Consider the following 56,186-nt stretch of genomic DNA (forward strand, 5'->3'; position numbering starts at 1 on the left):
AACATCGCCCAGCCGCCCCCCGATGCGGGCATCGACCCGATGCGAATCACCATGACGGCTCCGGCCACCACCGGTCCGCAAATGCCCGACCAGCAGGGACCGGTGCGCGCGCCGTCGATCGATGTGTTCGGCGGTTGGAGGATCACCGGCCATCAGGGTGGTTACTTCGCCGAATACGGGCTCGCATCCGAATGGCCCGATGTTGCTCGCGACACCGATGCCTGCCGTTCCAAAGCGCCCCCACGCCCCGAACTGATCCGCGGCGGTGAATATCCCCGCTCCGACTTTCCCACCCTGCCGCCATCTCCCGGCTGGCCGGCTCCCAGCCCCAAGTCGTGAGGAGGGCAGTCAATCCTGCGCGGCCGCAACGAATTTCGATGTGACGCTGGTGCCACATCGGTGGGCGCATCCGGCCCACGGTGCGGGATGGTCGGCGGTCAGCGGCTGCGTTGATTGCGGCCGGAACCACCGGGCGTTCCCCGGCGTCGGATTAGGCATGAGATTCGACAGGGGAGTACGACCGGCCACCGTGGCCCGTACCGAGATCGACGTCCCGGCGACGCACCGCATCGCCGACCAATTCAGCGCCGCCGCCGACATCATCGACCGCGCCCTCAGCGATCAGCTGGGCCGATTGACTTTTGGTGGGCCCAGCGCGGGGCGGGCGCACACCGCGCGCGGTGAGGTGCTGCGGGTCGAGCTGGAGCGCCTGGCCACCGAAGTAGCGCAGTGGTCACGCGCGTCGGTCGAGATCGCCACGGTCCTGCGGGCCAGCGCCGACCGCTACGCCGACGCCGAACGGTATGCCGCGGCACGGATCGCCTGATCATGGCCGACCGGTTGGACGTTGCAGAGCGCCTCGCCGAGGGCCTGCCCGCCGTCGAGCACACCCAGAGTTATGTGCAGGCCTGCCATGTCGTGGGCTACCACCATCCCGACCTGACGGCGCACCTCGCCCAGGTCCGCGACTGGTATGACACCGAAGACGGCCTGGACCTGCGCGCCCTCGACCGCGACTGCGTTGAACTGCGGGCGGCGGGCGAGGCGGTCATGGAAGCGCTGCGGATACAGCGCGCCCAGGCGGCCGAGCTGGCCGCGGCGTGGACCGGGCCGGGCGGGGACGCCGCGGCGCGGTTCCTGGAGCGCCACTGCGACACCGCCAGCGCCCTGGCCACGGAACTGCGTGCGGCGGCCCAACGGTGCGAATCCCTGCGCGACAACCTGTGGTACCTGGTCGATACGAAGGTTGCGATCACCATCGCCGTCGACGACCGCACGCAGGCACAGCGGCCGGCGTGGCTGGCGGCCTCCGCCGCGGTCACGGCCGAGGTGGGCGATCGGCAAGCTGCCGAAGAGGTTGTGCGTGAGCAGGTAATGCCGTACGTGGACAATGAGATTCGCGACGACTGGCTGAGCACGATGCGCTCGACGCGCGACGGTGTGGCGACCTCCTACGACATGGTCACCGACAGAATGGCCGCCGCGCCGTCGGCGCGCTTCGAAGCCCCCGGTGATCTCGGGCCCGGCTACCAACCGTTGCGGCCGTCCGAGTCCAGCGCACCGCCTGTTGCGGTCACGCCCGCGGCCGCGGCGGTCCCGAGCCCGTCGGTGGATCCGGCTCCGAGCCCGTCGGTCGATCCGGCACCGACAGCGGCGACGCTCGCGCCGGCTCCGCTCCAGGCCGCGCCGCAGCCGGACTGGGGAACCGCGCTCGGGGGCGGCGGCGGCATGCCGGCGGGCGATCTGGGCGGTGGGCTCGGCGGCGGTGGTGCCGGTCTCCTCGGGTTGGCCGGCAGGATCGTCGACGCGGTCGGCGGTCTGCTCGGCTCGGCCGGCGACGAGGCGGGCGCCGCCGATCCCTTCGGCGACAGAAACACGTTCGACGAGGACCCCTTTGAGGCCGACGACACGGACGACGCCGACGACGAGGACGACGAGCCCGCGAAAACGGAAGATATCGAGGACACCGAGGAAGCCAAGCCCGACGCGGCGGTTCAACCGGTCGGCGCGCCGGTGCCCGTCGATGCGCCGGCACCTGCGGATCCGCCGCCACCACCGGCTGCCGCGCCGGTCGACGCACCCACACCGGTGGCCGCTCCAGCGGCGGGCGAGCCGGCGCCCCCGGCCACCGACGGGAAGACGCCCTGCGAGATCGCGGTGGACCAGTTGCCGCAGGCGGGGCAGTGACGGCTCAGGCCGGGCGCAGCCGCAGCACCTCCTCGACGAAGCGCACGGATTCGGCGCGGTCGGTGGCCAGCGGGCTGAGCAACAGCGTCGTCACCCCGGCCTCGGCGAAGGCGGCCAAGCGTTCGGCGACGTACCCGCGCGGGCCGACCAGCGACATGCCGCGCACCAATTCGTCGGGCACCGCCTCAATGGCCTCCCGCTTACGGCCGGACAGGTACAGCTCCTGGATGCGGTCGGCGACCTCGCCGAACCCGTAACGCGTCGCCAGGGCGTGATAGAAATTGCGGCCTTTGGCGCCCATACCGCCGAGGTACAGGCCGAGCTGCGGCTTGACCCATGCCAGCCGCTCGTCGACGTCGTCGCCGATGGCCACCGACGCGTGCACCATGACGTCCAGCGGCCCCAGCGCCGGATCCCGCTTGGCCGCACCGGCCGCCAGCGCGTCACCCCACACCGAGGCGGCCTTATCCGGAAGATAGAAGACGGGCTGCCAGCCTTCGGCGATCTCGGCGGTGAGCTCGACGTTCTTCGGGCCCAGCGCAGCGATCGTGATCGGGATGCGTTCGCGCACAGGATGATTGATGAGCTGCAGGGCCTTGCCCAGACCCGTTCCGCGGTCGGGCGGCAACGGGATCTGGTAGTGCTTGCCGTTGTGCTGCAGCCGTTCCCGGCGCCACACCTTCCGGCAGATCTCCACGATCTCTCGGGTGCGGCCCAGCGGCGCGTCGAACTCGACGCCGTGAAAGCCCTCGATCACCTGCGGTCCGGAGGTGCCGATCCCCAGCCGGAACCGCCCGTCGGACACGAAGTCCAGCCCCGCGGCCGTCATCGCCAGCAGCGAGGGCGTGCGGATGTAGATGGGAAACACCCCCGAGGCCAACTCGACGGTGTTCGTCTTGGCGGCCAAATACCCGAGCTGGCTCACCGCGTCGAAGGCATACGCCTCGGCCACCACGGCGATGTCGATGCCGGCCTTCTCGAGTTCGACGACGCGGTCCACGGCCTGGTGAAAGCCGCCCGAATAATCCAGAGCGATCCCGATGCGCATCCACGACAGATACCACGGCGGCACCCGCGCGCCGCGCGGGCTCGGGAACTTCAGCCCGCCGAGGTGCCCGTCCAGTACTCCGCGAACCGTCGACCATCGCCGGCGAGGTGCAGGATGTGGTTGCCGACACAGTGGGCAATTACCCGGTTACCGCATCACTTCAACAGCGCGACGATCTTCTCTTCCAGGGCGACCGGCGGCGCCTCGGGATCCAGCGGATCCGTCTTGGGCAAGTGGGCGTCGGGATCGGCGAAGTCGCGGTAGGTCTTGTCGCCGCCCAGCGTGTACAGCAGGTAGCCGGTGAGCAGTGCGCGGACCGTGCGCTGCGTGCGCCGGTGCGGGCTGGCCAGGCCGAACACCTTGGTCAACCGCCGGCCCTCCGCGAGTCCGCCGGGCTGGGCCTTGCTGACGATGCGCAGCGTGGCGGCGTCCCACGCGCGCGACAGCGACAAGGCGTTGGACGTCAGCGACTGCGGATCCCCCGGCGCGGTCAAGATCAACCCGGGGAGCTTCAGCGTCGTCGCCGGGGCCTCGGCCGGGGGGCTGGTGACGGCGGGAAACAGCGCTGCCGCCGCGGCCAGCTTGTTCGGCATGCCGGCGGCGGCGAACACCGCGGCCGAGCCGCCGAAACCGTGCCCGGCCACGCCGAGCTTGGCGGGATGCACGCTGATCTTGCCCGGCCCGAGCCGCACACCGGACACGATGTCGAGCGCGGTGCCGAGGTCGAAGGCGAAGTTCAGGACGGACGGGGCCAGCCCGCGCTCGGTGTCCGGAGCGCCGGCCACGATGCCCCACGACGCGAGGTGCTCGAGCAGACCCGAATAGTTGGCGGACTTGGTGAGCCAGTCGTGACCGAACGCGATCCCGGGCAGATTCAGCCCTTCCTCCGGGGTGTACACCACCCCGGGCAAACCGGCAAACGCCAGGTCACCACGCAAAACGCGGTGCGGGCCACGGCGGCTGAGGGCTGCGACGAGCTTGCGGGTGCGGGCCACGCGTCGACGTTAGCGCATCGCGCTCAGGCCCTGACCTCGATCACGCCCACCCGCCAGAGCGCCGCATACATGTGGCGCAGCGGGATGCTCAGCAACCGGGCGGCCGTGTCCACCATCGGGTCGCCACTGGCGATCGGCGCGCGGTGGCGCCTGGCGGCCGGTCTCGGTGCCGGCGCCAGCGTCAGGCTGGGTCCGGGCGAAGCAGTCATCACATCGTCGAACAGAACCGCAGTCATGATTCTCCCCTTGAAGAAGGCTACAAAAATTTCGGATTAACACTTATGAACGTTTATCTATCCGGCGGTTTACTTGTCTGTGTCCAACCGAATTAATGGCAGGGTTTCAAACTCGGTTACCGGGTAGCTGGACTATCGGCTTTGATGTCAGTCATAAACGGTTATTGTTGAAAAGATTTGGTCGCGCTGCGCGCATGAGCACCGGAGAATCCAGTGATTCACCAGGTGGTAGGGATCAAGCGGGCGTCAACAAGCTGTCCTTTCTGCTGGCTTCGGCGGTTGCCAGTCATGGCCGATATGCAGAATTCTAGGTAGCTGGATTGCTAGATCGATGGCTCACACGAAAACGTCACAAATACATCAGGTGAAAAACGTTTCTACCGTTTATGAAGACGGCATGAAGTGGACCGTCAGCGTCCTTGCGGTGGAAATCCGGGCGGATTGATCCAACGACGTCCACCTAACCCCGTCCCAGTAGCGGTGTCCGGGTCCCGAGGGGTCGCCGTACCACCCCGGCGGCGGACCGGCGGCTGCGGGCGGGGCGGCGGCGCCGGGCTGTTCGGCGAACCTGCGCACCATCCGGATGGCGCTCCAATTGGAGATCAGCGGCCGTGCTGCCGGACGAAGACCGCGCCCGTGTGCTCGCACAGTGGGAGATGAAAGCGGCGATAAGGGCCGGTCAACGTGGGCCTTTCGCGCAGGTGGGCGGCCTAATGTTAGCGTCGGCATGCCGTGGCGGGCCGACGGCTGCACTACCCTGGTGTGAATGTGCGGAATCGTCGGCTACGTCGGGCAGCAGCCTGCCTGCCAGGTCGTCATGGATGCGCTGCGCCGGATGGAGTACCGGGGCTACGACTCGTCGGGGATCGCACTGGTCAACGACGCCGGGACGCTCACCGTGTGCCGCCGCGCCGGGCGGCTGGCCAACCTGGAGGAAGCGGTAGCCCAGATGCCGCCGGAGTCGCTGGGCGGCACGACCGGCCTCGGCCACACCCGCTGGGCCACCCATGGGCGCCCCACCGACCGCAACGCGCACCCGCACCGCGACGCCGCCGGCAAGATCGCCGTCGTCCACAACGGCATCATCGAGAACTACCCGAGCCTGCGCCACGAGCTGGAGGCCCTGGGCGTGGAATTCACCAGCGACACCGACACCGAGGTGGCGGTGCACCTGGTGGCGCAGGCCTACCGGCACGGCGAGACCGCGGGTGACTTCGCCGCTTCGGTGCTGGCGGTGCTGCGGCGGCTGGAGGGCCACTTCACGCTGGTGTTCACCAACGCCGACGAGCCCGGCACCATCGTTGCCGCCCGCCGCTCCACACCGCTGGTGATCGGGATCGGCGACGGCGAGATGTTCGTCGGCTCCGACGTGGCCGCGTTCATCCCGCACACCCGCAACGCCATCGAACTCGGCCAGGACCAGGCCGTGGTGATCACCGCCGACGGCTACCGGATCACCGACTTCCACGGCAACGACGACGTCGAGTACCGCGAGTTCCACATCGACTGGGACCTGGCCGCCGCGGAAAAGGGCGGCTACGAGTACTTCATGCTCAAGGAGATCGCCGAGCAGCCCGCCGCCGTGGCCGACACCTTGCTCGGGCATTTCGTCGACGGCCGGATCGTGCTCGACGAGCAGCGGCTCTCCGACCAGGAGCTCCGCGAGATCGACAAGGTGTTCGTGGTGGCCTGCGGCACCGCGTATCACTCCGGGCTGCTCGCGAAATACGCGATCGAGCACTGGACCCGGCTGCCGGTCGAGGTGGAGCTGGCGAGCGAATTCCGCTACCGGGACCCGGTGCTGGACCGCAGCACGCTGGTGGTCGCCATCTCGCAATCCGGCGAAACCGCCGACACCCTCGAAGCCGTGCGGCACGCCAAGGAGCAGAAGGCCAAGGTGCTGGCCATCTGCAACACCAACGGCTCGCAGATCCCGCGCGAATGCGACGCCGTGCTCTACACCCGCGCCGGTCCCGAGATCGGCGTCGCCTCGACGAAGACGTTCCTGGCGCAGATCGCGGCCAACTACCTGGTGGGGCTGGCGCTGGCGCAGGCCCGCGGCACCAAGTACCCCGACGAGGTCGAGCGGGAGTATCAGGAGCTGGAAGCCATGCCGGACCTGGTCGCGCGGGTGCTCGCGATGATCGAGCCGGTGGCCGCCCTGGCGAATCGGTTCGCGCAGTCCTCGACCGTGCTGTTCCTGGGGCGCCACGTCGGCTACCCGGTGGCGCTGGAAGGCGCGCTGAAACTCAAGGAACTGGCCTACATGCACGCCGAGGGATTCGCCGCCGGCGAACTCAAGCACGGGCCCATCGCGCTGATCGAGGACGACCTGCCCGTCATCGTCGTCATGCCCTCGCCCAAGGGGCAAGCCACGCTGCACTCCAAGCTGCTGTCCAACATCCGCGAGATCCAGGCCCGCGGCGCGGTCACCATCGTGATCGCCGAAGAAGGCGACGACACCGTGCGGCCCTACGCGGACCACCTGATCGAAATCCCCTCGGTATCAACCCTTTTGCAGCCGCTGTTGTCGACCATCCCGCTTCAGGTGTTCGCCGCGTCCGTTGCCCAGGCCCGGGGGTACGACGTTGACAAACCGCGAAACCTCGCCAAGTCCGTCACGGTGGAATAGTTCAGCCGCTTCGGCTGTATCGCCGCGAGATCCACGGTCGCTCCGTTAGATTGCCCTGGGAAACAAGCCTTCCATAGCGGTAGGAGCAGCATGCGATCGGCGGCCAGAAGATTCGCCGCGGTGGGTTTCATCGTGCTCATCGTCGGGACCTACGTCGCGTTGGTCGAGCTCTACCAGAACACGGTCGAAGGATCTTCGGCCGGCACGCTGAGCGACAACGCGGAGACGGCCAGCCAGACTATGGCGACGTTGACCGTGGAAGAGATGCAGTCGAACTACAGCGCGGTGGTTGCCAACGTGGCTGTCGCGCCCGGACCCGCGATGCTGGATCCGGTCACCCACCGCCTCAAGGAAGACCTCATGCTGCGCGTCCGATCGTCGGCGCAGCCCAGTCGACGCGACTACACGAAAGGCATGCTTCCCGGCGTCTTTCCGCTCCCGCTGACCATCGCGGGTCACGTCGAACGATGGCCGTTCGATAACTACACCTCGGGACCGATCGAGGTGCAGCTATTCCACGGTGGCGACACGACGAAACCGCCCGAACTCATCCCGGTGCGACTCATCGACCACCTGCCCGGATTCAAAGTCTCCGCGACCAAGGTCGCCAGCCACGAGGGGTACAGACTGAGCGTGCGCCGCGCGCCGAGTACCGCGGTGTTCGGGATCGTGATTTGCGGCGTCCTCATCGCCATCGCCGGCCTGGGCCTGTTCGTGGCCATTCAGACGATGCGTGACCGGCGAAAGTTCCAGCCCCCGATGACGACGTGGTACGCGGCAATGCTGTTCGCGGTGGTACCTCTGCGCAACGCGCTTCCGGGCTCGCCCCCATTCGGGGCGTGGATCGATGTGACCATCGTGCTCTGGGTGATCGTCGCGTTGGTGGTAGCGATGCTGCTCTACATCGCCTGCTGGTGGCGCCATCTGAGGCCTGAGGTTGTCACCCCGCCGCCGGATCCGGTCCCGGCGCCAACGGGCTGACCTTCGGTTGAATCGAATTCCTTCCGTTTCAAGGCGTTTCCGCCAGCCGTTCAATTACATTGCCCGTGGGCAAGCGATTCAACCGTTAGATGGCCTCGATGGCCGGTTCGGGTAGGGGGCGTCGTGAGATACGGGATCATCGCGCTGATCGTGGGCATCATCGCGGCGTATGTCGGCTCGGTTGCGCTGTATGCCAACAGCGGCGGTCACCGCTACCACCAGGAAACCGCGGCCGGCGGTGACCGGAGCACGGCCACGCTGGTCATCGAAGACATCCAGTCCAACTACAGCGTGCTGATGGCCAACCTATCCATCTCGCCCGGATCGGCTCTGTTGGATCCGCAGACCGGGCACCTCAACGAAGACCTCAGCCTCCGAGTGCGATCAGTGGCGACGCCCGTCCGCCGCTCGTGGAGCAAGGGCATGCTGCCCGGTGTCTTCCCCGTTCCGCTCACCATCGCAGGGGAGATCGAGAATTGGCCCTTCGACCACTACGGCTCGGGGCCGGTAGAGATCGAGCTCATGCACGGCCCCGGCAATGTGCCCGAACGGGTGCCGGTGACCTTCGTCAACCACCTCTCCGGTTGGCAGGTTACCGCCGACGGGTCCGGCCCCTACCAGGTGAGCGTGCACCGCTCACTCAGCGCGGCAGCGTTCGGAATCGTCATCCTCTGCGTCCTTGTCGCCATCGCCGGCCTGGGCCTGTTCGTCGCCGTTCAGACGGTGCGCGACCGCCGCAAGTTCCAGCCGCCGATGACGACGTGGTACGCGGCGATGCTCTTTGCGATGGTACCGCTGCGCAACGCGCTTCCGGGTTCGCCACCCTTCGGGGGCTGGATCGACATCACGCTGGTGCTGTGGGTGCTCGTCGTCCTGGTGGTCTCCATGCTGCTCTACATCATGTGCTGGTGGCGGCATCTGCGACCGGAGGTTCCCGTGCCGGCGAATCCGGTCCCGGCGCCGTCAAGCCCGTGACAACCCGGTTGCGGCAATGCTTTTCGCGGCCCCGCGGTCGCCAGATGGCCGACGGCCCGGCGCGTCCGCAGCTTAGGCGCCCCAGCGCGACGGGCCTCGTGCGAAGGTAATGAAGTGACGAATGCACCGGTGCGGTCCCGACTGCGCAAGATGGGGCTCGCGGTCTGGCACTACGTCAGCCACGCGCCGCTGACGTACGGGTGGCTGCTCGTCCTGCTGATCACGACGCTCGTCCGGCACTGGCTGCCCCAGCGGCAACTGCACTCGATGCTGATGCACCATTCCACCAACATCCACGGGTTGGCGCGGGACCCGCTCGATGTGCTGTTCTCCAGCCTGCTGTGGATCGACGGCGACAACCTGGCCCCGTACCTGATCCTGTTCTCGTTGTTCCTGGCCCCGGCCGAACACTGGCTGGGCCAGTTGCGCTGGCTCACAGTGGGATTGAGCGCCCACATCCTGTCCACATATTTCAGTGAGGGGCTGCTCTACTTCGCGATCGAGGAACACGATGCGTCGGAACGGCTGGTGCACGCCCGCGACATCGGCGTGAGCTACTTCCTGGTCGGGGTGATGGCCGTGCTGGCTTATCACATCGCTCGCCCGTGGCGCTGGGGTTACCTGGGTGTCCTGTTCATCATCTTCGGCTTCCCGTTGATCGCGATGGACCGGATTGAGCTGAACTTCACCGCGATCGGGCACTTCACCTCGATCCTCGTCGGGCTCTGCTTCTACCCGATGACGCGGCACATGGACCCCCGGCAGCTGAACCCGGCGCGCCTGCGGGCCATGGGGCGACGGAACCGGTCGCCCGAGGCATCGGCCTGAGCCACGCGGCCGCTGACCCGTAATGTGGCACTCGTGCGGCACTACTACTCCGTAGACGCGATCCGCCAGGCCGAGGCGCCGCTGCTGGCTAGCCTGCCCGACGGAGCCTTGATGCGGCGCGCGGCCTTCGGGCTGGCCGTCGAGATCCTCGCCGAATTGCGGGCCCGCACCGGCGGGGTGGCCGGGCGCCGGGTGTGCGCGGTCGTCGGCTCGGGCGACAACGGCGGTGACGCGCTGTGGGCCGCCACCTACGTGCGCCGGCGCGGCGCGGCCGCCGACGCGGTGCTGCTCAACCCGGAGCGCACCCACCGCAAGGGGCTGGCGGCGTTCGTGAAGGCCGGTGGGCGCATCGTCGAAAGTGCTTCGCCGACAACCGATCTCGTCATCGATGGGGTGGTGGGCATCTCCGGATCCGGGCCGCTGCGCCCGGCCGCGGCCGAGGTTTTCGCCGCGTTGAAAAAGACAAGCGACGCGCCGGTGGTCGCCGTCGACATCCCCAGCGGCATCGATGTGGCGACCGGGGCGATCACCGGCCCGGCGGTGCACGCAGCGCTGACGGTCACCTTCGGCGGGCTCAAGCCCGTGCACGCGCTCGCCGATTGCGGCCGGGTGAAGCTGATCGACATCGGGCTCGATTTGCCGCGGACCGACATGCTGGGTTTCGAGGCCTCGGACGTGGCCGCCCGCTGGCCGGTGCCTGGGCCGCACGACGACAAGTACACCCAGGGCGTGACCGGTGTGATGGCTGGCTCGTCGACATATCCGGGTGCGGCCGTGCTGTGCACCGGCGCCGCCGTCGCGGCGACGTCCGGCATGGTCCGCTACGCCGGCAGCGCCCACCGGGAGGTGCTCGCGCACTGGCCCGAGGTGATCGCGTCGCCCACCCCCGCATCGGCCGGCAAGGTCCAATCTTGGGTCGTTGGGCCAGGATTGGGCACCGACGACACCGGGGCCACCGCGTTGTGGTTCGCGCTGGAAACCGACTTGCCGGTGATCGTGGACGCCGACGGGCTGACCATCCTGGCGGCCCACCCCGAGCTGGTCGCCAACCGGAGCGCGCCGACCGTGCTGACCCCGCACGCCGGTGAATTCGCCCGCTTGGCGGGTAGCCCCCCGGGGGACGACCGGGTTGGCGCGTGCCAAAAGCTAGCCGACACCTTCGGGGCCACCGTGCTGCTCAAGGGGAACGTCACCGTCATCGCCGAACCGGGCGGTCCGGTCTTCCTCAACCCGGCCGGGCAATCCTGGGCGGCCACCGCCGGTTCCGGGGACGTGCTGTCCGGGATGATCGGCGCGCTGCTCGCGGCGGGACTGCCGGCGGTCGAGGCCGCCGCGGCGGCCGCTTTCGTCCACGCGCGGGCCGCGGCGCTGTCGGCCGCCGACCCGGGCCCCGGTGAGGCGCCGACATCGGCGTCGCGCATCGTGCCGCACATCAGGGCCGCCCTGGCCGCCATATAGCGCCCTATCGAGAGGATCCCGCCGTGCCCCAACACCCGTCCCTGCCCGCCCACGCCATCGCCCCCGCCTACACCGGCCGCCTGTTCACCGCGCCGGTACCCGCCCTGCGGCTGCCCGACGAATCGATGGACCCCGAGGCCGCCTACCGCTTCATCCACGACGAGCTGATGCTCGACGGCAGTTCGCGGCTGAACCTGGCCACGTTCGTCACCACGTGGATGGACCCGGAGGCGGGCCGGCTGATGGCCGAGACGTTCGACAAGAACATGATCGACAAAGACGAGTACCCGGCGACCGCGGCCATCGAGCAGCGCTGCGTCTCCATGGTGGCCGACCTGTTCCACGCCGAAGGCCTGAACGACGCCGACCCCCACAGCGCGTGCGGGGTGTCCACGATCGGCTCCAGCGAGGCCGTCATGCTGGGCGGGCTGGCCATGAAGTGGCGGTGGCGCCAGAAGGTCGGTAAAGGCTGGGAAAGCCGCCGGCCGAACCTGGTGATGGGCTCCAACGTCCAGGTGGTCTGGGAGAAGTTCTGCCGCTACTTCGACGTCGAGCCCCGCTATCTTCCGATGGAAGAGGGCCGCTACGTCATCACCCCGGAACAGGTCGTCGACGCCGTCGACGAGGACACCATCGGCGTGGTCGCGATACTGGGCACCACCTACACCGGTGAACTGGAACCGGTCGCCGACATCTGCGGCGCACTGGACAAGCTCGCGGCCGGCGGCGGGGTGGACGTCCCTGTCCACGTCGACGCCGCCAGCGGCGGGTTCGTGGTGCCCTTCCTGCACCCCGAACTGAAGTGGGACTTCCGGCTGCCCCGGGTGGTGTCGATCAACGTCAGCGGCCACAAGTACGGGCTGACGTACCCGGGTGTCGGCTTCGTGGTGTGGCGCAGCAAGGAGTACCTGCCCGACGAGCTGGTGTTCCGGGTCAACTACCTCGGCGGCGACATGCCGACCTTCACGCTGAACTTCTCCCGCCCCGGAAACCAGGTGGTCGGCCAGTACTACAACTTCCTGCGGCTGGGCCGCGACGGCTACACCAAGGTGATGCAGACGCTGTCCGGGACGGCGCGGTGGCTGGGCGAGCAGCTGCGGGTCAGCGACCACTGCGAGCTCGTCTCGGACGGTTCGGCGATCCCGGTGGTCGCCTTCCGGCTCTCCGGGGACCGCGGCTACACCGAGTTCGACGTCTCGCACGAGCTGCGCACCTACGGCTGGCAGGTGCCCGCGTACACCATGCCCGACAACGCCACCAACGTCTCGGTGCTGCGCATCGTGGTGCGAGAAGGGCTCTCGGCCGACCTGGCCCGCGCGCTGCACGACGATGCCGTCTCGGCGCTGACCTCGCTGGACAAGCTCAAGCCCGGCGGCCACTACGACGCGCAGCACTTCGCCCACTAGGCCGGTTTCGCGGCCCGACCGCCGGGAACCCCATCGAGCAGATGGGCCACTACCTGAGCATGCTGGCCACACGATGAACGACGAGCCGCTGAACTACGGTCACGGCGCCCCGCTGCGGCTGCGCAACGAGCTCCACCACGGATTCAAGCAAGTGAAGTGGATCAATGGCATCGAGTTTCTGGCCAGCTACTCCGAGGTCGGCAGCGGTTACGGCGGCTATTGCGAAGACCACAAGTACTTCGGCCGGCACCAGACGATCTGAGCGGATTTGTCGCTCGAAGGTGGGCAAATGGTGTGTCGGTCACCACAGGGACTGACGTGACGGCCTGGGGGAATGTGAGCTTCGCGGCTCAACGGTCGGTTTGCCCGACCGGTTCTGGGACAATGGCGGTCGTGGCTGTTACGCCGATATCGCTGACACCCGGCCTCCTCGCGGAGGCCGTGGTGGACCTGCGCGCCATCGAGCACAACGTGCGATTGTTGTGCGAGCACGCCGGCCGCGCGCAGGTGATGGCCGTCGTCAAGGCCGACGGCTACGGCCACGGGGCCACCCCGTCCGCGCGGGCGGCGTTGGCCGGCGGGGCGACCGAGCTGGGCGTCGCCACCGTCGCCGAAGCGCTTGCCCTGCGCGCCGACGGGATCACCGCGCCGGTGCTGGCCTGGTTGCACCCGCCCGGCATCGACTTCGGGCCCGCGCTGCTGGCCGACGTGGAGATTGCCGTTTCTTCGGAGCGTCAGCTGGACGAGCTGCTGGACGCGGCGCGCCGGACGGGCCGGACCGCGACCGTCACGCTGAAGGTCGACACCGGGCTGAACCGCAACGGTGTTCACCCCGCCCGATACCCCTCGATGCTGGCCGCGTTGCGGCGGGCCGTCGCTGAGGAAGCCGTCCGACTGCGCGGGATGATGTCGCACATGGTGTTCGCCGATCAACCGGCCAACCCCATCAATGACCTTCAGGCTCAACGCTTTAGCGACATGCTGACGCAGGCGAGCGACCAGGGGGTGCGGTTCGAGGTCGCGCACCTGGCGAACTCGTCGGCCACCATGTCGCGTCCCGATCTGGCCTTCGACCTGGTGCGGCCCGGCGTGGCGGTGTACGGCCTGAGCCCCGTGCCCGAGCTCGGGGACATGGGGCTGGTGCCGGCGATGACGGTGAAATGCCCTGTGGCGCTGGTCAAGTCGATTCGCGCGGGCGAGAGCGTGTCGTATGGGCACACCTGGACCGCGGAGCGCGACACGAATTTGGCCCTGCTGCCGATCGGCTACGCCGACGGCGTCTTCCGGTCGCTGGGAGGACGATTGGACGTGCTGATCAACGGCAAGCGGCGGCCGGGGGTCGGGCGGATCTGCATGGACCAGTTCGTCGTCGACCTGGGGCCCGGCCGGACCGACGTGGCCGAGGGCGATGAGGCGATCCTGTTCGGGCCCGGCAGCAGCGGGGAACCCACCGCGCAGGACTGGGCCGACCTGCTCGGCACCATCCACTACGAAGTGGTGACCAGCCCCCGCGGGCGCATCACCAGAACCTATCGCGAGGCGCAAACCATTGAGCCCTGAAAGAGCCCGCAGGCGCCAGAGGGGGGCTTGGCTTGCGGGAGGGGCGGGGGTGACTGCCCTCGCCACCATCGTCGGAGCCTCGGCCCGCCGTTCGATGATCCAGCGCAGCCACGGCACCGAAGATCCCTACGCCGACGAGGATTTCGACAGGATCGACGACGATCGCCGCTCCGTGGTGACCACTCCCGACGGCGTGTCGTTGGCGATCCGGGAAGCCGGTCCGGCGGACGCCCCGCTGACCATGGTGTTCGTTCACGGGTTCTGTCTGCGGATGGGCGCCTTTCATTTTCAGCGGACGCGGCTGCCCGAGCAGGTGGGCCCGGGCGTCCGGATGGTCTTCTACGATCAGCGCGGGCACGGGCAATCCGGCGAGGCGGCACCCGAAACCTACACGCTGACTCAGCTCGGTCAGGACCTTCAGAGTGTGCTTCAGGTGGTCGCGCCGCGCGGGATGGTGGTGCTGGTCGGCCACTCCATGGGCGGCATGACGGTGTTGTCGCATGCTCGCCAATTCCCCGGCCAGTACGGGCGCCGGATCGTCGGAGCCGCGTTGATTTCCTCCGCGGCGGAAGGCGTTGCCGAGTCGCCGCTGGGCGAAATCCTGAAAAACCCGGCGCTGGAAGCGTTCCGGTTCACCGCGCGGTCCGCGCCGAAGTTGATGCACCGCGGACGCAACGTGTCGCGCTCGCTGATCGGCCCGGTCCTGCGGGCGGCCTCCTTCAGTGACTTGCACGTCAGCCGGAGCCTGGACGCCTTCTCGCAGCGAATGATGAACGGCACCCCGATCCCGACCATGGTGGAGTTCCTTGATGCCTTGGAACACCACGACGAGACCGCCGGGCTGTGGACCCTGCTGCGCATCCCCACCCTCATCGCCTGCGGCGACCACGACCTGCTGACCCCCGACGAGTACTCCCGCAAGATGGCGGCCTCGCTGCCGCAGTCCGAGTTGGTCATCGTTCGCGGGGCCAGTCACCTTGCGCTGCTGGACAAGCCCGAGGCGATCAACGACGGGCTGGTGCGGCTGGTCAAGCGGGCCACCCCGGGCCGCACCGCGCTGGCGGCCCGGTGGATGCGCGAACGGCTGCGGCGCCGTGGATGAGGGGACTGCCACGCTGCCGCGCGTCGAGGACACCATCGCACTGGGCTCGCGGCTAGGTGAGGGGCTCCGTGCGGGCGACGTGGTGGTGCTCACCGGTCCGCTCGGCGCGGGAAAGACCGTGCTGGCCAAGGGCATTGCCGCGGCCATGGATGTCGACGGCCCGGTCACGTCACCGTCGTACGTGCTGGCGCGGGTGCACCCGCCGCGGCGGCCCGGATCACCGGCGATGATCCACGTCGACATGTACCGGCTTTTGGACCAGAACGGCGCCGACCTGCTGGGCGAGCTCGACTCGCTGGACCTCGACTCGGATCTCGATGGCGCGGTGGTGGTCGTGGAGTGGGGCGAGGGCCTCGTCGAACGCCTCGCCGAGCGGCACCTCGACATTCGTCTGGAACGTCTCAGCGGATCCGACGTGCGGATCGCGTCGTGGCAGTGGGTGCGTTCATGAGCCTCCTGCTCGCCCTCGACACCTCCACCCCGGCGGTCACCGCCGGGATCGTGCGCCGCGACGATCTGACCGTGCTGGCCGAGCGGGTCACCGTCGACGCCCGTGCGCACGCCGAACGGCTCACCCCGAACGTGCTGGACGCCCTCGCCGACGCCGGGCTGACGATGGGCGACCTCGATGCCGTCGTGGTGGGCTGTGGGCCCGGCCCGTTCACCGGCCTGCGGGCCGGGATGGCCACCGCGGCCGCCTACGGGCATGCGCTGGGCATCCCGGTGCGCGGGGTGTGCAGCCTGGACGCAATCGGTGTGCGCACCACCGGTGAGACGTTGGTGGTGACCGACGCGCGCCGGCGCGAAATCTATTGGGCCCGTTACCGGGACGGGTTTCGGATGGAGGGGCCGGGCGTCAACGCCCCCGCCGAAGTCGACCCGGGCGCAGCACAGGCGGTGGCCGGCTCCAAGGAGCATGCCGCGCTGTTCGACCTGCCCCACCGCGGGCCGATCTATCCCACAGCGGCCGGGCTCGTCGCCGCGGTGCCCGACTGGTCGCAGCGCCCGTTGCCCTTGGTGGCGCTGTATCTGCGCCGCCCCGACGCCAAACCGATGGCGGCGCGCGGATGACCGCCCTGGGCGAGCCCGTGACGCTCGGCGCCTTGGTCCCCGCCGACGCGGCGCGCTGCGCCGAACTCGAACGTCAGCTGTTCGACGGCGACGACCCCTGGCCCGCGGCGGCGTTCAACCGGGAATTGGCCAGCCCGCACAACCATTACGTCGGCGCTCGGGCTGGCGGCACGCTCGTCGGCTATGCCGGGATCTCGCGGCTGGGCCGCACCCCGCCGTTCGAGTACGAGGTCCACACCATCGGCGTGGACACCGCCTACCAGGGCCAGGGGATCGGCCGCCGGTTGCTCGACGAGCTGCTGATCTTCGCCGACGGCGGCGTCGTCTTCCTGGAGGTGCGCACCGACAACGAGGCGGCCATCGCGCTGTACCGCAGCGTGGGATTCGAGCAGATCGGCCTGCGCCGGCGCTACTACCGCGCAAGCGGCGCCGACGCCTACACCATGCGGCGGTCAGCACGATGACGACCATCTTGGCCATCGAAACCTCTTGCGACGAAACGGGAGTCGGTATCGCGCGGCTGGACGGCGACGGCACCGTGACGCTGTTGGCGGACGAGGTGGCATCCAGCGTCGACGAACACGTCCGCTTCGGCGGCGTGGTCCCCGAGATCGCGTCGCGGGCGCACCTGGAGGCGCTCGGCCCCACGATGCGCCGCGCGCTGACGACGGCGGGGCTGCAGAAGCCCGACATCGTCGCGGCCACGATCGGCCCGGGTCTGGCCGGCGCCCTGCTGGTGGGAGTGGCTGCGGCCAAGGCGTATTCGGCCGCGTGGGGGGTACCGTTCTACGCCGTCAACCACCTTGGCGGGCACCTGGCCGCCGACGTCTACGAACACGGGCCGCTCCCCGAGTGCGTGGCGCTGCTGGTGTCGGGCGGCCACACCCACCTCTTGCATGTGCGCTCCCTGGGCGAACCGATCGTCGAGCTGGGCAGCACCGTCGACGACGCCGCCGGCGAGGCCTACGACAAGGTGGCGCGGCTGCTGGGGCTGGGTTATCCCGGCGGCAAGGTGCTCGACGACCTGGCCCGCACCTGCGGCCGGGAGGCCGCAGACATCCCCGCCTTCCCGCGTGGCATGACCGGCCGCGCCGATGACCCGTACGCCTTCAGCTTCTCCGGCCTGAAAACGGCCGTGGCGCGCTATCTGGAGAGCCACCCGGACGCGGTGAACGCCGATGTCGCCGCCGGCTTTCAGGAGGCCGTCGCCGACGTTTTGACCATGAAGGCGGTGCGCGCGGCGACCGGACTCGGCGTCTCGACGCTGCTGATCGCCGGGGGAGTGGCCGCCAATTCGCGGCTGCGGGAGCTGGCGGAGCAGCGGTGCGCGTCGGCCGGGCTGACGCTGCGGGTCCCCAAACCCCGGCTCTGCACCGACAACGGGGCGATGATCGCTTCCTTCGCCGCGCACCTGGTGGCCGCCGGGGCGCCGCAGTCACCGCTGGACGCGCCCACCGACCCCGGGCTCCCGGTGGTAAAAGCCCAGGTGAGCTGATCGCCCGTAGCGAACATCGCGGACGCACCGGGGCGCCCTTGAGTGCTAGCACTCTCGTGTATAGAGTGCTAGGTGGCAATCGGCCAAACCCTGTGTCGGCACCCGCGACGACGGCGCTCGGGCTCGGACGACTGCCGAATCCCTTGATAATTCCGGGGCACCCGCCCCGGACCCGATCTAACTAGTGGAGGGCTCCAATCGTGGCGAAGGTGAACATCAAGCCACTCGAGGACAAGATTCTCGTGCAGGCCAACGAGGCCGAGACCACGACCGCGTCCGGTCTGGTCATTCCTGACACCGCCAAGGAGAAGCCGCAGGAAGGCACCGTCGTCGCCGTCGGTCCCGGCCGCTGGGACGAGGACGGCGAGAAGCGAATCCCGCTCGACGTCTCGGAAGGTGACACCGTCATCTACAGCAAGTACGGCGGCACCGAGATCAAGTACAACGGCGAGGAGTACCTGATCCTGTCGGCGCGTGACGTGCTGGCCGTCGTATCGAAGTAAGCACCGTGTTCCGCCCCGGCGATCCCCGCGCATGGCCGCGGGTGATTTCCGGGGCGGCATGCGTTAGCGGGTAGTGGCGATCGCAAGCCCGGCGAGCCGGGCGAAGCGGGTCGCCACCATCAAGCAAGTGGCGATCGCAAGCGCGGCGAAGCCGGGCGAAGCGGGTCGCCACCATTCAAACAAGGAGCCTGATGAGCAAGGTTATTGAGTACGACGAGACCGCGCGCCGCGCAATCGAGGCGGGCGTCAACGCGCTGGCCGACGCGGTCCGGGTGACGCTGGGGCCGCGCGGTCGGCATGTGGTGCTGGCCAAGGCATTTGGCGGGCCCACGGTCACCAACGACGGCGTCACCGTCGCGCGCGAGATCGACCTGGAAGACCCGTTCGAGAACCTGGGTGCGCAACTGGTGAAGTCGGTGGCCACCAAGACCAACGACGTGGCGGGTGACGGCACCACGACGGCGACCGTGCTGGCGCAGGCGCTGATCAAGGGCGGGCTGCGCCTGGTTGCGGCCGGCGCCAACCCCATTGAGCTCGGCGTGGGAATTTCCAAGGCGGCCGACGCGGCGTCCGAGGCGCTGCTCGCGGCGGCCACCCCGGTGTCCGGCAAGGACGCTATCGCTCAGGTGGCGACGGTTTCGTCGCGCGACCAGCACCTCGGCGAGCTGGTCGGCGAGGCGATGACCAAGGTCGGCACCGACGGCGTGGTCAGCGTCGAAGAATCCTCGACGCTGAGCACCGAGCTGGAGTTCACCGAGGGCGTCGGTTTCGACAAGGGTTTCCTGTCCGCGTATTTCGTCACCGATTTCGATTCGCAGGAAGCCGTGCTGGACGACCCGGTGATCCTGCTGCACCAGGAGAAGATCAGCTCGCTGCCCGACCTGCTGCCCATGCTGGAGAAGGTGGCCGAGTCGGGGAAGCCGCTGCTGATCATCGCCGAGGACGTCGAGGGTGAGGCCCTGGCGACGCTGGTGGTCAACTCGATTCGCAAGACGCTCAGGGCGGTTGCGGTGAAGGCGCCCTTTTTCGGCGACCGGCGCAAGGCGTTCCTCGAGGACCTGGCGGTGGTTACCGGCGGCCAGGTGATCAACCCCGACGCCGGCCTCCTGCTGCGGGAGGTCGGCACCGATGTGCTGGGCTCGGCCCGCCGCGTGGTGGTCAGCAAGGACGACACCGTCATCGTCGACGGGGGCGGCTCGAAGGATGCGGTTGCCGACCGGATCAAGCAGCTGCGCGCCGAGATCGAGAAGAGCGATTCCGATTGGGACCGCGAAAAGTTGCAGGAGCGGCTGGCCAAGCTGGCCGGCGGCGTGGCCGTGCTCAAGGTGGGCGCCGCCACCGAGACCGCGCTCAAGGAACGCAAGGAAAGCGTCGAGGACGCCGTCGCGGCCGCCAAGGCCGCCGTCGAGGAGGGCATCGTCGCGGGCGGTGGCTCGGCGCTCATCGGTGCCCGCAACGCGCTGAAGGAGTTGCGCGGGTCGCTGTCCGGCGATCAGGCTGCGGGGGTCGACGTGTTCGCCGAGGCGCTCGCGGCACCGCTGTACTGGATCGCCACCAACGCCGGCCTGGACGGCGCGGTCGCGGTGCACAGGGTCAGCGAGTTGCCGCCCGGGCACGGGCTCAACGCCGACAAGCTCACCTACGGTGACTTGATCGCCGACGGCGTGATCGACCCCGTCAAGGTGACCCGGTCGGCGGTGCTCAACGCGGCGTCGGTAGCGCGGATGGTGCTGACCACGGAGACGGCCATCGTGGATAAGCCCGCCGACGAGGACGCCCACGCCGGCCACGGCCATCACGGCCACGCGCACTAAGTAGTCACGACGAGAACACCCCCGGTTCACATGGGCCGGGGGTGTTCTCGTACGGGCGGTTGCGTCGGTTTCATCCGCGACGCGCGGCGTGACTTCGAGGGGTGGTTGCTCCACTTCTTGATGGGTGTTGATTCCTCGGATTCCGTTTGTTGGGATCGGTAGCGAGTGCTTGTGCACTGGTTGTCACGAATACACCAGAGAGGACGTGCTACTGGGCTACCGGCTGGATCGACACCAGCCGAAACCAGCCAGAGTGCGTGTCGTCAGGCACGAACCGGACTACCAGGACGCCGGGTGGAAATTGGCTCGCCAGACTATCCAAGGTCCTGGGCAAGAAAGCTCTTGACTTTTCGGTTCCGTACCAGTTGGGGTCGGCCGGGTCGGCGTTGTTCACCCCGTCAATCGCGGCATCCCAGCGTTGGATTGGATCCGGCGGTACATAACCGAATCCTTGCGACTTCAAGTACGCATCCGCTTCGCCCCAGAGCGTCACCGAAGCCCCGCCACCGACCAGTGTCCCGGTGATTGTTCCGTCGGTGGTATCGGCGGTCACCGAACCCAGCCTGGCGGTGCACGCATTCTCGTCACCGCCGGCGGCCGGCCTGCAGGCGGCGGGCGGCGGGGCGGCGTGAGCCGGGGAGATGCTGAGCGTGATCGAAAACGCCGCCGCGCATAATGCGGCTCGGAGAGTGGCCAACGCACCGGGGAGATAGTCAGCCATCGGAATCTCTCTATCTCGAGGCCAACTGCCCGTTTGGTTCGTCGGCGATTAATCGAACCCAACGAAATGTATTTGCCTCGTCATCATCAAGTCGCATTTTCGCCAAACGTCAGGCTTGACGCGCTGCCGCACGCGGTGCAGTGTGATACCCGTCATATGACCACTGGTCACGCCAGGTAGAGAGGCGGAGCTCATGACTACCAGGGACAAGTACACGGATGTGCCCACGCCGTACTCGTGGGAGGTCCCCAGTGCCGGCGACGCGCGCTTTACCTGGGAATACGACGAGGGGCGCGCCCGGCTCCTCTCCCTCTACCAAAAGGGGAAGGACAAGCAGTGGGACGCCCAGTCGCGCATCGACTGGACGCAAGACGTCGACCCGACGAACCCGATCGAACTGCCCATCGAGTTCCATCCGCTGTTCGGCAGCCCGATGTGGGACGCCGCAGACGAGGCACGTCGCGCCGAAATGCGTCAGCACTTCCAGGCCTGGCAGCTCTCCCAATTCCTGCACGGCGAGCAGGGGGCGATGGTGTGCGCGGCCAAGATCGTCGAGGTCGTCCCGGACCTGGACGCGAAGTTCTACGCGGCCACCCAGACCATGGACGAAGCCCGGCACGTCGAGGCGTTCTCGCGGTTCCTGCAGGAGAAGGTCGACGTGGTCTACCCGATCAACAAGCACCTGACCGCACTGCTGGACGACACCCTGCGCGATTCGCGCTGGGACATGCCCTATCTCGGCATGCAGGTCCTCATCGAAGGGCTCGCACTCGCGGCCTTTGGGGTGCTGCGTGACATGGCGGCGCCGGACTCGCTCGCGAAAAAGGTGCTGGCCTACGTCATGCAGGACGAGGCCAGGCACGTCGCCTTCGGCCGGATCTCGCTGAAGGATTACTACTCCGCGCTCACCGAGTCCGAGCGCGGCGAGCGTGAAGAGTTCGTCGTGGACGCCTGTTACCTGATGCGCGACCGGTTCCGCGGCGAGGAGGTTTTCGAGACACTCGGCATGGACGTGCAAGCGTGTGCCGAATGGGTCGACACGTCGCCGCTGATGATCCAGTTCCGCTCGCACCTTTTCAGCCGCATTGTGCCGATCGTCAAGGACATCGGGTTGTGGGGCGACAAGGTGCAGCAGGCCTTCCGGGACATGGGCGTCCTCGACATGGCCGGCTTCAACATCGAGGCGCTGATGAAGGCCGATGAAGATCAGGCCGAGGCGCTGGACAAGGCACACGCCGAGATGGCCGTCCGCGCCCTCGAGGTGGACGAGGCGATCGCGGCCGGCGCGAGCTAACTCAACGTCCGGCCTGCTCGGCGGAGGCGGCGATTGCCGCCGCTTGACGCACCGCCCGGATCCTGACGCGCATCACGGCGATGAGGTCGGCGGGCGGGTCCCTGGGCATTCTGACGCAGAGGCGGCGATCGTCGACAAGTGCGCCAAACGACCACGGACCCTGGGCATTCTGACGCAGAGGCGGCGATCGTCGACAAGTGCGCCAAACGACCACGGACCACGGCCGCGAGCATCACCCACCACTAAACGACGGCTCTTCGCTTGGTGAGGGACTGCGCAGCTGAGACTTCGCCCATCACCTTCGAAATAGTATCAACTGATACAGTGTTATACGAAACGGAAATAAAGCGAATGGTGAGGGAGGCGGTCATGGACGTATACGAGGCGGTCACAAGCAGACGTGCAGTGCGCGGATTCACCGACCAGCCGGTGCCGAGAGAGGTGCTGGAGCGTGTGCTGTCCGCGGCGGCATGGTCCCCATCGGGATCGAACATCCAGCCGTGGAACACGTATGTAGTAACCGGCGCGCTGCTTGGCGAGCTCAAGACGCGCGCCGTCGAGCGCGTGGCCCATGGTGACCCCTGGGACGAGCGGGAGTACGAGATGTACCCGCCCGGAATGAAGTCGCCGTACGGCGACCGACGATCCGCCTTCGGCAAGGAGCGCTACAGCGCACTCGGCATTGCGCGCGAGGACTGGGAGGCGCGCCAGCGGGCGGCCATCGCGAACTGGAATTGTTTCGGAGCGCCTGCCGCGCTGTTCTGCTACATCGACCGCGATCTCGGCGTGGCACAGTGGGCCGACGTCGGGATGTATCTGCAGACCGTCATGCTGCTACTCCGCGCCGAAGGGCTACACAGCTGCCCTCAGATGGCGTGGTCGCAGGTTCGCGAAACGGTCGCGGAGGTCTTGTCACCACCGGACGGACTAATCCTGTTCTGCGGCATGTCGATTGGGTACGAGGACTCCGCAGTGAAGTACAACCGCACAGGCCGGGCGCCGCTCGAAGAGACGGTCACGTTCGTCGACCACGAGTCGTCTGCTCTGGAACATGCCATCCGGTCGGAGTCCGGTGTTCAATCCGGATAAAGGGATGCCAGTTCGATGACCCGCGACGCTTCCAGCCGCGCTACCGCCCGGCGTGCGACCGACCGCCCTGGAGACCCCTCGCCTTTCGCTCTTGGTTTGTCGCTGCGCAGGGCGCACTGGCGCGCGGCCGCGGTGATGTCGGAGGCGCTTCGGCCCCTCGGTATCGAGTTGCGGCATTTCGCCGTGCTCCTCGTCCTCGTCAACCGCGGGCCCACGGAGCAGCGGGCGTTGGTCGCGGCGACCGGTTCGGACAAGGCGGGAATTATGCGGGTCGTGGACGACCTGGAGCGCAAGGGGCTCGCCGTCCGCAAACCCGTTCCGGGGGACCGGCGGGTGCGGGCGGTGGAGATCACCCCTAAAGGTCTTGAGGTTTTCGACGCCGCCCATATGGCCGCAGAGCCGCTGGCTGAGCGCCTCGTCTCCATGCTGGGTCCCGGGGAGGCAGAACAACTGACGGATTTGCTCACTCGATTCACCGAGCCTGCCGAACAGTAGAGCATTCGGAATGCACTCGGTACCGCGTCTAGGGCGGCAAGTTCGCGGAGGTGTGGGATCTCGTCGACAAGGATGCGTTGATGAAGCAGATCAGTTGAGAAGCCCGGCGATGACGATGCCCACGCCGACCACGATCGCCAGCGCGAGTGACACCAACAGAAAGCTGACGGTCCGCTCTTTTGCCGCCGAGGCCTCGTGATCGGCCGCAGCGATGGGTGCGAGTCGGCGGCCGGCGCCCCAGGCCGAGGCGAGCAGGGTCGCCAGCCAGTTCGCATAGCCGGCGTACACAATCAGTCCGACCGCCGTCACACCCCACGCGTTGGGCAGGTGGATGTGTGGCCAGAGCAGGCCAATTAGCACGAGGAACATGCCGTTGAGGACGGCCTCGAGGTGGCTCGACAGCCCCATCCGCGGGTTCTTCAGTGCCGGGATGGCGAATCCAGTCAGCAGGCCGATCAGGAACAGGACCAACCCAAGTGTGAACAGCACCGTCTGCATGTCAGAAGAGTAGGCCGCCCGCGCCCGTCGTTATGGCGATCCGCTTTCCTCACGAGACATAAACCGCCGCGGGCGTTCTCGGCGTGTCGTCGCAGAGGTTTATGTGTCGTGGCGGCTCCGACCGCCACGCGTCAGCGGGTTCCGGGCGGAAGGCTCGGCGGAGTCGTCGTCACAGTGGTAATCGGCGTGGACGTGTACGTCGGGCTGCTGGTGACGGTGACCGTGCTCGTGCTGGTGGACGGCGGTGGCACTTCGGTCGTCGTCGTGATCGTCGTGACGCTGGTCGTCGTCGAGGTGGACGACGTCGTCGTCGCGGCCGCCGCGGCGAGCACACCGCAGGCCACCCGCTTGCCCGACTCGCCGGCGGAACTCCCGCTCAGGTTGTCCGCGTTCTGGTGGACGATCAGCGCGGTGCCCGAGCTGGTTCTCAGGTCCGAGGCGGTGAGCAAGCTGGTGGTGGTGACCAGCTTCGCCGAGCCGTCGTTGCGCACCTGCAACGCGGTCAGGTCGCCGCTGGCCGGGAAACCGGTGTGATTCGGTGCCTGGTAGACGCTTCCGGCCGAATTGAAGTCCCCGGTCGAGCCGCCGGACGGCGCGGTGGAATTAGCCTCGCATTTGCCCACAGCGTGGATCATCAGCGCGTGGAAACCCGGGCTCAGGACTTGGTTGGGTCCGGCCTCCACGGTCACCGTCGCGTACCCGTTCGCGAAATCAATGGTGGCGGTGCCGACCTGGTTTCCGTCGGCGCTCTTCAACTGCGTGGTCATCCGCTCGGTGCCGGGGGGCGCGCTGGACGACGTTGACGTGGCAGATTGGCCACCCTGCTGGTTTGCGCATGCTGCCAACGGTGCGATGGTGGCGGCAAGCGCCACGGCCGCGAAGGTTACGCCCTTATTCATGGGCCGGTCGTACCCCGATTGGTCGCGGTCCAAACGACTACAGCGAACTCAACAGGGTGGCGCGGCCTCGGACGCGAAGCTTATTGATCGTGGATCGACGCAAACGGGTGATGCGCTCCACCATTCGATCTCCGAGTGCGTCGAGCATCTCGGCGCTCAAATCTATTGGCGCCGGGCATAAGTCGCGCTCCTCTTCGCTGGCGTGTGCATCCAGGACCGTGACGAACGAGTGCCACTCGCCCTCGTATTGCGGCGCCGTCGGCGGGGTCCGAAGTAGCACCGCCAGCTGATCCCAGACTTGCCGGTGCTCCGCGTGGGCGATCGCGACGAGCGTGCTTGCCTCCGACACCGCCGGATAGAACAGGTCGTCCTCGATCCGCATGTGAATGTCGAGTTCGATCAACAATTCATCGAGGGCGTCCTGCCGCTCGCCGGTAGCCGGGGGCAACGCCGTGATCTTCTCGCAAAGCCCGCGTAAGACCTTGTGGTGTTCAAAGAGCACATCGTAGGCGTTCATTTCGCGCCTCCGCGCACCTCGACGTATCCATGGCGGATGCGTGCCGGGTAGTGCGGCAGTGCGGCTGTCGCCGGTCCACGCAGCACTTCTCCCGATTCGCAGGCGAACCGGGAGCCATGCCACGGACAAACGATGCGGCCGCGATCGATCCAGCCGTCGTCCATCGGCGCACCGAGGTGGGGGCAGCGCGCGCCGACGGCCAGGACCCGGTCGTCGGTGCGGTAGAGAACCACGCCGACGCCGTCAACCTCGACCCGCCGCGGCTGACCGTCCAGGGCCGTTGCCGGCAACACCGGCGTCCAGTGGGCGGCACTGAGCCGAGCCCCCGAGCGGTCCACCCCGGCTCCCGATCCGTAGACGAGAGCTCCGCCCAAATAGCCGCTACTCAGGGTGATGCCGTAGCCCAGCGCACTGCAAGCCATCCCGCGCTGATGGCGACCGTTGCGGCGGTCCCACCACGACAACGCGTACAGGCTCGTCGCGACCCCGTTCAGCAAGCCATGGACAACGCCGACCCGTCGCGATTGCTCATGCGTGTGTTGCCAGTCCGTCAGACCGGTCGCGGCCGCGCCGACGCTTCCGGCGAGTCCGACACCCAACGCGAACCTCGACGCGTCACGCCATTGCGCGCCACTCCCCGAGAGCATGGACGCCGCATCCATCGCGACCGTCGTCGTGATCGCTCCCGTCGGCACCGACGTCAACGCGGGATGCAGCGGATGGCCGAGCCAGGTGCCGTGCAGCGCATTGCTGACCCGGTCGCGATATCGGCCCATGGCCGCGAAGAGGAATGTCAGACCGTGCTCGAGGCGGTAGCTCGGCCGGTCTAGCCATTCCTGTCTTCCCAGCCTTCTGACTGCGGCATGGCCGTAATTACGGACGCGATCCGGAGATCGATGTGATCGTTCAGTCACGGCACCCTCCTGTGCGCGTGAGCGAACCGACGCGGGGCCCCCGGCACGACGGAACGCCCGAATCTAGCCCGACGCGACGCAAGGGTTGTTGAGTGCCGCGTCGATATGGACGCGGCCAGCCGGCGGCCTAGCCCATGACTAGTACACGGACCGCCACGGCCATTCGTTCAACCGAGTCGTGCGCCGTTAGGCCGAGCGGCGAATGCCGCGCGTGCGGCCGATGTCGCCCTTCAGCAACATGTCGCGCTCCGATTCGGACAAGCCGCCCCAAACCCCATAGGGCTCACCGACTTCGAGCGCGTGGGAACGGCACTCCTGAATTACCGGGCACTGCCGGCACATTTCTTTGGCGCGCTGCTCGCGCTGCATGCGGGCGCGGCCGCGCTCACCGTCGGGGTGAAAGAACATCGACGAGTCAACGCCGCGGCACAAGCCCTGCAGTTGCCAGTTCCAGATGTCGGCGTTGGGTCCAGGTAGCTGCTCCGGCTGTGGCATTGGTGTTTCCCTCTCTGCACGGCACGCCCAGTAAGGTCAGGTTCGCGAAGCGATTGTGCAACTGAAATGAAGTGGCGTCACCGATGACTACCCGTCATGCGTAGACGTTAGGGCGGGCGGTGAATTTGCGTCAATAGCCACTTAGCCCGACAAAGTATGTAATGGTTATAAAAGAATTAACGCCGCGTTCATCTGCTACCCATTGTCGAAACACGCACCGTGCTACCAGGCACTTGACCGGAACGAGATTTCCCAGCTCACGGGCCAGGGGAGGGCCGGCCGCGATTAGTACAGGACCTATTGTGATTAACAGTTCGGTAACGCGAACAGCACAAACTGTTTACTCCTATCGTCGTGATTGAAACTCGTCACACTTCCGTGATTGGCCGAGAGCTGGCCGCCGCCGCCTTCGGAGACCGGCCCGGCACCTGGCCGCTGCCGACGGCGGTCACTCCGGAGGGCTTATGGCTGCGCGCGGTCGCAGCGGGCGGGCAGGGCCGCTACGGCAGCGCCTACCGCGATCTGGCCGCGCTGCGGCGCGACGCCCCCGCCGGTCGGTTGGCGTCCCTGGCTCACAGCACGCAGGGATCCTTTCTGCGCCAACTGGGTTGGCACACGCTGGCGCGCGGGTGGGACGGGCGCGCCCTAGCGCTGGCCGGCGTGGACCCCGAGGCGCGTGCCGACGCCGTGATCGGGCTGGCGGCCGACGCGCTGGGTGTCGGCCGCTTCGCGGCGGCGGCGGCGTTGTTGCGCCGCGCGGACTCCGAGCTGGGTGCGGAGCCGCTGCCCGAGCGGCAGCCGGTGCGCCGCGGGTGGGTGGCCGCCGAATTGGCGATGGCCCGCGGCGACGGCGAAACCGCCATCCGCCATGCGAACGAAGCGGTGGAGCTGGCGGGCGCCATGGCCGTCCCGTCGGCGCGGCACGCGGTCAAGAGCGAGGTGGTGCTGGCGGCCGCCCTGTGCAGCGCCGGGGCCGTCGAGCGCGCGCGGGCGGTGGCGGAGGCGGCGCTGGAGGCCACCGGCCGGCTCGGGCTGGTCCCGCTTCGTTGGGCGTTGGCGTGCTTGCTGATTGATCTCGGTAGCGTCACCGTCTCGACACAAAAGCTACGCGAAATTCGCGATGTCTCCGCAGGCCAAGTGCGGCGCGCCGGTGCGACGTGGCGTTCCGCTTGAAATGGCCTCCGGGCCGTTATTGTCAATTCGTTAGTTAGCCCGGTTAGCCCGCGATGTGTCCGGTTCGTAACGTTGGAGATACCGCCGTCGATGACAATTCAAGGGGATCGTCTCGACGCTGTGGTGTCCAAGGCCGTGGCGGGGGACAGTAACGCACTACGGGAGGTGCTGGAGACCATCCGTCCGATTGTCGTGCGATATTGCCGCGCGCGAGTCGGGACAGTCGAGCGGGGTGGGCTGTCAGCGGATGACGTGGCACAGGAGGTGTGCTTGGCGACTATCACGGCGCTGCCGCGCTACCGGGACCGAGGGCGTCCCTTTCTCGCCTTCCTGTACGGCATCGCGGCGCACAAGGTCGCGGACGCCCATCGGGCCGCCGGCCGTGATCTCTCCTATCCGACCGAGGTCATTCCCGAGCGTTGGTCGTCCGACGCGGGCCCCGAACAGCGGGCCATCGAAGCCGATTCGGTCAGCCGGATGAGCGAGCTGCTCGAAATCCTGCCCGCCAAGCAGCGCGAGATCCTGATCCTGCGTGTCGTCGTCGGCTTGTCCGCCGAGGAGACCGCGTCCGCCGTCGGCAGCACCACGGGAGCGGTCCGGGTGGCCCAGCACCGCGCGCTGTCCCGGCTGAAGTCCGAAATGATCGCGGCAGGTGACTGTGCCTGAATCCCTGGACGAATTCGCCCGCACCAACCTGCTTCTCGACGCGCTCGCCGAGCGGCGGCCGGTGCACGTCGGTGACCCTGACATGGACGCGATGGCCACGCTGCTGGAGGACTGGCGCGACAACCTGCGGTGGCCACCGGCGAGTGCGCTGGTGTCGGCCGAGGAAGCCGTCGACGCCCTGCGCGCCGGCCTGGCCGACCGTCGCCGCGGCCGGCGCGGGCTGGCGACGATCGGATCGGTCGCCGCGGCGCTGTTGGTGATGAGCGGCTTCGGCGCGATGGTGGTCGAGGCGCGCCCCGGCACCCCGCTGCACGGGCTGCACGCGATGTTCTTCGACCAGCCGCGCGTCAACGAGAAGAATCAGGTCATGCTGTCGGCCAGGGCCGACCTGGCCAAGGTGCAGGAATCGATCGACCGCGGTCAATGGGACCAGGCCCAGAACCAGCTCACCGAGGTGAGCAGCCTGGTCCAGTCGATCGACGACCCGGCCAGCAAACAGGAGCTGACAAACCAGCTGAAGCTGTTGAATCTCAGGGTCCAATCGCGAAACCCGAATGCGACGCTGCCGCCCCCGGCGAACACGCCGTCGGCGTGGTCGACTCCGACCACCGCTGCGCCGACGGCGGCCACCACACCCTCCGAAGCTTCGCCGAGCCCGTCAGTCACGCCCTCGCCGAGTCAGTCGTGGAGCAAGCACCGGCACCACGGGCAGACTTCGACGCCGTCGGCGGTGACGCCGAACAACCCCTAGCGGTCTAGCGGCGGTATCCGTCTGCGTCCGAGGTGGCCTCGTTGAGTGAGGCGTCGGCATATCCCCGGCAGTAATCCCACGTGACGTAGGCGTCCGGCTCGGGGTCGTAGGCAGGCTCGTGCGGGCGGACGGTGCCGTCGATCAGCAGCTGCAGCAGGTTCGCGCGCAGCATGTCCCAGTCGTGATAGTGATCCTGCTGACATTCGTCGCAGCACACCACGAGCCCGCGAATGCCCTTGTGCGCCAACAGTGCCTCGTAAACCGCCAGGTCGGCAAGGTCCGCCTCGACCGCCATCCGCTCCTGGGCGTCCAGGGGTTGCCCCGGCTCTACGGCTTCCAGCGCAGCCGACGGATCGCAGGGGTCGTCGGCGAAGGGGTCGGGCGGCAAACCCGGTGGGAGGTGATCGCGCACGCACACTAGCCTACGCAGCCGGGCCGGGATAACGCCAGCAGCCAGGCCGCCCGTCGTCTCCGGGCCCTTTGCCGTCCGCGGCGCGCCCCGACAAGCGGGTCGGGGCGACGGGCGAGCCGATAGGATGGGGGTCTCGCGCCGCATCGTATGGAGGGCCCCACCGATGACCCGTGGCATGTCCCACCTGGAAGACAGTTCCGACCTCGTCGGCAGCCCCTACGTGCGCGACCCCGATATTCGAGGACTGATCGACGACCCCGCGCCGACCGGGGGTGACAACCCGCACAAGATCGCGATGCTCGGCCTCACCTTCGACGACGTCCTGCTGCTGCCCGCCGCTTCCGATGTGGTTCCCGCCACCGCGGACACGTCCAGCCAGCTGACCAAGAAGATCAGGCTCAAAGTGCCGCTCGTCAGTTCGGCGATGGACACCGTCACCGAGTCACGGATGGCCATCGCGATGGCCCGGGCGGGCGGCATGGGTGTGCTGCACCGCAACCTGCCCGTCGCCGAGCAGGCCGGCCAGGTCGAGATGGTCAAGCGCTCGGAGGCCGGCATGGTCACCGACCCGGTCACCTGCCGCCCGGACAACACCCTGGCGCAGGTGGACGCGCTGTGCGCCCGGTTCCGGATCTCGGGCCTGCCGGTGGTCGACGACGTCGGCGCGCTGGTCGGCATCATCACCAACCGCGACATGCGGTTCGAGGTGGACCAGACCCGCAAGGTCGCCGAGGTGATGACCAAGGCCCCGCTGATCACCGCCCAGGAGGGCGTCAGCGCCGACGCGGCACTGGGCCTGTTGCGCCGCAACAAGATCGAGAAGCTGCCCGTCGTCGACGGCCACGGCCGGCTCACCGGGCTGATCACCGTCAAGGACTTCGTCAAAACCGAACAGCACCCGCTGGCCACCAAGGACAGCGACGGCCGGCTGCTGGTGGGCGCCGCCGTGGGCGTCGGCGGCGACGCGTGGGTGCGCGCGATGATGCTGGTCGACGCCGGGGCCGACGTCCTGATCGTCGACACCGCGCACGCGCACAACCGGCTGGTGCTCGACATGGTCGGCAAGCTCAAGGCGGAGGTGGGCGAGAAGGTCGAGGTGATCGGCGGGAACGTCGCCACCCGGTCCGCGGCCCTGGCGCTGGTCGAGGCGGGCGCCGACGCGGTCAAGGTCGGCGTGGGACCGGGCTCGATCTGCACCACCCGGGTGGTGGCCGGGGTCGGAGCGCCACAAATCACGGCGATCCTGGAAGCCGTCGCGGCCTGCGGGCCGACGGGCGTGCCGGTGATCGCCGACGGCGGGCTGCAGTACTCCGGTGATATCGCCAAGGCCCTGGCCGCCGGAGCATCGACGGCCATGCTGGGCTCGCTGCTGGCCGGCACCGCCGAGGCCCCCGGCGAGCTCATCTTCGTCAACGGGAAGCAGTTCAAGAGCTACCGCGGCATGGGGTCGCTGGGGGCCATGCAGGGCCGCGGAGGGGCGAAGTCGTACTCCAAGGACCGCTACTTCGCCGACGACGCTTTGAGCGAGGACAAGCTGGTGCCCGAGGGAATCGAGGGCCGGGTACCGTTCCGCGGACCACTGTCCTCGGTGATCCACCAGCTCACCGGCGGTCTGCGCGCCGCGATGGGCTACACCGGATCGCCCACCATCGAGGCGCTGCAGCAGGCGCAGTTCGTCCGGATCACCTCCGCCGGGCTGCGCGAAAGCCATCCGCACGACGTCGCCATGACCGTCGAAGCGCCGAACTACTTTGCGCGCTGAGGCCGGGATGGTCGAAATCGGGATGGGCCGCAACGCCCGTCGCACCTATGAACTGAGCGAAGTCAGCATCGTGCCGTCGCGGCGCACCCGGTCGTCGCAGGACGTGTCGACCACCTGGCAGCTGGACGCCTACCGCTTCGAGATCCCGGTGGTGGCCCACCCGACCGACGCACTGGTGTCGCCCGAGTTCGCGATCGAGCTCGGCCGGCTGGGCGGGCTGGGCGTGCTCAACGGCGAAGGCCTGATCGGCAGGCACGCCGACGTAGAGGGCAAGATCGCCCAGCTCGTCGAGGCCGCCACCAAGGAGCCCGAACCGTCGGCGTCGATCCGGCTGCTGCAGGAATTGCACGCCGCCCCGCTGAACCCCGACCTGCTGGGGTCCGCGGTCGCGCGCATCCGGGAGGCCGGGGTGATCACGGCGGTGCGGGTCAGCCCGCAGAACGCGCAGGCGCTGACCCCGGTGCTGCTGCAGGCCGGCATCGACCTGCTGGTCATCCAGGGCACCATCGTCTCGGCCGAACGGGTGGCCAGTGACGGTGAGCCGCTGAACCTGAAGACCTTCATCTCCGAGCTCGACGTCCCGGTGGTGGCCGGCGGGGTGCTCGACCACCGCACCGCGCTGCACCTGATGCGCACCGGCGCCGCCGGCGTCATCGTCGGCTACGGCTCCACCCGGGGCGTCACCACCAGCGACGAGGTGTTGGGCATCAGCGTGCCGATGGCGACCGCCATCGCCGACGCCGCCGCCGCGCGGCGCGAATACCTCGACGAGACCGGCGGCCGTTACGTGCACGTGCTGGCCGACGGCGACATCCATACCTCCGGCGAGCTGGCCAAGGCGATCGCCTGCGGCGCCGACGCGGTGGTGCTCGGCACCCCGCTCGCCGAATCCGCCGAAGCGCTCGGCGAGGGCTGGTTCTGGCCGGCCGCGGCGGCGCACCCGTCGTTGCCCCGCGGGGCGTTGCTGCAGATCGCGCTGGGCGAGCGCCCGCCGCTGGAGCGGGTGCTCAACGGGCCTTCCGACGACCCGTTCGGTTCCCTGAACCTGGTTGGCGGCCTGCGCCGGTCGATGGCCAAGGCCGGCTATTGCGATCTCAAGGAGTTCCAGAAGGTCGGGCTGACCACTGGAAGCTGAGGCCAGCTGAAGACCGGGGGCACTGGCTCGTTACCCGTGAGTAAGGCCATACTGGTGCGATGAGGCCGGATTACGACGTTCTGATTATCGGTTCGGGTTTCGGGGGCAGCGTCAGTGCGCTGCGGCTGACCGAAAAGGGCTACCGCGTAGGCGTATTGGAGGCCGGGCGGCGCTTCGCCGACGAGGACTTCGCCGAGACCTCCTGGGATCTGCGCAAGTTCCTGTGGGCGCCCGGGCTGGGTTGCTATGGCATTCAGCGAATCCACCCGCTGAAGAACGTGCTGATCCTGGCCGGCGCCGGGGTGGGCGGGGGCTCCCTGAACTACGCCAACACGCTCTACGTGCCGCCGGAGCCGTTCTTCAAAGACCGGCAGTGGTCGCACATCACCGACTGGCGCGACGAGTTGATGCCGCATTACGAGCAGGCGAAACGGATGCTCGGGGTGGTCAAGAACCCGACCTTCACCGACGCCGACCGGGTCCTCAAGGAAGTCGCCGACGAGATGGGCTGCGGCGACACCTTCGTGCCCACCCCGGTCGGGGTGTTCTTCGGCCCCGAAGGCGCCAAGACCCCCGGCAAGACCGTGCCGGACCCGTATTTCGGCGGCGCGGGACCGGAACGCACCGGCTGCCTGGAATGCGGCTGCTGCATGACGGGCTGTCGCTACGGCGCCAAGAACACGCTGCTCAAGAACTACCTCGGCCTCGCCGAATCGGCTGGGGCACAAGTCATTCCGATGACAACGGTCAAGGGCTTCCAGCAGCGCTCCGACGGGGTGTGGGAGGTGCGCACGGTGCGCACGGGAAGCCTGCTGCGCAGGGACCGGCGCACCTACACCGCGACGCACCTGATCCTGGCCGCGGGCACCTGGGGAACGCAGCATCTGCTGTTCAAGATGCGCGACAAGGGCAAGCTGCCGCGCCTCTCCGAGCGGCTCGGCGTGCTGACCCGCACCAACTCCGAGTCCATCGTCGGGGCCGGGAAGCTCCAGGTCGACCCGAAACTGGACCTGACGCACGGGGTGGCCATCACGTCGTCGATCCATCCCACCGCAGACACCCACGTCGAACCCTGCCGCTACGGCAAGGGGTCCAACGCGATGGGGCTGCTGCAGACGCTGATGACCGACGGCACCGGTCCGGAGGGCACCGACGTGCCGCGCTGGAAGCAACTGCTGGACCAGGCCCGCGAGGATCCGCGCCGCATGATGCGGATGCTCAACGTCCACCAGTGGAGCGAGCGCACGCTGATCGCCCTGGTCATGCAGCACCTGGACAACTCGATCACCACCTACACCAAACGCGGGAAGCTGGGCATCCGCTGGTACACCAGCAAGCAGGGGCACGGGGATCCCAACCCGGCCTGGAACCCCGTCGGGAACAAGGTCACCCGGCGCATCGCCGAAAAGATCGACGGCGTGGCCGGCGGCACCTGGGGTGAGCTGTTCAACATCCCGCTGACCGCCCACTTCCTCGGCGGCGCGGCGATCGGCGACAGCGCCGAACACGGCGTGATCGACCCGTATCACCGGGTCTACGGCTATCCCACGATGTTCGTGGTGGACGGTGCCGCGATCTCGGCGAACCTGGGCGTCAACCCGTCGCTGTCCATCACCGCACAGGCCGAACGGGCCGCCTCGCTGTGGCCGAACAAGGGCGAGAACGATCAGCGCCCAGCGCAGGGCCAGCCCTACCGCCGGCTGGACCCGATCGCGCCGCAGCAACCCGTGGTGCCCGCGGACGCGCCGGGTGCGCTGCGCTGGTTGCCGATCACCCCGGTGCCCTCGGCCGGCTAGCTCGCGATCGCCTCAAGTGGGGCGCCGCTGACCACCCGGCTGCGTTGCCGGTGCACGTTGAAGGGCACGTCGCCCATCAGGGTGACGCGGTGCATCAGCCGAGGCTGGTCGTCGTAGTCGTCGATGGCGCGGTGCTGGGTGGCCCGGTTGTCCCAGATGGCCACGTCACCCGGCGCCCAGTTCCAACGAATGGTGTTCTCGGGGACGGTGATTCGCCGTTGCAGCAAATCGAAGAGCACCGTCGACTCGTAGTTGTCCAGGCCAACGAACCCGCGCACGAAATCTCCCAGTAGCAGGGTGCGTTCACCGGTCTCCGGGTGTACCCGCACCACGGGATGCTCGGTGCGGAAATCCGGCTTCTCGAAGGCCTGCCGGAACGCGCGCTGCGCGTCGGTCATTGCTTCAGGGGTGATGTAGTCGTACCGGTTGGTGTGCACCGCCCAGAGGTCGTCGACGAGCCAGGCGAGCGGTTCCGGCAGGTGCTCGTAGGCGGCGGCGGTGTTGGCCCACAGCGTCGAGCCGCCGTACCTGGGCAGGGTGACCGCCCGCAGGATCGAGGCGGCCGGGTAGTTCGCGACGAACGTGACGTCGGTGTGCCAGCGGGTCGCCTTGCCGTATTCGGAGTTGATCGGCGTGATGACCGGCGCGTTCTTGGCGGCGAGCACCTCGGCGGCCGGATGGCCGACGGGCGTGCCCAGCTGTGCGGCGAACGCGAGTTGCTCCTGGTCATCGAGCTGGTGCTGGTGGCGAAAGAAGATCACCTTGTGGGCCAGCAGCGCCTGGCGGATCTTCTCGATCGCGTCCGGGTCGAGATCGCCCCCGAGGCGCACCCCGTCGACCCGCGCGCCGATGCGGCTACCCAGCTTGGTGACGGTTATCTGACCGATCATTTTCATCAATCCTCGTGTGAAAGGGGTGTAGTCAACTGACTACATCGAGTACTGTAGTCACATGACTACACGTTCCGCAAGTGGCCGCGCGAACATGCCCACCGGGCGGGCCGAGGTCGCTGCGGCGATCCTGGAGGCCGCCACCGACCTGTTCGCGGAACGGGGCCCGGCCGCGACGTCGATCCGCGACATCGCCGCGCGATCCAACGTCAACCACGGGCTGGTTTTTCGCCACTTCGGCACCAAGGAGAATCTGGTCGGCGCCGTGCTCGATCACCTGGGCGCCAACCTAAGCGCCCTGCTCAGTGAGGAGGCGCCGGCCGACGTCCTGGACCGGGCCCTTGACCGGCAGATGCGGGTCATGGCCCGCACCGTGCTCGACGGGTATCCGGCGGGGCAGCTGCAGAAGCGCTTTCCCAACATCGCGACGCTACTCGGCTGGGTGCGGCCGCTTCACGACAACGAGATCGATGCGCGCCTGGCCGTCGCCAATGCCCTTGCGCTGCAATTTGGTTGGCGGCTGTTTGCGCCGATCCTGCGCTCGGCGACCGGGATCGACGAGCTGACGGACGACGAGATACGGCAGGCGGTGGGCGCAGAGGTGGGGCGAATCCTCAAATCCGGCTGACGCTCACTTTTTCCGCGTCAGTGCCCGGCGGTGCAGTGGCTCGCGGCCAGGAGGCTGCTGTGGGGGCGGCATCAGCGGCTTGCGGGCTTGCACCGCTACGGTTTTCGGCGCATCGGTGCTCAGGGTGATCTCTTCGCCCGCGTGCCGGATGGTGAGTTGGCCGCCCGGGCCGTCGCGCACCGTGTAGGTGACGTCTGAATGGTTCACGTCGACGGTAAGCCGGAAATCGCGCCACCGAAGCCTGAATCTCAGCCGCGAAATACCGTCGGGCAGAGCAGGATTCAGCGACAGGATGCCCTCGTCGTCGCGCAGGCCGCCGAAGCCGCCCACCAGCGCCGTCCAGGCGCCGGCGAGCGACGCCATGTGCAAGCCGTCGCGGGTGTTGTGGTGTAGGTCGCGCAGGTCGATCAACCCGGCCTCGTAGGCGTAGTCGTGCGCCAATTCCAGGTGCCCGACCTCGGCGCACATCACCGCCTGGGTGCAGGCGGACAGCGACGAGTCGCGCACCATGCGCCGCTCGTAGTAATCGACGTTGCGCGCCTTCTGTTCCGGCGTGAAGAAGTGGCTCTGCCACTGCATCGCCAGCACCAGGTCGGCCTGCTTGATCACCTGCGCCGGATAGAGCCGCACGTACGGGTCGTGCAGTAGCAACGGATAGGCGTGGTTCTCCTGGAAGTCCCACTCCGCGAGGGTGGTGAACCCCTCGCACTGCTGGTGGACCCCCAGGCCGGCGTCGTAGGGGATGTTCGCGGCGTCGGCCGCGTCGCGCCAGCAGGCCGTCTCCTCGGTGGTGACGCCCATCGACTCCGCCACCTCGGGGTGGCGGATGCAGGCCTCGGCGGCGGTGCGCAGGTTGTGCGCGGCCATCAGGTTGGTGAAGACGTTGTCGCGCACGATCGCGGTGTACTCGTCGGGGCCGGTGACGCCGTCGAGGTGCCAGACGCCGTGCCGGTCGTGGTGGCCGAGGGAGAGCCAGAGCCGGGCGGTCTCGACGAGCACCGCGAGCCCGCAATTCTTCTCCAGTTCCTCGTCGCCGGTGACGATGCGATACCGCTCGAAGGCCATGGCGATGTCGGCGTTGATGTGCCAGGCCGCCGTGCCGGCCGGCCAGTAGGCCGAGCACTCCTGCCCGCGAATGGTCCGCCAGGGGAACGCGGCGCCCTGCAGGCCCAGCTCGGCCGCCCGATCCTTGGCCAGGTCCAGGGTCGACGCCCGCCACCGCAGCGCGTCGGCCACCGCATGCGGCGCGGTGTAGGTGAGCACCGGCAGCACGTAACTTTCGGTGTCCCAGAAGGCGTGGCCGTCGTAGCCGGTTCCGGTGAGCCCCTTGGCCGGGATCGCGCGGCGCTCGGCGCGCACGCTGGCCTGCAGTAGGTGAAAAAGCCCGAACCGCACCGCTTGCTGGGATTCCGGGTCGCCCTCGACCTCGACGTCGGCGCTGTCCCAGAAGTCGTCCAGGTACGCCCGCTGCGAATCCAGCAGCCCCTGCCACCCGGTGTAGCGGGCGCTGTGGATGGCGGCGGCGGCCTGGTCGCGCAGGGCCGGGCGCGAGCGCATGCTCGACCAGCCATACGCCAGGTGTTTGACGATGCGCAGCTTCTGCCCGGCGCGCAGCCCACAGATCACCGTGGTCCGCGCCAGATCGTCGCGGGCGTCGGTGCTGAACTCGACGCGGCCGGGAACGTCGATCTCATGGTCCATCGCGGCCGACATCATCAGGGCGCTGCTACGGGTGCGGTGCATGAGAAGCGCCCCGGTCTCGGTGTTTTCGTGATCGACGGCCACCAAGGGGCTCTCCAGAATGGCCGATACCCGCGGGTCACCCGACGTCTGGGGTTGGTCCTCGTTGGTGACCAGCTCGGACTGCACCGTCACGCGAACGAAATCGCCGACCGCTTCGACGACGTATTCGATGGCGGCGACACCACGCTGCGCAAGCGACACCAGCCGGGTGGACACCAGCTTGATCTCCTTGCCTGCGGGGGAGCGCCAATGCGCGCCGCGGGTCATCGTCCCGGCGCGCATGTCGAGAACCCGCTCGTGCGAGAGCAATTCGCCGTAGCGGACGTCGAACGGCTCGTCCTCGACCAGCAGGCGGATGATCTTGCCGTTGGTGACGTCGACGATGGTCTGGCCGGCCTCCGGATAGCCGTAGCCGGCCTCGGCGTAGGGCAGCGGGCGGATTTCGTAGAAGGAGTTCAGGTAGGTGCCGGGCAGACCGTAGGGCTCACCCTCGTCGAGGTTGCCGCGCAGCCCGATGTGCCCGTTGGACAGGGTGAACAGGGATTCGGACTGGGCCAACAGGTTCAGGTCGAGCTTTGTTTCGCAGACGTGCCATGGATCGACGGGGAATGCTTCGTCGTCGATCATGACTGCAGCAGCTCGGCGAGGTCGGTGACCACCACATCGGCGCCGTTGCGTCGTAGATCGTCGGCCTGGCCCACTCGGTCGACTCCCACCACGTAGCCGAAGTTACCGGCATGGCCGGCCTGCACGCCCGAAATCGCGTCCTCGAACACGGCCGCGGCCCCGGCTTCGACGCCGAGCAACTCCGCCCCGCGCAGATAGGAGTCTGGCGCCGGCTTACCGGCGATGTGCTCGTCGCGCAGCGTGACACCGTCCACCCGCTTCTGGATGAACTGGTCCAGGCCGGTGATCTCGAGGACGTCACGGGTGTTGGCGCTCGAAGACACCACGGCAATTCCCAGGCCGGCCGCCGAGACCGCCTCCAGATATCGCCGCGAGCCTTCGAAGACCTCGACGCCGTCCTCGCGCAGCACCCGTTGGAACATGTCGTTCTTGCGGTTGCCCAGGCCGTATACCGTCTCGGCGTCTCCCGCGTCATCGGGGTTGCCGTCGGGCAGCTCGATCCCGCGGCTCTGCAGAAAGGACCGGACCCCGTCCTCGCGTTTCTTGCCGTCGACGTATTTCCGGTAGTCGTCGGCCGCATCGAACGGAACGAATTCGTCGCCGGTGCGTTTGGCCCGTTCGGACAGGTAGTCGTCGAACATGGCCTTCCAGGCCTTGGTGTGCACGCTCGCGGTATCGGTGAGCACACCGTCGAGGTCGAACAGACAGGCATGCACCTTCTCGGGCAGACCGAGCACGGGTGGACCTCGCTTCCTGGCCTTGGAGGACTAGTTAAGCGATACCCACTCCACCATGCAGAGCAATCCGAGCGCTACCTCGGCCCACCAGGCGCTGGTGCTCGTTACGTACGTCGACGGCTTTCCAGGATGACGCGGACCATTTCCATCGGGCGCTCGAGGGCCGAGAAGTGGCCCGCGCCGGGCACAGTGATGGCTTCCGCATTCAGCTGGACAGCGACGTGCGAGCGCTCCGCCACACGTGACCAGTCATGCTCGCTGTAGACGAGAGTGACGGGAACGCTGACCTGCGCGTAGCGGCTTCGGGCGGCCACGAAGCCGTCGAGGCTGCGCATGATGGCCCGGTTCACCCTGGGGTAGCCGTGTCGACGGCCGGCTCGGCGCAGCTCGCCGAGGAAGCCTTCGGGTAGCGCGTTGTGATCGGTGAAGCCGCCGCGCAGCACCGCCCGCAGGATCATGCGATTTTCCAGTCGGGCGAAGACCTGCCCCGTGCCGGGCAGGCGGACGGCGGTCCCGATCACGCGGGCGAACCAGTTGCCGCGTTCCAGGCCGCTCGGGTAGTCGTAAGGATTGAAGGCGACCACGTTGCGCACTTCGCCGGTCAGCTCGATCGAGGCCAACAGCGCGATCGCCGCACCCATCGATTCACCGGCTAACGTGACATCATGCAGCTCAAGCGTTTCGATGAATTCGACGACGGCGCTGCGTAGTTCCGGTTCGCCATATCTGGCACCCGGGACTATGTCGGACCACCCCATGCCGGGCAGATCCAGCGCGTAAACCGTGAATTCGTCCCAGAGCGCGGGCACCACCCGCTGGAAATAGTCCAGCTGTGTCCTTACGGTGTGCAACAGGACGAGCGGCGGACCGGTGCCGGTCGTGAAGTAACGCAACCGGGATCCGTCGGAGCGCCGCAGGAACTTCACTTCACCGCGGCCGCCGCTCCACGTCATCGTGTACCGCTGATTAGCAATCTCATTGGGCGCCAAGGCCTTCACCTTCTACACACTGCTTGGATGGCCCGAAGCCGCCCGTCGGCGAGCGCGCGGGTTAGATTGCCGACCTTCAGCTCGAAGTCGTCGACGAACGCGTGCAAACCCAGCGGGGTCAAGGGCTGGGCCAGCAGCGCGTGCATGAACTCGGTCGCCTGCGCGGTCAGGTCGCTCCAGTGCTCGACGGCGAACCCGGCGGACTCGACGACTGCGCGTAACTCGTCGGGGGTGACCAGATGGCTGCGCTCGGGTTGGTCGGCCCACGGCAGCGGATATTCCAGTTTGCCATGGTCCCCGGTCATGATGTCCCACAACGCAATCCGCCCTCCGGCCGCCAGCACCCGGTGCGCTTCGGAGTAGAGGCGCGCCTTGTCCGCGACGTTCATCTGAACGTGCTGGCTGATGACGACGTCAAAAGTGCCGTCAGCAAAGGGAAGTTCGGTGACGTCCGCCTGCCGGACGGATATCCGGTCGTCGAGACCGACCAGGCGATTGAGCCAACGGCTCGTTTCGCAGTACTCATCGGTGAGATCAACGGCCGCCACCGTGCAGCCGCACCGGTCGGCGACGTAGCGGGCGGTGCCGCCGATCCCGCTGCCCGCGTCGAGCACCCGACTTTCGCTGATGATGCCCGCGAGATCCACCAGTTGGCTGGTGGCGAAGCGGCCCATGGTGTGAAAGTCCTCCAGCGTGCCCAGGTCGGCGGGTTCGAGCCGGTCGAGGTCTTTCCCGGCGGACGTCAGCGCGCGCTCGATGTTGGGTCGGGACAGGCCGGTCGAGTACTGGCTCTGGATCGTCTCGTTCATCTGTGGACCTCCGTCCAGGCCGTGATCAGCGGGGGCATCGTGACCAGGGCGCCGGCCGCAAGCACCTCCCGGCGGAATAGCGGCACGAAGTCCTCGATGTCGGCGAGCTCGTCGATGGCGAAGCCGCCCTGCTCCGCGATGGGGGAGACCAACCGCCAGACTTCGGCGGCGTAGGCCAGGATGTCGGCGTCGGCGGCGGTGCCGATGGGTGTCCCCTGAGTCAGGTGCGGGGCGCCCAGGCCGGCCTCGGCGAAGACGGAGTGCAGCGTGGTGCCGAACCGCGCGGACAGGCCCATCGCCTCGAAGGCGCGGACGATGCCCGCCGTGACCCGTCCGAACAGCGGCAGGTCCGGGATGCTGCGCGTCGCGGTGATGTCGTTCTCGGAGAAGGCGACAAAGCCGCCGGGGCGCACGAAGGAGCTCAGCTGCCGCAGTGTGCCGGCCGGGTCGGGCAGGTGCATCAGGATCAGCCGGCCGATGACCGCGTCCACCGGTTCGTCCGGCGCGATCGCGTCGACGGCGGCCTGCGTGAATTGCACTGTGCGCAGGCCCTGCTCGGCGGCGCGGCTGCGTGCGAGCTCGACCATCGCGGGTGCGGCGTCCACGCCGAGGACACTTCCCGTCGGACCGACCAGCCGAGCGGCGACGAACGACACGTCGCCGGGCCCGCACCCGATATCGAGCACCCGCATGCCCGGGCGCAGTCCGGCGAGCCGCAGCGCGTGCTCGGTGTAGTCGTTGTACAGCCGCCCCTGCAGGATGAGCCGCCGCACCTCCACGTCGGCGTGGCCGAGAACATAAGTGCTCATGTTCATCGCGTTCCTATCCTCTCCGGTGCGGTGTGCTCGGCCCGCCAAAGCGCAGACTGACCGGCAAACCGGGGACGTGCGGGTTGCGGATGTTGTTGAAGCCGGTCGAACTTGTCGAGGCGGTGCATCGGTACGAGACCGGTCAACAGAAAGTCGCCGAGTTGCCGGATGAAATTACCTGCGGTGCGCCGTGTTTCGGGGCCGGTGACGTAGCGGCGTGCGATCGTCAGGAAATCTTCGGGTTCGACACCGGCAACGTCACGAACGTGTGTGGTGGGACCACCTACGTCCCAGGTTCCCAGGGCGGATTCGGGCAGGTAGTGGCGCAGGCTGGACTGGAAGAACATGTCGGCGCCGAGCCGTTTGGCATTGACGCGCACGGCGCGCATGAACATCCATGGGGGGATATCGATGTGGCGCACCCGTCGGCCCAACGCCTCACCGACCGCGCCGGCGATCTCGGTTCCCGATAGCAGGGTCGGTCCGGTCGGACGGTAGGCGCGGCCGTTGTGACGGTGCGGGTCAAGCAGGGCGCCAACGGCAACTCGGGCGATGTCTTCGTTGGATGGAGGCGCATTTCGGCCCTTCCCGGTGGACACCGGCAGGATTCCCAGCGCTGCGGCGAGCGGCAGCACCTGCAAGTAGTTGTCGGCGAAGTAGCCGGGATCGACCGCGACGTGGGCGGTGTCCGGCAGCAGGTCGAACAGCTTGTCGGTCAGCCATGCTTGCCGGGTCATCAGCGAAGGGTGCTCCGGGCTGGCCGTCCACTGTCCGAGCGCCACCACCGCTTCCACGTCGGCGCGCCGTGCGGCCACCGCGAAGGCAACCGCGCTGTCGAGTGCATGGGGGTGGTACGGAGGGTTGAAGTACAGCCGATCCACCCCGTCCAGCGCGGCCGTAACCGCTTGGATATCAAACATATCGGTCACGACCACCTCGGCGCCCAGTTCCCGCAGGCGTGCACTGCGCGCATCTTCGCGATGCACCATGGCCCTGGTGGCGACGCCCTTCTCCAACAGCTGGGCGGCGACCGCGCTGCCGATCCTGCCGGTGGCGGCAGTCACCAACACTCGGGTATTCATGCGGTTGTCCTTTCGGTTTGACGTGCCGGCAATAACCAGCCGACGACGATCGCGGCGCCGAGCGCGATGCCCGCGCAGACCAGCGAGCTCACCTGCAGGCCGTCCAGGAACGCGCGGTCGACCGCGGCGCGGACGCCACCGGCCCGCTGCGCCGGCAGCTGCTCGATCACCCTGTGCGCGAGCGCCATTGAGTGTCGCATCGCGTCCGCGGGCAGCCCGGTCAGCGCCTCCGTTCCGAGATGTCCCGAGTACACCGACGCGAAGATGCTGCCGGCGATGGCGACGCCGAGCGTGCCCCCGAGTTCGCGCGTGGTGTCGTTGACGGCCGAGCCCACCCCGGCCTTGTCGGCGGACAACGACCCCATGATCGCCTCGGTGGCCGGCGAAACGGTCAGGCCGAGGCCGCCGCCGAGCAGCAGCATCTGCGTGGCGATCTGGGTGTACGGCGTGGCGGCGTCGGCGGTGGACGCCCACGCCAGCCCGGTGGCGAAGACGGTGAGGCCGGCGGCGACGACGGCGGTGGTGCCGGCCCGTTCCACCAGCCGGGGTCCCGCGATGCTCGCGAGCGCGATGGAGGCTGCGACCGGTAGCAGCCGCACCCCGCTCTGAAATGCGGTGTAGTCCTTGATGAATTGGAAGTACTGGGTGATGACGAAGATGAAGCCGAACAACGTCAGGAAGCCGGCGGTCACGGCCAGGCTACCGCCGGAGAACCGGCGGTCGACGAACACCGACACGTCCAGCATGGGGTGGTCGCTGCGCCGCTCCCACAGCGCGAACCCGGTCAGAACCGCTGCGGCCGAGGCGAACCCGATCGCGGTCCGGCCGTTGGTCCATCCCCAGGTGGGCGCCTCGATGACCGTGTAGACCAACGCGGTGATCCCGACCGCCGACAAGAGCAGGCCACCGACGTCGACGCGCGGTGCGGCCGGGTCGCGCGAGGTCGGCACGAACAAGATGCCGCCGACGATGGCCAGCGCCGCGATCGGGATGTTGACCATGAAGATCGAGCCCCACCAGAAGTGTTCGAGCAGCCAGCCGCCGCTGATCGGCCCCACGGCCACCCCGACGCCGACCATCGCCGCCCACAGGCCGATCGCCTTGGCCCTGGCCGCCGCGTCCGTGAAGATGTTGGTGATCAGGCCCAGGGTGGTCGGGAAGATCACCGCCGCGCCCACCCCCATGGCGGCGCGTGCCGCGATCAACTGGGCGGCCGAATCGGTATGCGCCGCAACGGCAGAGGTTACGGCGAACAGCGCGAGGCCGGAGTTCAGCCAGCCCCGTCGGCCGAAGCGGTCGCTGAGGCTCCCCGCGGAGAGCAGCAGCCCGGACATCACCAGGGTGTAGGCGTCGACGATCCACTGCAGCTGGGCGGTGTCGGCGCCGAGTTCGCGAGACAGGGTCGGCAGGGCGACGTTGACGATGGTGGCGTCGACGCTGATGACGAAGACCCCGAGGCAGATGACGGCCAGCGCCGGGGTGGGGCGGTTCCGGAGGAGGGGTTCGGGACGCATGAACAAGACACTAAAGCCGATAGACAAATAAATCAAGTAACCGATAGAAAATCACGTCTACCGCTGGTAGGCTGGCCTGGTGGCGACCCGCAGGACCTACAACCAGAACTGCCCGATAGCGCTCGGGCTCGACGTCCTGGGCGAGCGCTGGACGCTGCTGATCCTGCGCGAGCTGGTCGGCGGCCCCCGCCGCTACGGTGACCTGCGCGCCGAGTTGCCCGGCATTGCAACGAATCTGCTGGCCGAGCGGCTCAAAGAACTGCAGGATGCGGGACTCGTCGACCGCACCGACCTGCCCGCCCCGATCGGACGGACCGTCTACACCCTCAGTGACATGGGCTGGCAGCGGGCGTTGCCCGTCTTGAGGAGCGTCGCGTTGTTCGGCCTGGACCGGTTGGACCCGGTCGGCGGCGGCGGGGTATCGCCCCTCAACGGGTTTTTGGCCGGCATCCTGCTCGGCTTCGACTCCGGCAAGGCGGCCGGGTTGGAGGCGACGTGCCGGGCCGAGATCGACGGCCGGCGCTTCGACTTCGCGGTGACCCAGGGCCGCCTAGCCGGTGGTCACGGTGAACCTTCTGTGACGATCACCGCCGGCGCGGCGGATCTGGTGACCGCCCGCCTGGGCGCGAGCGAGGCCAAGCGCGCGGCGGCGCTGCGGCGAATCACCGTGACGGGCGACCCGGCATCCGTCGACGCGGTGCGGGCGGCCTTCTCGCTGTAGGCCTCAATCCGGGCGGTCGAGCAGGGCGTCGGTCAGCGCCCGGGCGATGAACTTGCCGTAGCGGGTGGCCGACCATCCGCGTTCCAGGACGAGAAGCTCGTACAGCTCCGGGGCGTGATACGTCCACAGGACATCGCGCGCTTGCCTGGCGCTGACTCGAAGCCGCCCGGTGCGGGCGAGATCGGACGCGAACATCGTCATGGCGGTCAGCGTCTCCTGCCGGATCTGCTTCCAGACCTCGGCGGCGTCCGGCGATGAGGCGGCGCCGTCGCGCGCGAGCAGCTGGACTGGCGCGCTGCGCGGCATGGTGGCGGCCAGGTGCTCGGCGTAGATTTTCAGCTTGCGGGCCGCGTCGGTCGCATCGATCACGTTCTGGATCACGTCTCGCTGAGCCATCGGGATCGGCTCGTCGTCGCCGGCGACGGACACATCGAAGAGCGCTTTGAGCACGCCCGCCTTTGTGGCGAACGCCTTGTACACGGTTTCAACCGATATGCTTGCGTCGCTTGCGATCTCGGCGATGGTTGTCGCCGCGTAGCCCTGAGCCAGGAATCTCCGCCGGGCGGCGACGAGCACCGCGTGCCGGTTCTGCTGGGCCTGTTGGCGACGGCGGGTCGAGTCGTAACGCCGCGGAGGCCGGCCCTTGACAGATCCCATAATTGAATACATGCTCCTGTATCTATTACTGGTTACTGTATCAGACGAAGGGAGCGTGACATGACAACCGCAACACGCCCCGCCCTGTCGGACGGCGCCCATCCCACGGACGTCGCGCGTGCGCTGGCGCCCGAAATCATGGCGCGCGCCGATGAGGCCGAGGCGCTCGGCACATTGCCGCTCGATCTGGTCGAGCGTCTGCGCGCGGCCGGCGTCTTCCGCGCCTTTCAACCGCGCTCGCTCGGCGGATTCGAAGTGGCCCCGGTCGACTTCATCCACCTGGTCGAGGAGCTGGCGCGTGCCGACGGTTCCACGGGATGGATCGCGGCCATCGGTGCCGGGGCGCCCGCATTCACCGCCTGGCTCGAACCCGCCGTCGCCACAGCGCTGTTCGGCTCGCACGCCGACTTCTTGGCGGCCACGGTGTTCGCCCCCACCGGCCGTGCCGTCCCGGATGGCCACGGACGGTTCGCGGTCGAGGGCCGGTGGCCGTTCGCCAGCGGTTGCCGCCATGCCGAATGGCTGCTGACCGGCATGTTCGTCTTCGACGGCGAGACGCCGCGAATGATCTCGGGGCAGGGCCCCGACTGGCGCCTCGCCTTCTTTCCGCGCGCCGACGCCGAGATCGTCGAGAATTGGGACGTTCTGGGTCTGCGCGCCACCGGCAGCAACGACCTGATCGCCCCGGATCTTTGCGTCGCCGAGGAACACACCATCAGCCCGTTCTTCCAGGCGGCCCGCCAGGACGGCACCCTGTGGAGGCTGGCCTTCTTTACCCTCGTCGGGGTCGCCCTGGTCGGCGTCCCGCTCGGGATCGCTAGGCGCGCACTCGACGAATTCACCGACCTCGCGACAACGAAGACGCGCGCCGGCGCGTTCGAGCCGCTGGCGAAGGACCCGTCCGCCCAAGTCGAGTTCGCCAATGCCGAAGCCGGTTTGAGGTCGGCCCGGGCCTTCGTGCTCGATGAGGCCGGCGCGCTGTGGGAAACCGCCCTTGCCGGTGATCCACCATCGCTGCAGCAGCGCGCAGGCTTCCAGCTCGCCGCCCAGCAGGCGATGCGTGCGGCGCGTCAAGTGGTTGATACGACGTTCGACTTGACCGGCGCGGGCGCGGTGCACGCGAGCCATCCGCTGCAACGCTGCTTCCGGGATCTGCACACCGCCGGCCAGCACGTGTACTTCGGCCCGTCCGCCCTGAAGCGCTACGCCGGCACCCGTTTCGGCATTACCCAACCGACTCATCTGATGTGAGGGTGCGGCCACTAAGCTGGCTGCCGTGGAAGCACCCTCGCCGCGGCCCGTGTTGGTCGTCGATTTCGGCGCACAGTATGCGCAGTTGATCGCCCGGCGCGTCCGGGAGGCGCGGGTCTTCTCCGAGGTCATCCCGCACACCGCCTCGATCGACGAGATCAAGGCCCGCCGGCCGGCGGCGCTGGTGCTCTCCGGGGGGCCGTCCAGCGTTTACGAGCCGGGCGCCCCGCAACTCGATCCGGCGGTGTTCGATCTCGGCGTGCCCGTGTTCGGCATCTGCTACGGATTCCAGGCCATGGCGCAGGCCCTGGGCGGGACCGTCGCCCACACCGGCACCAGTGAGTACGGCCGTACCGAGCTGAAAGTGGTTGGCGGCGAACTTCATTCGGGATTGCCGGACTCCCAGCCGGTCTGGATGAGCCACGGTGACGCGGTCACCGCCGCACCGGACGGATTCGACGTGGTCGCCAGCAGCGCGGGCGCGGCGGTGGCGGCCTTCGAGAACCGGGCGCGCCGCCTGGCCGGTGTGCAATATCACCCCGAGGTCATGCACACCCCGCACGGCCAGCAGGTGCTCAGCCGCTTCCTGCACGACTTCGCCGGGCTCGGCGCCGAGTGGACGCCGGCCAACATCGCCAGCGCGCTGGTGGAGCAGGTGCGCGAACAGATCGGCGACGGCCACGCCATCTGCGGACTCTCCGGCGGCGTGGACTCGGCGGTGGCCGCCGCACTGGTGCAACGCGCCATCGGTGACCGGCTGACGTGCGTCTTCGTTGACCATGGGCTGTTGCGCGCCGGCGAACGGGCGCAGGTACAGCGCGATTTCGTCGCCGCCACCGGCGCCAACCTGGTCACCGTCGACGCGGCCGACACCTTCCTGCAGGCGCTGTCGGGAGTGACCAACCCCGAGGGCAAGCGCAAGATCATCGGTCGCCAGTTCATTCGCGCCTTCGAGGGCGCGGTGCGGGATATCTTGAGCGACACCGGGTCTGAGGTTGATTTCCTGGTGCAGGGCACGCTGTATCCGGACGTGGTGGAATCCGGCGGGGGAAGCGGGACCGCCAACATCAAGAGCCACCACAACGTCGGCGGCCTGCCCGACGACCTGAAGTTCAAGCTCGTCGAGCCGCTGCGGCTGCTGTTCAAGGACGAGGTGCGCGCCGTCGGGCGTGAGCTCGGCCTGCCGGAAGAAATCGTTGCGCGCCAACCCTTTCCGGGCCCCGGCCTGGGCATCCGGATCGTCGGCGAGGTCACCGCGAAGCGGTTGGAGACGCTGCGCCGCGCCGACTCCATCGCGCGCGAGGAACTCACCGCCGCCGGCCTGGACAACCTGATCTGGCAGTGCCCGGTGGTGCTGCTGGGCGAGGTCCGCTCGGTCGGTGTGCAGGGCGACAACCGCACCTACGGGCACCCGATCGTGTTGCGTCCGGTGTCCAGCGAGGACGCCATGACCGCCGACTGGACCCGGGTGCCCTACGAGGTGCTCGAGCGCATCTCGACCCGCATCACCAACGAGGTGGCCGAGGTCAACCGCGTGGTGCTGGACATCACCAGCAAACCCCCCGGCACCATCGAGTGGGAGTGATTGGTGGGCGCGTAAGCGCCGCCACATCACACCCATCCGCCCCACCGGTATCGATCGCATAAAGCCGCCCCTCCCGTTTCTTGACGGTTGTCGGAGGGCGGGTGTTTACTCTCAATCAGTCGAACATACTTTCGAAAATAGTCGTGCGGGAGTGGCGGTAGGAGGCGGTCATGACTGCGGCTTTCGCCCCCGATCGCCGGCGGGAAACCCGCGCTGAGCAGCTCGAATCGCTGCGCCGACGGATGGCCGTGATCACCGGGAAGGCGCCGGGGCCCGCACCCGCCCGCGCCGACGACCTGCTGCCGGAATCGGAATCCCAGCTGGCGCTGCCGCCGTGGCTGGCGGAGTCGCTGCCGGCGCCCCTGCCGCGCGGGACGGTGGCGGTGCTCTCGGGCGCCCGGTCGCTGCTGCTTGGCATGGTGGCCGCGGTGACGGCGGCGGGCGGCAACGTGGCAATCGTCGGCCAGCCGGACATCGGGCTGCTGGCCGCCGCGGAGATGGGGGCGGATCTGAGCCGGGTCGCGGTGATACCGGATCCCGGAACCGATCCGGTGGAGGTGGCCGCGGTGCTCGTCGACGGTATGGATCTGGTGGTCCTCGGCCTGGGTGGGCGCCGGGTGCCGCAGACCCGGGCGCGGGCGGTGGTGGCGCGGGCCCGCAGCAAGGGGTGCACCGTGTTGGTCACCGACGGCGACTGGCAGGGCGCGCCCACGCGGCTGGAGGCCCGGGTCTGCGGCTACGAGCTCACTTCGGGAAGCCGCCCTGGATTCGGCCGGATCAGCCGGGTGCGGCTGCAGGTCAGCGGGGTGTGTGCGGGACGACGGGTGACCGCCCGGGCGCGAGCCGGGTGAATTCTGAAGTGGCTTCCCGGGTGCTGGCCATCTGGTGCATGGACTGGCCCGCGGTCGCGGCGGCCGCGGCCGCGGGGCTGCCCGCGACCGCCCCGGTGGCGGTCACGCTGGCCAACCGGGTGATCGCCTGCTCGGCGGCCGCCCGTGCGGCGGGGGTGCGGCGGGGGCTGCGGCGCCGGGAGGCGGCGGCCCGGTGCCCGCAGCTGCACGTCGGCACCGCCGACGCGGACCGCGACGCCCGCTTCTTCGAGGCGGTCGTTGCGGCGGTGGACGACCTGGTGCCGCGCGCCGAGGTGCTGCGGCCCGGGCTCTTGGTGTTGCCGGTACGCGGGGCGGCCCGCTATTTCGGTTCCGAGACCGATGCCGCCGAACGGCTGATCGACGCGGTGGCCGTGAGTTCAGCGGCCGGCGCCGAGTGCCAGGTCGGGATCGCCGACCAGTTGTCCACCGCCGTCTTCGCCGCGCGGGCGGGCCGGGTCGTCCCGCCGGGCGGCGACGCGAAGTTTCTGTCGGTGCTCTCGATCCGCCAGCTTGCCACCGAGCCCAGCCTGTGCGGCGCGGGGCGGGAAGAGTTGACGGACCTGTTGTGGCGGATGGGAATTCGCACCGTCGGGCAGTTCGCCGCACTGTCGGCCACCGACGTGGCGTCCCGGTTCGGCGCCGACGGGGTGACCGCGCACCGGTTGGCCCGCGGCGAACCCGAACGGGGGCCGTCCGGTCGGGAGCCGCCGGAGGAGCTGGAGGCCGTGCTGGACTGCGACCCGCCGATCGACCGGGTCGACGCCGCGGCCTTCGCCGGGCGCTCGCTGGCCGGCGCGCTACACCGGACGCTGATGGCCGCCGGGGTGGGCTGCACCCGGCTGGCCATTCACGCCGTCACCGCCAACGGCGAAGAACTGCAACGGGTGTGGCGGTGCGCCGAGCCGTTGACCGAGGACGCCACCGCCGACCGGGTGCGCTGGCAACTCGACGGCTGGTTGAGCAGCCGGACCGCGCGCAACCCTCGCCCGACGGCCGCGGTGACGCTGTTGCGGCTGCAGGCCGTCGAGGTGGTGTCGGCGGGGGCGCTGCAGTTGCCGCTGTGGGGCGGCCTGGGTGAGGAGGACCGGCTGCGGGCCCGCCGGGCCCTGGTGCGCGTGCAGGGCCTGCTCGGCCCGGAGGCGGTGCGGGTGCCGGTGCTGTCCGGCGGGCGCGGGCCGGCCGAACGCATCACGTTGACCCCGCTGGGTGACGAACCGGTTCCGCGGGCCGACCCGGGTCTGCCGTGGCCCGGCCGGCTGCCCGAGCCGGCACCGGCGGTGCTGCTCGACGACCCGGTGGAAATGCTTGATGCCCAAGGGAACCCGGTACGGGTGACGAGCCGGGGGCTGTTCTCCGCTGACCCGGCACGGCTGACCGTGCACGGCCGGGACGAGCGGCTGGACTGGTGGGCCGGACCGTGGCCGGTCGACGAGCGGTGGTGGGATCCCGACGTCGGAAAGGGCCGCACCGCCCGCGCGCAGGTCCTGCTGGAGGGCGAGCGGGCGTTTCTGCTGTGCTATCGCCAGCGGCGCTGGTACCTCGAGGGCAGCTACGAGTAGCGGTGCTTATCCAAACCTTGGCGGACGTCAGCCGCACGCTATCCTCAACCCTCGACCGTGCGAATCTTTGTCGGGCACCACCTAATTGGCGCACAAAGGATCCTGCCCGTTCGATGAACCGGTCGAAGAAACGCCCGTGTGTCACAAGAGTTCCGGATCCTACGCGACGGCGGCGGCGCGCCACTGCGGCGTCCTCGCCGGTGTCGATGCCGAAGCAAACGGGAGACTTCACTGTTTCCGGGATGCTCAGATCGGCGACTAGGCTGTCACGATGCCTACGACGTCGGAGCCCCCCGAGGGGACTGATTTAACGCCGCACTTCGACGATGTGCAGGCCCACTACGATCTGTCGGACGAATTCTTTCGGCTATTCCTCGACCCGACCCAGACGTACAGCTGCGCCTACTTCGAGCGCGACGACATGACGCTGGAAGAGGCGCAGATCGCCAAGATCGACCTCGCCCTCGGCAAACTTGGGTTGCAACCGGGCATGACGTTGCTCGACGTCGGCTGCGGTTGGGGGGCCACCATGATCCGCGCCCTCGAAAAGTACGACGTCAACGTCGTCGGCCTCACCCTGAGCCGCAACCAGGCCAACCACGTCGAGCAGCTGATCGCCCAATCCGATAGCCCACGTTCCGCGCGGATTCTGCTGCGAGGCTGGGAGCAGTTCGACGAGCCCGTCGACCGGATTGTCAGCATCGGCGCCTTCGAACACTTCGGGCACGAGCGCTACGACGCGTTCTTCACCCTGGCGCATGACCTGCTGCCCGATGACGGGATCATGCTGCTGCACACCATCACCGGGCTGCATCCGACGGAGATGATCGAACGCGGCATGCCCATATCGTTCACATTCGCCCGATTCGTCAAATTCATTGTCACCGAGATCTTCCCGGGTGGGCGGCTGCCCTCGATACCGATGGTGCAAGAACGCGCCACCGCGAATGGCTTCACAGTAAGTCGCGTCCAGTCGCTGCAGCCGCACTACGCGAAGACGCTCGACATCTGGTCTGCCGCACTGCAAGCCCACAAGGACCAGGCCATCGCGCTGCAATCCGAGGAAGTTTACGAACGGTACATGAAATATCTGACCGGCTGCGCCGAGATGTTCCGTATCGGATACATCGACGTCAATCAGTTCACGTTGCAGAAATGACGTTCAGTGCACGGCGGGCTCCCAGGCGGACCAGCCGCCGGCGCCATGGCCGTGGGCGTCACCCACACTCCGGGTGCGAACGACTCGCGCCCTAGGTCCGCTCGGCGCGGACCGCCTGCGCCTGCGCCATCAGCGGGCCACCGCCGGGCAGCGCCCCCACGACCGCGCGGGCCAGCCGATCGCGCCCGCGGACGCCGTCCGTCCTGGCCTTACCCGCCCGCAGGTGGCGCCAGCCCAGGCCCGCCCACGACGCCGCGACGGCGGCGTCGGTCACCCCGCCGCGCGCCCGGCGCCGATCGACCACCGCCAGGCCGAGAGCGGTGATCGAGTGCACCGTGTCGACCCAGACGCCGGCGGCCAGCACCTCCGGGCCGGGGTTGATGCCCGACAGCAGCGCCTGGGTGAGGTGACGCGCGCCCAGGATCCGGGTGACGACGAGCGCCTTGCGGTCGACCTGCACCCCGTGGATCTGGTTCAGCACCTCTGACGGGGCGGCCAGCAGCACGGTGCCCCATCCCGCGCGCAGGACTTCGATGAAACGAATCTTCATGGCGTACAGGGTGCCCTGCGCGCAAACGGCCCAACCCGCTCGATGAAACGGTCGAAGAAGGCCGCCGCGTCCACGTCGATCCCGATCAGCGCATTGGGTTCCCGGCGCCCCGACCAGTCGGTCACCGTCATGGCGCGGGTCAGGGTCCCCGTCAGCTCGATGTCGACCGCCGCGGGCCGGGTGGTGACCAGCCCGGGGTCCAGCGCCACGGCGGCGGCCAGCGGATCGTGCAGATGTGCCTGGTATCCGTGGCCGATGTCGTGGTAGGCCTCCAGGTAGAACCGCATCGCGTCCTCGATCACCCTGATCAACGGGTTGGACGCCGTCGACCGGGTGCCGGGCTCGTCGTCCGCGCTCATCGGCGTGGCCGTCGACCCCGCGGCGTCCGCCAACCTGGCGAGGTGATCGGGCGTCATCGCCACCTTGCGGGTCAGGTCCAGGCCGCACAGGACCGGAAGACGCTCTTGGCCAACGGTTTCGGGGTCCCAGGCCGCCAGCACCTCGGCCGCGGCCTCGGGGTCCACGCTGATGTTCCATTCGGCCACCGCGGTGGTGTTGCCCCGGTGATCGTAGGAACCGCCCATGATGACCAGGCGGCGCAGCAGCGTCGGCAGCGCCGGTTCGGCGCGCAGCGCCAGCGCCAGATTGGTCAGCGGGCCGGTCGCCACGCCGATGAGCTCACCGGGAAAGGCGTGCGCTGCGCGCACCCAGGCGGTCGCCGAGTCGTGTTCGGTGAGGCGGCGATCGGTGGACGGCAGGTCGGCATAACCCAATCCCCTGGGGCCGTGGACCTTCGAGGGCAGGCGCATCGGCCCGGTCAGGGTCTCGTCGGAGCCCTTGGAGACCGGCACGCCGGCGACGCCGCACAGCTCGAGCAGGCCCAGGTTGTTCTCGCAAACCTGCTGCACCGCAACGTTTCCCCCGGTGGAGGCGATGCCGACCACATCAGCGTCCGGGCTGGCGAACAGGTACATCAACGCCAGCGCGTCGTCGACGCCGGTGTCGACGTCGACGAAAACGGGGGCCACCGCCGCAACGATACCGACGCTTACGACCAGGCCGAGGCGAAGGTGACCACCAGGACGTCGCGCTGCGCCGGGCCCGAGCCGTCGATGGGCCGGATCGGGGAGACGTCGTGCAGGGTGCGGCGGTCGTCGCCCAGCATCAGCGTGCCGGGCTCGGCCAGCGTCGTCGCCAGCAACTGCCGGCCGTCCAGGTCGCACACCGTGCTCTCGCCTCCGATGGCGTTGCGCCGTCCGACCAGCAGCGAGGTGACCAGCGTGACGCCGTCGCGGTGCACGCCCTCTGGCGTCGGATGCGCGCCCTCGTCCGTCGACGACCGGGTGCGGAACGGATGCACCTTGACGTTCCAGTCCGCCACGTCGTCGAGCGCCGCGGCCACCCGGGCCAGCAGCCCTATCACCTTGTGCAGCAAGGGGTCCCGGGCGAACGCATCGGTCAGCGGCTTGAATTCGCGGTCCCTGCCGATGTAGAGGGGGTTGGAGTCCTCTGGCTGCACGAACATGCTCCTGGGCATCGGGCGCAGCAGGCCATCGCGAAACGAGTACTGGCCGTAGCGGCGCAGCCGCTGCACGCCCAGCTCCGCCGCGTAGGGGTCGGGGGCCAGATGCTGCCAGTGCCGGGCGAACCGGGTCCACTCTTCGCGGCCCGCGCCCAGGCTTCGGGTCACGTCGAGCGAGGACATCACCGCGGCGCCCGTCGCGGCGACCTGGCGTGCCGCGGCGGCCACCGGGTCGGCGTCGGCCCGCTTCGCGGAAAGAGTCCGGGTCATCGCGCCGGAATACCGCAATCGGCTGCGCCTGAAACGCGCTGACCTACCAATGCACCCCGGGCATCAGGCGCACCAAGCGCTTGACCGATCGCGGTGTCCGGATGCCGCGGGTGACGCCCCGCGCCGGGCGCCTCGGCTTGCGCGGGGGAGCCGCCACCGGTTCGGTGGTCAAGCCGCGGGCGGCGGCCGAGTCGGGGTAACCCAGATAGAGCTGGTGCAGGATGCGTCGCGACGTTCGCGGCGCGAAGTAATTGCCGACTTCGGCCAGCGTGCCCAGCGGGGTGTCGATGCGCGCCGGCTTTTCCACCAAGCCGCGCACCACCATGGCGGCCGCGCGCTCAGGGCTGATCGCGGGCACCGGGTTGAGCCGGTGCGACGGCGCGATCATCGGCGTACGAACCAGTGGCATATGGATATTGGTGAAGGTGATGTGGTCGGACAGCGTCTCCGACCCAACCACGTCGGCGAACGCGTCCAGCGCCGCCTTGGTGGGCAGGTACGAGCTGTACTTCGGGTTGCGCGCCTGCACGCCGGCGCTGGAAACGTTGACCACGTGCCCGAAGCGGCGCTCGCGCCAGTGCGGCAGCAGCGCCAGCACCATCCGCACCGAACCGAAGTAGTTGACCGCCATCACTCGCTCGTAGTCGTGCAGCCGGTCGGTGGAGTTGACCACCGAGCGGCGGATCGACCGGCCGGCGTTGTTGACCAGGTAATCGACGTGGTCGAACCGCCCCAGGATGTCCTTGATGGTGTGCTCGACCGAGGTGGAATCGGTGACGTCACAGGTGAAGGCGTGGGCGTCACCGCCGCCCGCGCGGATCTCGGCGACCAGCTCGTCCAGCGCCTCGGCGTTGCGGGCCAGGGCGAACACCGTCGCCCCGCGCTCGGCGACCGCGATCGCCGCCGCCCGGCCGATGCCACTGGACGCGCCGGTGATGATGACGTGCCGGCCGCGCAGCGGTCCCTTCGGATCGTCGCGGCGCGCCCGGTCCGGGTCGAGGTGCTCGGCCCAGTACCGCCACAGCTGGGGCGCGTAGCTGGAGAACTCGGGCACGTCGATGCCGGTGCCGCGCAACGCTTTCCGGGTCTGGTCGCTGACGAAGGTGGGCTTCAGGTCGACGAGGTCGAAGACCTCGGCCGGGATACCGAGCTGAGTGGCCGCCATGTTGCGCAGCACCCGGGCCCGCCCGCGCACCTTCAGCACCGGGGCGGCCACCGAGCCGGGCAGCGACCCGCGCGCCGGCGGGAGCCCGGCCGCCTTGGCGACGCCGCGGTAGATGCCGCGCAGCCCAACGGTTTTCGGG

Annotated in this window: 57 protein-coding genes and 1 pseudogene (2 of these 58 only partly in view); 34 read left to right on the plus strand and 24 right to left on the minus strand. The window is 68.5% G+C overall.

The features are described 5' to 3' along the window. The 3 genes from A5758_RS11390 to A5758_RS11400 all read left to right on the plus strand — a co-directional run. Positions 1-339: the 3' end of a hypothetical protein gene (locus A5758_RS11390; RefSeq protein ID WP_231987281.1), read on the plus strand. The gene continues 495 nt to the left of window position 1, outside the view; 339 of the gene's 834 nt are visible here — the last part of the coding sequence; its start codon lies beyond the left edge, outside the window; the stop codon is at positions 337-339. Between the two features lie 157 nt (positions 340-496). Beyond that, positions 497-826 (plus strand): type VII secretion target, encoded by a 330-nt coding sequence (locus A5758_RS11395; RefSeq protein WP_067740020.1) that lies wholly within the window; start codon positions 497-499, stop codon positions 824-826. Positions 827-828: 2 nt separating this feature from the next. Continuing rightward, positions 829-2,187, plus strand: coding sequence for a hypothetical protein (locus A5758_RS11400; RefSeq protein ID WP_067739871.1), 1,359 nt, complete (start codon positions 829-831; stop codon positions 2,185-2,187). A 4-nt stretch (positions 2,188-2,191) separates the two neighbouring features. Here the strand turns inward: A5758_RS11400 and A5758_RS11405 are convergent, their stop codons facing one another. The 4 genes from A5758_RS11405 to A5758_RS26540 form a co-directional block, all read right to left on the minus strand. After that, a complete protein-coding gene (locus tag A5758_RS11405; RefSeq protein WP_067740021.1) occupies positions 2,192-3,235 on the minus strand; it encodes an LLM class F420-dependent oxidoreductase in 1,044 nt (347 codons plus the stop codon). Positions 3,236-3,390: 155 nt separating this feature from the next. Then, positions 3,391-4,230: a dienelactone hydrolase family protein gene (locus A5758_RS11410; RefSeq protein ID WP_067201304.1), complete on the minus strand. Its 840-nt coding sequence runs from the start codon at positions 4,228-4,230 to the stop codon at positions 3,391-3,393. Between the two features lie 23 nt (positions 4,231-4,253). Continuing rightward, a complete protein-coding gene (locus A5758_RS11415) occupies positions 4,254-4,466 on the minus strand; it encodes an Rv1535 family protein (protein WP_067739873.1) in 213 nt (70 codons plus the stop codon). A 384-nt stretch (positions 4,467-4,850) separates the two neighbouring features. Continuing rightward, positions 4,851-5,195 carry a DUF2510 domain-containing protein gene (locus A5758_RS26540; protein WP_156622591.1) on the minus strand — a complete coding sequence of 115 codons (345 nt, stop codon included), beginning with the start codon at positions 5,193-5,195 and terminating at the stop codon, positions 4,851-4,853. 37 nt (positions 5,196-5,232) lie between these two features. On the opposite strand from A5758_RS26540, the gene glmS reads away from it, so the two are divergent. From glmS to groL, 15 genes and pseudogenes are all read left to right on the plus strand, one after another. Next, positions 5,233-7,098, plus strand: coding sequence for a glutamine--fructose-6-phosphate transaminase (isomerizing) (gene glmS, locus A5758_RS11420; protein WP_067739875.1), 1,866 nt, complete (start codon positions 5,233-5,235; stop codon positions 7,096-7,098). 90 nt (positions 7,099-7,188) lie between these two features. Further along, positions 7,189-8,079: a DUF4436 domain-containing protein gene (locus A5758_RS11425; protein ID WP_067739876.1), complete on the plus strand. Its 891-nt coding sequence runs from the start codon at positions 7,189-7,191 to the stop codon at positions 8,077-8,079. Between the two features lie 123 nt (positions 8,080-8,202). Beyond that, positions 8,203-9,054 (plus strand): DUF4436 domain-containing protein, encoded by an 852-nt coding sequence (locus tag A5758_RS11430; protein ID WP_067739878.1) that lies wholly within the window; start codon positions 8,203-8,205, stop codon positions 9,052-9,054. Positions 9,055-9,204: 150 nt separating this feature from the next. Beyond that, positions 9,205-9,882 carry a rhomboid-like protein gene (locus tag A5758_RS11435; protein WP_067201321.1) on the plus strand — a complete coding sequence of 226 codons (678 nt, stop codon included), beginning with the start codon at positions 9,205-9,207 and terminating at the stop codon, positions 9,880-9,882. Positions 9,883-9,915: 33 nt separating this feature from the next. Then, positions 9,916-11,340 carry a bifunctional ADP-dependent NAD(P)H-hydrate dehydratase/NAD(P)H-hydrate epimerase gene (locus tag A5758_RS11440; RefSeq protein ID WP_067740023.1) on the plus strand — a complete coding sequence of 475 codons (1,425 nt, stop codon included), beginning with the start codon at positions 9,916-9,918 and terminating at the stop codon, positions 11,338-11,340. Positions 11,341-11,363: 23 nt separating this feature from the next. Then, a complete protein-coding gene (locus tag A5758_RS11445; RefSeq protein WP_067201324.1) occupies positions 11,364-12,746 on the plus strand; it encodes a glutamate decarboxylase in 1,383 nt (460 codons plus the stop codon). A gap of 32 nt (positions 12,747-12,778) precedes the next feature. Next, a pseudogene (locus A5758_RS11450) lies at positions 12,779-13,008 on the plus strand (molybdopterin-dependent oxidoreductase); the annotation flags it as partial. 131 nt (positions 13,009-13,139) lie between these two features. Beyond that, positions 13,140-14,306, plus strand: a complete 1,167-nt coding sequence (gene alr, locus A5758_RS11455) for an alanine racemase (RefSeq protein ID WP_197503878.1) — start codon at positions 13,140-13,142, stop codon at positions 14,304-14,306. A 49-nt stretch (positions 14,307-14,355) separates the two neighbouring features. Next, on the plus strand, positions 14,356-15,408 hold the full coding sequence (locus A5758_RS11460) for an alpha/beta fold hydrolase (protein WP_197503880.1): 1,053 nt from the start codon (positions 14,356-14,358) through the stop codon (positions 15,406-15,408). Continuing rightward, on the plus strand, positions 15,401-15,859 hold the full coding sequence (tsaE, locus tag A5758_RS11465; protein ID WP_067739886.1) for a tRNA (adenosine(37)-N6)-threonylcarbamoyltransferase complex ATPase subunit type 1 TsaE: 459 nt from the start codon (positions 15,401-15,403) through the stop codon (positions 15,857-15,859). Before A5758_RS11460 ends, tsaE begins: the two co-directional genes overlap by 8 nt. After that, positions 15,856-16,479, plus strand: coding sequence for a tRNA (adenosine(37)-N6)-threonylcarbamoyltransferase complex dimerization subunit type 1 TsaB (gene tsaB, locus A5758_RS11470; RefSeq protein WP_067739888.1), 624 nt, complete (start codon positions 15,856-15,858; stop codon positions 16,477-16,479). The genes tsaE and tsaB overlap by 4 nt, the downstream gene beginning before the upstream one ends. Next, entirely contained in the window at positions 16,476-16,943 is a 468-nt protein-coding gene (rimI, locus tag A5758_RS11475) for a ribosomal protein S18-alanine N-acetyltransferase (protein ID WP_067739890.1), read from the plus strand. The genes tsaB and rimI overlap by 4 nt, the downstream gene beginning before the upstream one ends. Further along, positions 16,940-17,974, plus strand: coding sequence for a tRNA (adenosine(37)-N6)-threonylcarbamoyltransferase complex transferase subunit TsaD (gene tsaD, locus A5758_RS11480; RefSeq protein WP_067739892.1), 1,035 nt, complete (start codon positions 16,940-16,942; stop codon positions 17,972-17,974). Before rimI ends, tsaD begins: the two co-directional genes overlap by 4 nt. A 200-nt stretch (positions 17,975-18,174) precedes the next feature. Continuing rightward, positions 18,175-18,477 carry a co-chaperone GroES gene (gene groES / locus A5758_RS11485; protein ID WP_007167930.1) on the plus strand — a complete coding sequence of 101 codons (303 nt, stop codon included), beginning with the start codon at positions 18,175-18,177 and terminating at the stop codon, positions 18,475-18,477. 191 nt (positions 18,478-18,668) lie between these two features. Beyond that, positions 18,669-20,291, plus strand: a complete 1,623-nt coding sequence (gene groL / locus A5758_RS11490) for a chaperonin GroEL (protein ID WP_067739894.1) — start codon at positions 18,669-18,671, stop codon at positions 20,289-20,291. Between the two features lie 208 nt (positions 20,292-20,499). On the opposite strand, the gene A5758_RS11495 is transcribed toward groL, so the two are convergent. Continuing rightward, entirely contained in the window at positions 20,500-20,844 is a 345-nt protein-coding gene (locus A5758_RS11495) for a hypothetical protein (protein ID WP_231987282.1), read from the minus strand. A gap of 361 nt (positions 20,845-21,205) precedes the next feature. Here A5758_RS11495 and A5758_RS11500 point away from each other — a divergent pair, with 361 nt between their 5' ends. The 3 genes from A5758_RS11500 (at position 21,206) to A5758_RS11510 (ending at position 23,890) form a co-directional block, all read left to right on the plus strand. Then, on the plus strand, positions 21,206-22,306 hold the full coding sequence (locus A5758_RS11500; protein WP_067739896.1) for a ferritin-like domain-containing protein: 1,101 nt from the start codon (positions 21,206-21,208) through the stop codon (positions 22,304-22,306). Between the two features lie 369 nt (positions 22,307-22,675). Next, entirely contained in the window at positions 22,676-23,395 is a 720-nt protein-coding gene (locus tag A5758_RS11505) for a nitroreductase (protein WP_067740027.1), read from the plus strand. 96 nt (positions 23,396-23,491) lie between these two features. Continuing rightward, a complete protein-coding gene (locus A5758_RS11510) occupies positions 23,492-23,890 on the plus strand; it encodes a MarR family winged helix-turn-helix transcriptional regulator (RefSeq protein WP_197503882.1) in 399 nt (132 codons plus the stop codon). Positions 23,891-23,980: 90 nt separating this feature from the next. On the opposite strand, the gene A5758_RS11515 is transcribed toward A5758_RS11510, so the two are convergent. The 5 genes from A5758_RS11515 to A5758_RS11535 all read right to left on the minus strand — a co-directional run bounded on the left by A5758_RS11515 (position 23,981) and on the right by A5758_RS11535 (position 27,213). Beyond that, on the minus strand, positions 23,981-24,388 hold the full coding sequence (locus A5758_RS11515; RefSeq protein ID WP_067739900.1) for a hydrogenase: 408 nt from the start codon (positions 24,386-24,388) through the stop codon (positions 23,981-23,983). 131 nt (positions 24,389-24,519) lie between these two features. Then, positions 24,520-25,287: a superoxide dismutase family protein gene (locus A5758_RS11520; RefSeq protein WP_067739902.1), complete on the minus strand. Its 768-nt coding sequence runs from the start codon at positions 25,285-25,287 to the stop codon at positions 24,520-24,522. 37 nt (positions 25,288-25,324) lie between these two features. Continuing rightward, positions 25,325-25,804 (minus strand): hemerythrin domain-containing protein, encoded by a 480-nt coding sequence (locus A5758_RS11525; RefSeq protein WP_067739904.1) that lies wholly within the window; start codon positions 25,802-25,804, stop codon positions 25,325-25,327. Further along, positions 25,801-26,580, minus strand: a complete 780-nt coding sequence (locus A5758_RS11530; RefSeq protein WP_156622599.1) for a Rieske 2Fe-2S domain-containing protein — start codon at positions 26,578-26,580, stop codon at positions 25,801-25,803. The genes A5758_RS11525 and A5758_RS11530 overlap by 4 nt, the downstream gene beginning before the upstream one ends. A 324-nt stretch (positions 26,581-26,904) precedes the next feature. Next, positions 26,905-27,213 carry a WhiB family transcriptional regulator gene (locus tag A5758_RS11535; RefSeq protein WP_066907726.1) on the minus strand — a complete coding sequence of 103 codons (309 nt, stop codon included), beginning with the start codon at positions 27,211-27,213 and terminating at the stop codon, positions 26,905-26,907. A gap of 354 nt (positions 27,214-27,567) precedes the next feature. Between A5758_RS11535 and A5758_RS11540 the strand changes: the two genes are divergently transcribed. The 3 genes from A5758_RS11540 to A5758_RS11550 all read left to right on the plus strand — a co-directional run bounded on the left by A5758_RS11540 (position 27,568) and on the right by A5758_RS11550 (position 29,803). Further along, positions 27,568-28,386 (plus strand): hypothetical protein, encoded by an 819-nt coding sequence (locus A5758_RS11540; protein WP_197503885.1) that lies wholly within the window; start codon positions 27,568-27,570, stop codon positions 28,384-28,386. A gap of 90 nt (positions 28,387-28,476) precedes the next feature. Then, positions 28,477-29,052 carry a sigma-70 family RNA polymerase sigma factor gene (locus A5758_RS11545; protein WP_067201369.1) on the plus strand — a complete coding sequence of 192 codons (576 nt, stop codon included), beginning with the start codon at positions 28,477-28,479 and terminating at the stop codon, positions 29,050-29,052. Then, positions 29,039-29,803, plus strand: a complete 765-nt coding sequence (locus tag A5758_RS11550; RefSeq protein WP_231987283.1) for an anti-sigma-D factor RsdA — start codon at positions 29,039-29,041, stop codon at positions 29,801-29,803. Before A5758_RS11545 ends, A5758_RS11550 begins: the two co-directional genes overlap by 14 nt. Before the next feature lie 4 nt (positions 29,804-29,807). Here the strand turns inward: A5758_RS11550 and A5758_RS11555 are convergent, their stop codons facing one another. Then, positions 29,808-30,215, minus strand: coding sequence for a DUF5319 domain-containing protein (locus A5758_RS11555; RefSeq protein WP_046186907.1), 408 nt, complete (start codon positions 30,213-30,215; stop codon positions 29,808-29,810). A 163-nt stretch (positions 30,216-30,378) separates the two neighbouring features. On the opposite strand from A5758_RS11555, the gene guaB reads away from it, so the two are divergent. From guaB to A5758_RS11570, 3 genes are read left to right on the plus strand one after another with little or no spacing between them, the layout of a single operon-like run. Further along, positions 30,379-31,977 (plus strand): IMP dehydrogenase, encoded by a 1,599-nt coding sequence (gene guaB / locus A5758_RS11560; protein WP_067739910.1) that lies wholly within the window; start codon positions 30,379-30,381, stop codon positions 31,975-31,977. Positions 31,978-31,984: 7 nt separating this feature from the next. Continuing rightward, on the plus strand, positions 31,985-33,112 hold the full coding sequence (locus A5758_RS11565; RefSeq protein WP_067201380.1) for a GuaB3 family IMP dehydrogenase-related protein: 1,128 nt from the start codon (positions 31,985-31,987) through the stop codon (positions 33,110-33,112). A gap of 59 nt (positions 33,113-33,171) precedes the next feature. After that, positions 33,172-34,908, plus strand: coding sequence for a GMC oxidoreductase (locus A5758_RS11570; protein WP_067739912.1), 1,737 nt, complete (start codon positions 33,172-33,174; stop codon positions 34,906-34,908). On the opposite strand, the gene A5758_RS11575 is transcribed toward A5758_RS11570, so the two are convergent. After that, positions 34,905-35,798 carry a TauD/TfdA family dioxygenase gene (locus tag A5758_RS11575; protein WP_067740031.1) on the minus strand — a complete coding sequence of 298 codons (894 nt, stop codon included), beginning with the start codon at positions 35,796-35,798 and terminating at the stop codon, positions 34,905-34,907. The genes A5758_RS11570 and A5758_RS11575 overlap by 4 nt on opposite strands. A gap of 61 nt (positions 35,799-35,859) precedes the next feature. On the opposite strand from A5758_RS11575, the gene A5758_RS11580 reads away from it, so the two are divergent. Next, positions 35,860-36,426, plus strand: coding sequence for a TetR/AcrR family transcriptional regulator (locus tag A5758_RS11580; protein ID WP_067201390.1), 567 nt, complete (start codon positions 35,860-35,862; stop codon positions 36,424-36,426). A gap of 3 nt (positions 36,427-36,429) precedes the next feature. On the opposite strand, the gene A5758_RS11585 is transcribed toward A5758_RS11580, so the two are convergent. From A5758_RS11585 to A5758_RS11615, 7 genes are all read right to left on the minus strand, one after another. Next, positions 36,430-38,796 carry a glycoside hydrolase family 65 protein gene (locus A5758_RS11585; protein WP_067739913.1) on the minus strand — a complete coding sequence of 789 codons (2,367 nt, stop codon included), beginning with the start codon at positions 38,794-38,796 and terminating at the stop codon, positions 36,430-36,432. Continuing rightward, positions 38,793-39,533, minus strand: coding sequence for a beta-phosphoglucomutase family hydrolase (locus tag A5758_RS11590; protein WP_067201395.1), 741 nt, complete (start codon positions 39,531-39,533; stop codon positions 38,793-38,795). Before A5758_RS11590 ends, A5758_RS11585 begins: the two co-directional genes overlap by 4 nt. 104 nt (positions 39,534-39,637) lie before the next feature. Continuing rightward, positions 39,638-40,531 carry an alpha/beta fold hydrolase gene (locus A5758_RS11595; protein WP_231987284.1) on the minus strand — a complete coding sequence of 298 codons (894 nt, stop codon included), beginning with the start codon at positions 40,529-40,531 and terminating at the stop codon, positions 39,638-39,640. Then, positions 40,528-41,331, minus strand: a complete 804-nt coding sequence (locus A5758_RS11600; RefSeq protein ID WP_067739916.1) for a class I SAM-dependent methyltransferase — start codon at positions 41,329-41,331, stop codon at positions 40,528-40,530. Before A5758_RS11600 ends, A5758_RS11595 begins: the two co-directional genes overlap by 4 nt. After that, positions 41,328-42,140, minus strand: coding sequence for a methyltransferase domain-containing protein (locus A5758_RS11605; protein ID WP_067739918.1), 813 nt, complete (start codon positions 42,138-42,140; stop codon positions 41,328-41,330). Before A5758_RS11605 ends, A5758_RS11600 begins: the two co-directional genes overlap by 4 nt. Before the next feature lie 2 nt (positions 42,141-42,142). Beyond that, entirely contained in the window at positions 42,143-43,222 is a 1,080-nt protein-coding gene (locus A5758_RS11610) for an NmrA family NAD(P)-binding protein (RefSeq protein WP_067739920.1), read from the minus strand. Beyond that, the gene (locus A5758_RS11615) at positions 43,219-44,736 is read right to left on the minus strand and encodes an MFS transporter (protein ID WP_067739921.1); all 1,518 of its coding nucleotides are present in this window, start codon (positions 44,734-44,736) and stop codon (positions 43,219-43,221) included. Before A5758_RS11615 ends, A5758_RS11610 begins: the two co-directional genes overlap by 4 nt. A 79-nt stretch (positions 44,737-44,815) precedes the next feature. Between A5758_RS11615 and A5758_RS11620 the strand changes: the two genes are divergently transcribed. Then, entirely contained in the window at positions 44,816-45,457 is a 642-nt protein-coding gene (locus A5758_RS11620; protein WP_067201416.1) for a helix-turn-helix domain-containing protein, read from the plus strand. A gap of 3 nt (positions 45,458-45,460) precedes the next feature. Here A5758_RS11620 and A5758_RS11625 read toward each other — a convergent pair whose 3' ends face one another. Next, a complete protein-coding gene (locus A5758_RS11625) occupies positions 45,461-46,114 on the minus strand; it encodes a TetR/AcrR family transcriptional regulator (protein WP_067739923.1) in 654 nt (217 codons plus the stop codon). 60 nt (positions 46,115-46,174) lie between these two features. On the opposite strand from A5758_RS11625, the gene A5758_RS11630 reads away from it, so the two are divergent. From A5758_RS11630 to cmaA1, 5 genes are all read left to right on the plus strand, one after another. After that, positions 46,175-47,365 carry an acyl-CoA dehydrogenase family protein gene (locus A5758_RS11630; protein WP_067739925.1) on the plus strand — a complete coding sequence of 397 codons (1,191 nt, stop codon included), beginning with the start codon at positions 46,175-46,177 and terminating at the stop codon, positions 47,363-47,365. 16 nt (positions 47,366-47,381) lie between these two features. Beyond that, positions 47,382-48,950: a glutamine-hydrolyzing GMP synthase gene (gene guaA, locus A5758_RS11635; RefSeq protein ID WP_197503917.1), complete on the plus strand. Its 1,569-nt coding sequence runs from the start codon at positions 47,382-47,384 to the stop codon at positions 48,948-48,950. Between the two features lie 170 nt (positions 48,951-49,120). Then, a complete protein-coding gene (locus A5758_RS11640) occupies positions 49,121-49,801 on the plus strand; it encodes a hypothetical protein (RefSeq protein WP_067201430.1) in 681 nt (226 codons plus the stop codon). 38 nt (positions 49,802-49,839) lie between these two features. Continuing rightward, the gene (locus tag A5758_RS11645; protein ID WP_067740032.1) at positions 49,840-51,381 is read left to right on the plus strand and encodes a DNA polymerase Y family protein; all 1,542 of its coding nucleotides are present in this window, start codon (positions 49,840-49,842) and stop codon (positions 51,379-51,381) included. 271 nt (positions 51,382-51,652) lie between these two features. Then, entirely contained in the window at positions 51,653-52,540 is an 888-nt protein-coding gene (gene cmaA1, locus A5758_RS11650; RefSeq protein ID WP_067739931.1) for a cyclopropane mycolic acid synthase CmaA1, read from the plus strand. Positions 52,541-52,631: 91 nt separating this feature from the next. Here the strand turns inward: cmaA1 and A5758_RS11655 are convergent, their stop codons facing one another. The 4 genes in view from A5758_RS11655 to A5758_RS11670 are tightly spaced (at most 43 nt apart) and all read right to left on the minus strand, a layout consistent with a single transcriptional unit that may run on beyond the window. Then, positions 52,632-53,090: a hypothetical protein gene (locus A5758_RS11655; protein ID WP_067739933.1), complete on the minus strand. Its 459-nt coding sequence runs from the start codon at positions 53,088-53,090 to the stop codon at positions 52,632-52,634. Next, complete coding sequence (locus A5758_RS11660) at positions 53,087-54,118, minus strand: nucleoside hydrolase (protein ID WP_082939659.1); 1,032 nt, start codon at positions 54,116-54,118, stop codon at positions 53,087-53,089. The genes A5758_RS11655 and A5758_RS11660 overlap by 4 nt, the downstream gene beginning before the upstream one ends. 20 nt (positions 54,119-54,138) lie before the next feature. After that, the gene (locus tag A5758_RS11665; protein WP_067740036.1) at positions 54,139-54,882 is read right to left on the minus strand and encodes a 2OG-Fe dioxygenase family protein; all 744 of its coding nucleotides are present in this window, start codon (positions 54,880-54,882) and stop codon (positions 54,139-54,141) included. Positions 54,883-54,925: 43 nt separating this feature from the next. Next, positions 54,926-56,186, minus strand: partial view of an SDR family oxidoreductase gene (locus A5758_RS11670; RefSeq protein ID WP_067739935.1) — the 3' portion only. Its footprint extends 737 nt past the window's final position; only the last 1,261 of its 1,998 coding nucleotides appear in the window; its start codon lies beyond the right edge, outside the window — the gene reads right to left on this strand; its stop codon occupies positions 54,926-54,928.

The sequence above is a fragment of the Mycobacterium sp. 852014-50255_SCH5639931 genome, from assembly GCF_001665605.1.
GTDB classification, from domain to species: domain Bacteria; phylum Actinomycetota; class Actinomycetes; order Mycobacteriales; family Mycobacteriaceae; genus Mycobacterium; species Mycobacterium paraffinicum.

Excerpts from the sequence above, each read along its gene's own strand:
- rimI (WP_067739890.1), top strand. The coding sequence starts at position 16,476 with ATGACCGCCCTGGGCGAGCCCGTGACGCTCGGCGCCTTGGTCCCCGCC.
- A5758_RS11500 (WP_067739896.1), top strand. The coding sequence starts at position 21,206 with ATGACTACCAGGGACAAGTACACGGATGTGCCCACGCCGTACTCGTGG.
- A5758_RS11585 (WP_067739913.1), bottom strand. The coding sequence starts at position 38,796 with ATGATCGACGACGAAGCATTCCCCGTCGATCCATGGCACGTCTGCGAA.
- A5758_RS11405 (WP_067740021.1), bottom strand. The coding sequence starts at position 3,235 with ATGCGCATCGGGATCGCTCTGGATTATTCGGGCGGCTTTCACCAGGCC.
- A5758_RS11425 (WP_067739876.1), top strand. The coding sequence starts at position 7,189 with ATGCGATCGGCGGCCAGAAGATTCGCCGCGGTGGGTTTCATCGTGCTC.
- A5758_RS11625 (WP_067739923.1), bottom strand. The coding sequence starts at position 46,114 with ATGGGATCTGTCAAGGGCCGGCCTCCGCGGCGTTACGACTCGACCCGC.
- A5758_RS11400 (WP_067739871.1), top strand. The coding sequence starts at position 829 with ATGGCCGACCGGTTGGACGTTGCAGAGCGCCTCGCCGAGGGCCTGCCC.
- A5758_RS11415 (WP_067739873.1), bottom strand. The coding sequence starts at position 4,466 with ATGACTGCGGTTCTGTTCGACGATGTGATGACTGCTTCGCCCGGACCC.
- A5758_RS11570 (WP_067739912.1), top strand. The coding sequence starts at position 33,172 with ATGAGGCCGGATTACGACGTTCTGATTATCGGTTCGGGTTTCGGGGGC.
- A5758_RS11640 (WP_067201430.1), top strand. The coding sequence starts at position 49,121 with ATGACTGCGGCTTTCGCCCCCGATCGCCGGCGGGAAACCCGCGCTGAG.
- groL (WP_067739894.1), top strand. The coding sequence starts at position 18,669 with ATGAGCAAGGTTATTGAGTACGACGAGACCGCGCGCCGCGCAATCGAG.
- A5758_RS11535 (WP_066907726.1), bottom strand. The coding sequence starts at position 27,213 with ATGCCACAGCCGGAGCAGCTACCTGGACCCAACGCCGACATCTGGAAC.
- A5758_RS11615 (WP_067739921.1), bottom strand. The coding sequence starts at position 44,736 with ATGCGTCCCGAACCCCTCCTCCGGAACCGCCCCACCCCGGCGCTGGCC.
- A5758_RS11565 (WP_067201380.1), top strand. The coding sequence starts at position 31,985 with ATGGTCGAAATCGGGATGGGCCGCAACGCCCGTCGCACCTATGAACTG.
- A5758_RS11515 (WP_067739900.1), bottom strand. The coding sequence starts at position 24,388 with ATGCAGACGGTGCTGTTCACACTTGGGTTGGTCCTGTTCCTGATCGGC.
- A5758_RS11610 (WP_067739920.1), bottom strand. The coding sequence starts at position 43,222 with ATGAATACCCGAGTGTTGGTGACTGCCGCCACCGGCAGGATCGGCAGC.
- A5758_RS11600 (WP_067739916.1), bottom strand. The coding sequence starts at position 41,331 with ATGAACGAGACGATCCAGAGCCAGTACTCGACCGGCCTGTCCCGACCC.
- A5758_RS11575 (WP_067740031.1), bottom strand. The coding sequence starts at position 35,798 with ATGATCGGTCAGATAACCGTCACCAAGCTGGGTAGCCGCATCGGCGCG.
- tsaD (WP_067739892.1), top strand. The coding sequence starts at position 16,940 with ATGACGACCATCTTGGCCATCGAAACCTCTTGCGACGAAACGGGAGTC.
- cmaA1 (WP_067739931.1), top strand. The coding sequence starts at position 51,653 with ATGCCTACGACGTCGGAGCCCCCCGAGGGGACTGATTTAACGCCGCAC.
- tsaB (WP_067739888.1), top strand. The coding sequence starts at position 15,856 with ATGAGCCTCCTGCTCGCCCTCGACACCTCCACCCCGGCGGTCACCGCC.
- A5758_RS11605 (WP_067739918.1), bottom strand. The coding sequence starts at position 42,140 with ATGAGCACTTATGTTCTCGGCCACGCCGACGTGGAGGTGCGGCGGCTC.
- A5758_RS11630 (WP_067739925.1), top strand. The coding sequence starts at position 46,175 with ATGACAACCGCAACACGCCCCGCCCTGTCGGACGGCGCCCATCCCACG.
- A5758_RS26540 (WP_156622591.1), bottom strand. The coding sequence starts at position 5,195 with ATGCCGACGCTAACATTAGGCCGCCCACCTGCGCGAAAGGCCCACGTT.
- A5758_RS11530 (WP_156622599.1), bottom strand. The coding sequence starts at position 26,580 with ATGGGCCGATATCGCGACCGGGTCAGCAATGCGCTGCACGGCACCTGG.
- A5758_RS11525 (WP_067739904.1), bottom strand. The coding sequence starts at position 25,804 with ATGAACGCCTACGATGTGCTCTTTGAACACCACAAGGTCTTACGCGGG.
- A5758_RS11665 (WP_067740036.1), bottom strand. The coding sequence starts at position 54,882 with ATGACCCGGACTCTTTCCGCGAAGCGGGCCGACGCCGACCCGGTGGCC.
- guaB (WP_067739910.1), top strand. The coding sequence starts at position 30,379 with ATGACCCGTGGCATGTCCCACCTGGAAGACAGTTCCGACCTCGTCGGC.
- A5758_RS11435 (WP_067201321.1), top strand. The coding sequence starts at position 9,205 with ATGGGGCTCGCGGTCTGGCACTACGTCAGCCACGCGCCGCTGACGTAC.
- A5758_RS11655 (WP_067739933.1), bottom strand. The coding sequence starts at position 53,090 with ATGAAGATTCGTTTCATCGAAGTCCTGCGCGCGGGATGGGGCACCGTG.
- A5758_RS11505 (WP_067740027.1), top strand. The coding sequence starts at position 22,676 with ATGGACGTATACGAGGCGGTCACAAGCAGACGTGCAGTGCGCGGATTC.
- A5758_RS11545 (WP_067201369.1), top strand. The coding sequence starts at position 28,477 with ATGACAATTCAAGGGGATCGTCTCGACGCTGTGGTGTCCAAGGCCGTG.
- A5758_RS11580 (WP_067201390.1), top strand. The coding sequence starts at position 35,860 with ATGACTACACGTTCCGCAAGTGGCCGCGCGAACATGCCCACCGGGCGG.
- A5758_RS11520 (WP_067739902.1), bottom strand. The coding sequence starts at position 25,287 with ATGAATAAGGGCGTAACCTTCGCGGCCGTGGCGCTTGCCGCCACCATC.
- A5758_RS11645 (WP_067740032.1), top strand. The coding sequence starts at position 49,840 with ATGGACTGGCCCGCGGTCGCGGCGGCCGCGGCCGCGGGGCTGCCCGCG.
- A5758_RS11395 (WP_067740020.1), top strand. The coding sequence starts at position 497 with ATGAGATTCGACAGGGGAGTACGACCGGCCACCGTGGCCCGTACCGAG.
- glmS (WP_067739875.1), top strand. The coding sequence starts at position 5,233 with ATGTGCGGAATCGTCGGCTACGTCGGGCAGCAGCCTGCCTGCCAGGTC.